Consider the following 57,671-nt stretch of genomic DNA (forward strand, 5'->3'; position numbering starts at 1 on the left):
GAAGGCATGAAGCACTACGTGAACATGGTGCAGGAGCAGGAGTTTGCTGCGCGCGATAAGGGCTACACCTTCGTGTCGCACCAGCAGGAAGTCGGCGCCGGCTACTTCGACGAAGTCACTACCGTGATCCAGGGCGGCACATCTTCCGTCAAGGCTCTGACCGGTTCGACCGAAGAAGAGCAGTTCCACTGATAAGCAGGGATATGCGCGTGTAATACGCTGCATAAAAAAGCCGCACCTTCGGGTGCGGCTTTTTATTTTGGAAGTACGGTCTTCATGAGAGTGGCCATGATGATGCATCGGTGTCCGGGCCACGGCCAGTTCTTCGCGAGCGTGGCGCGTCACTGAAACGCCTGCATTCAGTGCGAGCACACCCATCAAGCCCGCTACCAGCCAGTCCGGCCAGCCGCTATTGGTGCCGAACACACCTGCGGCTGCCAGCATGGCCGCCACATTGCCGAACGCATATATGACGGGATTCCTCCAAATAGGTTTGCCTATTAATGACCCTATAGCTACTATAGGGTCAAGATGTGATGTGGAGAAAATGATGAAGATTGGCGAACTGGCAAAACGCACCGACTGTGAGGTTGAAACTATCCGCTACTACGAGCGCGAAGGCCTATTGCCGACGCCTCCGCGCAGTGAAGGCAATTATCGTCAGTACGGCGAGCAGGACGCCGAGCGCTTGTTGTTTATCAGGCATTGCCGTTCGCTGGGCATGTCGCTCGACGATATTCGTACGCTGCAGCACTTTCAGGCCAAACCGGAACTGGCGTGTGATGACATCAATGCTATGCTGGATCGGCATTTGCAACAGACCGCGCTCCAGATTGCCTCATTGCAGCGTCTCCAGAAACAGTTGCAGACGCTGCGCAATGCATGCCATACCCACATGAGCGCGAAGCAATGCGGCATTCTGCAAAATCTGCAAAGCGCGGCGGCCAGCAGCGACTGTATCTGTCACCATGACGATTCCAAGGCTTTATAACGCGCTACTGTAAAATGTCGACCCTTTCCCATCCTCACCGCAGGAATCTCCCATGCTGAGTTATCGCCACGCCTTTCACGCGGGCAATCATGCGGACGTGCTGAAACACGTCGTGCTCATCCAGTTGCTGCGCTATCTCGGCCAGAAAGACACGCCTTACATGTATGTGGACACGCATGCCGGTGCAGGCGTCTATGCTCTTGATACCGGCTACGCCGCCAAGAATGTCGAATACGAAACCGGCATCAGCCGGCTCTGGGACCGCAAGGATTTGCCGGAACCGTTGGCCGATTACGTCGGCATCATCAAAGCCATGAATCCGAGCGGAAAAATGCGCTACTACCCCGGTTCGCCATATTGCGCCGACAAGGTCGCACGCGAACAGGACAGGCTGCGCTTGTTCGAATTGCATCCGAGCGACAGCAAGATCCTTGAAGAAAACTTCCGCAAGGTCGAATCCCATGCCGCCGCGCAGGGACAGCGCAGCACTGTGCGCGGCAAGCGCGTCATGATTCAGAAAAGTGACGGATTCGGCGGATTGAAGTCCATACTGCCGCCGCCGTCGCGCCGCGGGCTGGTGCTGATCGATCCGCCTTATGAAGTCAAGGAAGACTATCGTAAGGTGAAAGATACACTTGCCGACGCGCTAGTGCGGTTTGCGACAGGGACTTATGCGGTCTGGTACCCGGTCTTGCAGCGAATGGAAGCACGCCAAATGCCGGACAAACTCAAGCGCCTGCCCTGCAATAACTGGCTGAATGTAACCCTGTCGGTCAGCGCACCGACGCCGGATGGTTTCGGGCTGCATAGCAGCGGCATGTTTGTCCTGAATCCGCCGTGGACTCTTGAACCGATGTTGCGAGACCTGATGCCATTTCTGGTCAAGGTGCTGGGAAGCGACGAAGGCGCAACGTTCACACTTGAGACGGGTACGCCGGTCGCGGTACACACCGGTACACGCAAGGTATAAGTTTCAGGCCTGATGTTTGCGTGGTTTATCCAAACGGGGGCGGTCCTGGCGACTGCCCGCAGATCCAACGTCGGATAAATTTCCATGTCGAACCAAGCCCAACTTATTTCCAGCGATACCGCTTACCAATCCTTACCAATCCACGATTTTTTTCTTGGCCGACAGCCGATACTGAGCCGCGACAATCAATTGGTCGCCTACGAGCTATTGTTCCGCGATGCCGACACCGGGACTGCCAATGTCACCGATAATGTCGCCGCGACCGCGTCGGTGATAGCGCACACGGCGCAGCTTGGACTGAGTAATGTGATCGGAAGCCAGCTTGGTTTCATTAACGTCGATGCTGACCTGCTCAACAGTGATGTCATCCATTTTCTTCCTAAAAACAAAGTCGTTCTGGAAATCCTGGAAACGGTGCTAGCGACAAAATCGTTGTTAGCCCGTGTCGAAGAGCTGGCCGAGGCCGGCTACCGCTTCGCACTGGACGATGTCGTCGAATATTCGGATGCGGTGCAAAAACTGCTGCCGCTGATACCGGTCGTCAAGGTCGATATCAGCAACATGGAAGACGAGCACTTGTCACGATTGACTCGCCTGTTCAAAACAAGCGGCAAGACGCTGCTGGCGGAAAAAGTCGAGACGCTGGAGCAGTTCGAGCGGTGCATGCAGCTTGGTTTCGACTACTTTCAGGGATACTACTTTGCTCGACCCACTGTGCTGACCGGCAAAAAAGCTTGAACTGATCGCCGCCGATACTCGTCAGAGCGACCAGGCATTCGGCTGGAGTGAACAGGTTTCGACACGCGACGGTGTCGAAACATAGCCGCCGGGCGGCTACAATAAGCTGTATGAATAAAGCATTTGTCAAAGAAACCGACGACGAAGACGACCTCGACGTCGCGACGCCGGCAATACCCGCCGGTACCAAAAATTACATGACGCCCGAAGGACACCGGCGCATGAAGGAAGAGTTGTTGCGGCTGATCGATGTGGACCGCCCGGAGGTGGTGCGCATCGTTTCATGGGCCGCATCCAACGGCGACCGCTCCGAAAATGGCGATTACATCTACGGCAAGCGCCGTCTGAGGGAGATCGACCGCCGTATCCGCTTTCTTACCAAACGCCTCGATATTGCCGAAGTAGTGAATCCTGGCGTGCACCATGGCAGTGATCAGATTTTCTTCGGCGCGACGGTCACCTACGAAAATCACGCGGGCGAAGAACACACGGTCACCATTGTGGGAATCGACGAGCTCGACCCGCTTAACGGACGGATCAGCTGGATTTCGCCGGTTGCTCGTGCGCTCACCAAGGCGAGGGAAGGGGACAGCGTGACGTTAAGGACGCCCTCAGGCATCGATGAACTGACCATCCTGGCGGTCAGTTATCCTCTGCCCTGATCGTATCGTTCTGCCTGCAGGCGCGCGGCCTGCGACCGGTGCGCATGGCGCAAAGTGACGGGACATGGGATGATGTTTCGCTTCCGGTATAAAAATTGCTCCAAACAAACAATTATCTTCATTAAAAATCTTCCAACGATGACCATTTTGTTTTCCAGCCTGAACCATAGGTCAAGGGTGCCGCTGGCCGCTGAAATTCATTCGCGCCCGTTTCTTCGCCTGGAGGCCCCGGAGGTATTGACCCATCTTGCTGTTTATGACCGCAATCCGGCGGAGACTGCCGCATCCAATAGCGCCTTGCAGCATGCGACGCTGATCGCGCTGTGCGCGCACTTCGGCGTGACGGCACCCGGCGCGGAGGCGAAGTATTTCTTTCATGATTTCGGCCGCTTCCGGCTGAAATGGGAATGCCATACCGAATTTGCCACCTATACCTTCGCAGAGCGTCATCATCATCATGCGCCGTCTCTTTCCGAGGCGTTCGACTGCGCACCGCTGAAGCATATTCCCCAGCAATGGCTCGCCGGGCTGCAAGGCAAGGTCATGGTCGCCGCGCATGTGGTTCTGGACAAGACGCGCGGGCCGTCGGATACCTTCGCTGCCGGTTTGCGGCACGTGTTCGAAGGCAATATGCTGGTCGGCAGCCACGTACTGCAGGGCGGGGAAATCTGGACCGATTTCCTTATTCAGTCCGATGGCTTCAGCCGCTTTGTGGTGCGTGACGTCGGCTTGCATGAACAGCAGGCGGGACGACTGGTACAACGCCTGCTCGAAATTGAAACATACCGGATGATGGCGCTGCTGGGATTGCCCCACGCTCACCATGCGACGCCGGTCCTGAATGCGATCGAAGGCGAGCTTGCGAGCCTGACGGCCGCCATGGTGGACACCCACCGCATCAATGGCAATCAGTTGTCGGACACGGATCACGAACAGGCATTGTTAAGCAACATTACCGGTCTTGCCGCGCGTATCGAAAAGCTTTCTCTCGACAACAGCTATCGTTTTTCGGCATCGCAGGCTTACTTCAGCCTGGTGAATGCGCGTATCGACGAATTGCGCGAGATCCGGATTGAAGGGAGCCCGACCATCGGGGAATTCATGGACCGTCGCCTGATGCCGGCCATGAACACCTGCCAGGCCATTGCGCGCCGCCAGGAAGCGCTGGCCGAACGCATCGCTCATACCAACGATCTTTTGCGTACCCGCGTCGGCATCGTGCAAGAGCGCCAGAATCGACAGATCCTGCAGTCTATGAATACGCGGGCGGCACAGCAGCTGCGCCTGCAGCAAGCAGTGGAAGGACTGTCAGTGGTGGCGATTTCATACTACATGGTGGGCTTGCTAAGTTATGCCGGCAAGGCTGCGAAAGCCGCCGGCTTCCCGGTCAATCCCGAGGTCGCGACCGGATTGCTGGTGCCGCTGGTCGCGGCAGGTGTATGGCTGGGATTGCGGCGCATGCACAAGAGCATACATACCGCCTGATAACCGGGACCTGCAACTGTCCGAGCAAACTTGGACAGGTGCGCTGCGCGAAGGCGCGGTCAAGGGCGTATCAGGCGCCTTATGCGCGTTCGCGGACGATTCTTGCCACCCCGGGAATGCGTCGGACATTGCGTATCAGGCGTGCAAGGTGGATGCGGTCTTCGACCTGAATCGTGAAGCGCAGTTGCTTCATCAAATGGTCGCGGTCATCGTCCATGCCGACATAGGTAATGTTGGCATCCGACTCGCCGATTTCTGCGGCCACGCGGGCCAGCACGCCTTTTTCATTATCGACCAGAATCTTGATGCGGCAGTCGAAGCGGCGGCTCAGCTCGGCACCCCAATCCAGTTCGATCCAGCGGTCTGGTTCTTTGGTTTGCTGACGCTTCGCCGTATCGCAATCGGTGCTATGCACGGTGATGCCCTGATCGCGCTTGAGCTGACCGGCAATGCCGTCGCCAGGAATCGGCAAACAGCATTGAGCCAGATGCACTGCAGCACCTTCGTTGCCATAGATAACAACCGGATCGAGCTTACCGGAGCCGTTTTCCGTGGCGAGCGGCGGGAGCGGCGAAGTGGCATCGCTTTCCATCATCCCGCGTATATGGCGGGCAACCAGTGTCGCCATCCGCTTGCCTACACCGATGTCGGCATACAGCTCTTCAAGCGAGCGTGCGCTGGATTCATTGAGCAGCTTCTCGATCAGCCCATTGGGTAACAAGGGGTCGATATCGATTGCGCTCAGGGCCTGCGCCAGCAGGCGTCGCCCCAGTTCAGTGGATTCGGCCAGGTTGATTGTACGCAGATGGTGCCGGATCGCCGAGCGCGCCTTGCCGGTACGGACAAAGGTTAGCCAGTTCGGACTCGGTCGCGATGATGGCGCGGTGACGATCTCGACGATGTCGCCATTACGCAATTCGGCGCGCAAGGCAGCATGCTCATGGTTGACGCGGGCGGCAATCGCCTGGTCGCCAATAGCTGTATGAATGGTGTACGCGAAGTCGAGGACGGTGGCGCCGCGCGGCAGGGCGATGATCTTGGATTTCGGCGTGAATACATAGACTGAATCGGGAAACAGGTCGACCTTGACGTGTTCCAGAAATTCGGCGGAGTCGCCGGTCTGTTTCTGTATGTCGAGCAAGGACTGCAGCCAGGCATGCGTTCTCTGCTGCAGGTCGGTCAGACTGGCTTCGTCATCCTTGTACAGCCAATGTGCGGCAACGCCTGCTTCCGCGACGCGATGCATTTCTCCGGTGCGAATCTGGAATTCGACCGGGGTGCCGTAGGGGCCGATCAGCGTGGTATGCAGGGATTGATAGCCATTGAGCTTGGGAATGGCGATGTAGTCCTTGAACTTGCCCGGCATCGGCTTGTACAGCGCATGCAATGTTCCCAAGGCAACGTAACAATTGGCAAAGCTGTCAACAACGATACGGAAACCGTAGACATCGAGCACTTGGGAGAACGACAGATGCTTGTTGCGCATCTTGCGATAGATGCCGTAAAGCGTCTTTTCGCGGCCGTAGACTTGGGCATGAATGCCGGTGGCTGCCAGTGTATTCTTGACCGAATCCAGGATCTTGCTGACGACCTCACGGCGGTTGCCGCGTGCGGCCTTGACCGCCTTGGACAAGGTTTTGTAACGCACCGGGTACAGGTGCGAGAACGCCAGGTCCTGCAATTCGCGGTAAATATTGTTCAGGCCGAGACGATGGGCAATCGGCACGTAGACTTCCATCGTCTCGCGGGCAATCCGGCGCTTTTTTTCCGGCGCCATGAAGCCAAGCGTGCGCATGTTGTGCAGGCGGTCGGCCAGCTTGACCAGAATGACGCGCACGTCGCGGGCCATGGCCAGCAGCATCTTTCGGAAGTTTTCCGCCTGAGCTTCGATCTGGCTCTGGAATTCGATCTTGTCGAGTTTGGACAATCCGTCGACCAGCGTGGCGACGGGAGCGCCGAAACGCTCGATCAACTCCTCTTTCTTGACGTCCTGGTCTTCCATGACGTCGTGCAAGAGAGCCGCCATGATGGCCTGCGCGTCAAGCTTCCAGTCGGCACAGATTTCGGCTACCGCAATCGGATGAGAGATATAAGGTTCGCCGGATTTGCGGATCTGCCCGAGATGCATTTCGTCGGAGAAGCGGTAGGCTTCCTTCACCTTCTTCATTTCGGAAGGGGTGAGGTATTCGGTCAGCTTGTTATTGAGCAGGGTAACGGAAGCAACGCCCGCCGGGACGGCATTCGATGCGCCGGCCGCATGGGCGGCACCGGAATCGGATTTCGGGGTGGATTCGGAATTCTTTGCGGCCGGGCGCTCGGATGTCGCCCGGCTTGATGGAGCAATTGATAGTGTTGAATCTGCAGGTATCAGGTTCATACGTTAAGGATATCAGCCGCATCGCATTGCTGCATCCCCAAACGCCGTGAATCTGGCGAAAATCTTTCGCTTGGGGTGGCTCGCGACGCTATTCGTGGCTGCCGTATGCCTTAGCTCGGTACCTTCTTCAGCATTTCAATGCCGACCTTGCCGGCGGCGATTTCACGAAGTGCAACGACGGTCGGCTTATCCTTGGCATCGACCTTGGGGGTATGTCCCTGCAGGAGCTGACGGGCACGATAAGTGGCGGACAGCGTGAGCTGGAAACGGTTGGGGATCTGTTTGAGGCAATCTTCGATGGTAATACGGGCCATGCTTGCTCCTAAAAACGCGATATCAGGTGGGATTTGCGTGAATGCCCAGTTGGGCGAACAGGTCTGTGTAGCGTGCGGCTTGTTGTGCAAACCGGCAGCGGGTTGCTTTGACGATCGATGTCAATTCCGACAAAGCTGTTGCAAACTCTTGATTAATAATAACATATTCGAACTCCGGGGCGTGCGCGATTTCGCCGCCGGCGGCCAGAATGCGCCTCGTAATCACGTGCGAATCATCCTGTCCGCGCTTGGTAAGGCGTTCTTCCAGCGCTGCAATTGACGGCGGTAAAATGAAGATGCCTACCGCTTCGGGGAACTGCTTCTTGACCTGCTGCGCTCCCTGCCAGTCGATTTCAAGCAGCACGTCGGTTCCGGCCTTGATCTGGTCCTCGATCAGCAGCCGTGATGTTCCATAGTAATTACCGTGGACTTCGGCCGATTCCAAAAATTCCCCGCCTTCGCGCCTTTTCAGGAAATCCTCGACGGATGTGAAGTAATATTCGCGCCCGTGTTGCTCCGCCGGACGGGGCTGTCGCGTCGTGTACGATATCGACAGCTTGATGGCGGGTTCCTGGGCCAGCAAGGCATTGACCAGCGTGGATTTGCCGGCGCCGGACGGGGCGACCACCATGAACACGCTGCCGGAAGATGGTTTGGGTTCTATCATGGAATTCTCGATGTAGTAGAGCTTCGGAGTCTGGAAAAGCTTGCAATATTGCTGCTTACTCAAGATTCTGGACTTGTTCCCGCATCTGTTCAATCAGCAGCTTCATGCTCATCGACCCATCCGACAATTCTTTCAGTGCGGCTTTCGAGCCGACGGTGTTGGCTTCGCGGTTGAGTTCCTGCATCATGAAATCGAGCCGTTTGCCGACCTGGCCGCCTTTTTTGAGGATATGGCGGGTTTCCGACAGGTGAGTGGACAGGCGGGACAATTCTTCAGCTACGTCGATTCGGATACCGTACAGCGTGACTTCCTGCCGGATGCGCTCCAGCGCTTCCTCGCGCGACAATGTGGCCGGCATGGCCGCGCCGTTCTGGGTTGCCAGGCCGAGCGCTTCCATCATGCGGTCGATCGCTTTTTGCTGGAATTGTGCGATTGCCTGCGGAATCATCGGTGTGAGCCGCGCCACAATCGCTTCCAGGTCATTGATGCGTGATATCAGCATGGCTTGCAGCGCGGCGCCTTCGCGCGCACGGCTTTCGATAAATGCGTCGAGTGCCGCCGACACTACGGCCTGCACGTCGGCCTGCAAGGCGTCGTGGACGATTTCGCCATCCTCGATCACGCCTGGCCAGCGCAGGAGTTCATTGACGGTAAGCGCGGGTGCATCGGCGAACCGGTTTTTGATTTCCGATTGCATTTTTGCTAATGATTCGAGTACGCTTGCGTTCAGGTTCTGTGGCGTACCGGCCGCGGATTTGCGTCCGAAGCTCACACGGCATTCGACCTTGCCGCGGCTGATGCGGGCCATGATGGCCTCACGCAATGCAGGTTCGACTGCGCGCAGATCGTCGTTGATGCGAAATTGCAGATCAAGAAAACGCGAATTGACGCTCTTGAGTTCGACGGTCAGTGTTCCGGCGCTACTTTCGCGTGTGGCGACCGCGTATCCGGTCATGCTCGAAATAGTCAAGGTTCAGCCCTTATGCTTTACAAAACAGTGATTTATCAAGACAATCCCAAGTACATTCTGTAAGGACGACATGGCTTCGCAAAACAACGCTCCGCTGCCAGATGGGCTGGAAATTGCTGGATATCGCATTGTAAAGAAGATTGCGTCCGGCGGGTTCAGTATCGTTTACCTGGCATACGACGAAGACGGCAATGCCGTCGCCATCAAGGAGTACTTGCCTAGCTCTCTGGCGCTGCGTCAGCCGGGCGAACTGGTACCCGCCATCTCAGCCGACAACCTTCCTGTGTTTCGCATCGGCCTCAAGTGCTTTTTCGAAGAGGGGCGCGCGCTCGCGCGCATTTCGCATCCCAATGTCGTCAGCGTCGTCAATTTTTTCCGGGCCAACGATACAGTCTACATGGTGATGGCATATGAATCCGGGCGTTCGCTGCAGGATCACATCCTGCGCCGTCGCGAAAAAGGCGAGCGGCCGCTGGTATCGGAACGTTTCATCCGCAAGATGTTCAATCAGGTGATGAACGGTTTGCGCGAGGTACATGCGAACAAGCTGCTGCACCTCGATCTCAAGCCCGCCAATATTTATCTGCGCATGGACGGCACACCCATCCTGCTCGATTTCGGCGCGGCGCGGCAAACGCTCAAGACCGATCTTCCCAAGCTGTATCCGATGTACACGCCTGGCTTTGCGCCACCCGAGCTCTATGCCAAGAGCGCCAACCTCGGACCCTGGACCGACATCTATAGCATCGGTGCTTCCATCTTCGCATGCATGGTGGGAGCGCCGCCGCAGCCGGCTGACCAGCGCAAGGTCAACGACAAGATGGAAGACCATTTCCGCAAGCTGGAAAGCATTTATTCGCGCGAGCTGATACAGGTCATCCGCTGGAGTTTGCGCATCGATCCGCTGGAACGGCCGCAAAGCGTGTTCGCCCTGCAGAAGGCGCTGCGCGAACCGGTGCCCGAGCAGAAGGAAGCGGACTTCGTCGAAAAGGTCTCCGCCAGACTGCGCGGATTCTTCAGCGGCTTCGGCAAAACCACCCAGGTCGGCAACACCACGACCCAGAACACGCAATAGGCGGCCAGCATGCGATTCTCCGTATACCAGGAAAGCCATATCGGCGGCCGCCGCAACAACCAGGATCGGATGGGGTACAGCTTTACCCGCGACGCGCTGCTGCTGCTGCTCGCCGACGGCATGGGCGGTCATATACAGGGTGAGATGGCCGCAACGATTTCGCTGCAGACCATCGGCACCCTGTTTCAGCAAAATGCCAAGCCTTACGTCAAGAAGCCGGAGAAATTCCTCGAAGAGAGCTTCTTTGCCGCGCATCGCGAAATCCATCGCTATCGTGCGATCAACAATCTGCCTGAAACACCGCGCACCACGATCGTCGCTTGCCTGATCCAGCATAACAATGCCTACTGGGCGCACTGCGGTGATTCGCGACTCTACTGGATGCGCTCGGGCCAGATCCTGTCGCGTACCCGCGACCACTCGCGTATCGAAACCCTGATCGCTCAGGGAAAGGTCGATCCCTCCGAACGCGATACCCACCCCGAGCGCAACAAGCTGTTCAACTGTTTGGGTGCGCCGAACATGCCCATCGTGGAGATGTCGCGCCGGGCCAGCCTGCAGGCGGGTGATGTCATTCTTCTGTGTTCGGATGGTCTCTGGTCAGTTCTGCCCGATCATGTTCTGGCGCAGAGTCTGCATCAGAACACGGTCGTGCGTGCTGTGCCCGATCTGCTTGCGACAGCAGTCGGCATCGCCGGCAAGACAAGCGACAATGTCACGGCACTGGCGATGATGTGGGAGGGCGCGAGCGTGCTCCAGGATTCGCCGAACACTATTGCCACGCATACCCTGCCGATCGACAGTGTCACGACCACCATCCAGGCGCCGCGCCATGCCGACCTTGAGCAGGCCGATATCTTCAACGACTCGGAAATCGAAAAGGCAATTGAAGAAATTCGCGGGGCCATCGAAAAAACCTCCCGCATCACATCCAAAAATTAAGGTTGTCTTATGTCGTTTGAAAACCGCCCGAGCGGGCGTGCAAGCAATGACTTGCGCAGTATTCGCATCATCCGCCAATACACCAGGCATGCCGAAGGATCGGTCTTGATCGAGTTCGGCGACACCAAGGTGATCTGCACCGCCAGCATCGAAGAAAAGGTACCCGGCTTCCTGAAGGGTAAAGGGCAGGGCTGGATGACGGCCGAATACGGCATGCTGCCGCGATCGACCCACACGCGCATGGACCGTGAAGCCGCCAAGGGCAAACAATCGGGGCGCACCCAGGAAATCCAGCGCCTGATCGGACGCTCGCTGCGCGCGGCGTTCGACCTGCAAGCATTCGGCGAACGGACGCTCCATCTGGATTGCGATGTCATCCAGGCCGATGGCGGCACGCGCACCGCATCGATCACCGGCGCCATGGTGGCTGCTTATGATGCAGTCAGCAAGCTGGCGCAAGCCGGACTGATTCCCGCCATCCCGATCAAGCATTTTGTCGCTGCGGTATCGGTCGGCGTGTTCCGTGGCTTGCCGGTACTCGATCTCGATTACATCGAAGACGCCGACTGCGACACCGACATGAATGTTGTGATGACCGATGCCGGCCATTTCGTTGAAGTACAAGGGACTGCGGAAGGCGAAGCCTTCGATCGTGCAACGATGAACCGATTGCTCGATCTCGCCGAGCATGGCATTGCGGAACTCGTGCGCTTGCAAAAGGCTGCACTCGAACTTCCGCAGTAATCTTTACCGACTTTACACAGCATGGCGTGCCAGGCGGCGCGCCATGCTCATTTTTATTCATGACAAAAACATTAATTCTCGCTTCAAACAACGCGGGCAAGCTGAAAGAGTTTGGCCAGATGCTGGCGCCGCTTGGCTTCGATGTACGTCCGCAAGGCGAATTCAACGTGCCCGAAGCGGAAGAACCGCATCCTACCTTCATTGAGAATGCGCTTGCAAAAGCGCGGCATGCGGCTCGACTGACCGGGTTGCCGGCGCTTGCCGACGACTCCGGCATCTGCGCCAACGCGCTTGGCGGCGCTCCCGGCGTGTATTCCGCCCGGTACGCAGGCGAACCCAAGTCCGATGCACGCAACAACGAGAAACTGATCGCGGACCTCGCTGCACAGGGCGACAAATCGGCCTACTATTACTGTGTGCTGGTGCTGGTCCGTCATGCCGACGACCCGCAGCCCGTCATCGCCGAAGGCCGCTGGAACGGGGAAGTGATTGCCGATCCGCGCGGGCAGGGCGGCTTCGGCTACGATCCATACTTTCTGCTGCCCGAACTCGGCAAGACGGCCGCCGAGTTAAGTGCCGAAGAGAAAAACCGCTTGTCTCATCGAGGACAGGCGCTGCGTGTATTGGTAGAGAAATTACGATGATTCCCATCAAGCCTGTGGGCGCTGCCGTAGCGGCTGGAAGTACAGCATCGCCGGTCGATGTCGCCAACGCCTTCTTGCGGCCCGGTGCCTTGCAATTGAGCGCGCTGCCGCCCTTGTCGCTCTATGTGCATTTTCCGTGGTGTGTCAGGAAATGCCCATATTGCGATTTCAATTCGCATGAAGTGCGCGGGGGTTTTCCCGAGGAAGCCTATCTCGCCGCCGTGCGCAGCGATCTGGAAAGCGCCTTGCCGCTGATCTGGGGTCGCAAGATCTACACGATCTTCATCGGCGGCGGAACACCCAGCCTGATGTCGGCGGCAGGACTCGATCGCCTGATGTCGGACATCCGCACCTTGCTGCCACTGGACGGCGCGGCCGAAGTCACGATGGAAGCCAATCCCGGCACCTTTGAAGCGGACAAGTTCCGCTCATACCGGGCCAGCGGCATCAACCGCCTGTCGATCGGTATCCAGAGTTTCAATGCGCGGCATCTGCATGCACTGGGGCGCATCCACGATGCCGACGAGGCGCGCAAGGCGGTCGAAATTGCCCATGCCAATTTCGACAACTTCAATCTCGACCTGATGTTTGCATTGCCTTCGCAAACCCTGGAGGAAGCACAGACCGATGTTTCCACGGCCATTGCGTTCGCGCCGCCGCATTTGTCGCTGTATCACCTGACATTGGAGCCGAATACCTATTTCGCCAAGCATCCTCCGGTGGTGCCGGATGACGATAGCAGCGCCGAAATGCAGGACATGATCTTTGCGCAAACCAAGGCTGCCGGCTATGGACATTACGAAGTGTCAGCCTATGCGCAGGCAGGCAGGCAGGCGCGGCACAATCTGAACTACTGGCAATTCGGCGATTATCTGGGAATAGGGGCGGGCGCGCATTCCAAGATTTCGTTTCCGCACAGGATAGTGCGCCAGATGCGCTACAAGCAGCCCAAAGCCTATATGGAACAGGTGCAGGCGGGCAGGCCGATCCAGGAAGAATTCGAGCTGGAGCGCGAGGATCTCGGTTTCGAGTTCATGCTCAATGCCTTGCGCCTGACCGAGGGCTTCGACGTCAATCTGTTTGCAGAACGCACGGGACTGAGCATTAATGCAATCGAGAAATCCTTGAACCTTGCCGAAACCAAGGGCTTGCTGTATCGCGATCACCGGATAATCCGGCCGACCGAACTCGGCGGACGTTTCTTGAATGATTTGCAGCAGATCTTTCTGAACTAAATCACTTTCGGGGTTCGGCAAGCGGCGTCGACTTAGGTATAATTCGCATTCCGGAAACGTTGACCTGCCGTTGCTCTGATTATTTTGTGACAAGGAGCCAGCCGCAGTCGGCAGCGTCGAGGACCAAGGAGGTTTGGGTGAGTGGTTTAAACCAGCAGTCTTGAAAACTGCCGACGGGGTGACCCGTCCGTGAGTTCGAATCTCACAGCCTCCGCCAGAACATGAAGCAAAACGGCCCCATTCGGGGCCGTTTTGCTTTCCGGACGCGACATGGCCGATAACGCGTTTCTGCAAAATCACGTATCCTTCACGCCAATTCATCCGCCGCCCAGCGTCTTCTGGAACACGGCTTCCCTTGCTTTCAGGTCTTCCATGAATCGTCAACTGACGCTGCCCACCGCGTTGATGCTTGTTGTGCCCCCATTACTTTGGGCCGGCAATGCGATTGTCGGCCGCCTGTTCCATGAAGTGGTCCCGCCGCTCATGCTGAATTTTCTCCGCTGGGCTATCGCGTTTGTCATCTTGCTGCCGCTTGCCATATCGATTTTCCGGCCGGGAAGCGGGTTGTGGCAGCATCGGGCCCGTCTTTCCATTCTGGGGCTATTAGGTATCGGCCTGTACAACGCGCTGCAATATCTCGCACTGCAGACCTCGACGCCGATCAATGTCACCCTGGTCGCGGCCAGCATGCCGGTCTGGATGCTGCTGATAGGATCCCTGTTCTTTCAATCCAAGGTCACGCGCAAGCAGGTGATCGGCGCCGCATTTTCAATTGCTGGCGTGCTGCTGGTGCTGAGCCGGGGCGAACTCGCCCAATTGCTGGCGTTGCGCCTGGTGGCTGGCGATGTGTTCATGATCCTGGCGACGATCGCGTGGTCGCTGTACAGCTGGCTGCTGACACGTTCGGAAATGCCGGATAGCTTGCGCGGACACTGGGCTGCATTTCTGCTGGCACAGGTCAGTTTTGGCGTCGTATGGTCGGGGGCTTTTGCGGCCGGAGAATGGGCGGTGACGGGCCGTGAAATCACCTGGAGCTGGCAATTGGCAGCGGCATTGCTGTACGTTGCGATTGGTCCGGCGGTGTTGGCGTTCCGTTGCTGGGGTGTCGGTGTGCAACGCGTCGGACCCAATGTTGCGGGATTTTTCAGTAATCTGACGCCACTATTCGCCGCGCTGATGTCTTCCGCTTTTCTTGGGGAAATGCCTCACCTTTATCATGTGATTGCATTTGCCTTGATCGTCTCGGGGATCGTGCTGTCCGCGCGTTGAAAGCGCCGGCTTATGTTCTCCTGAAATCGGGGAAATGAACTTGACGCTGCAGGCCAAGGAAGCGCGAGCGCGACGCCTTGCCCCGCCCGGCATGAATGGTGCGTTCAGGCCTTGTCTTTCGAAGGGCGATTTTTCAGATAGGAGTAACGCGGTTGCTGCTCCTCGCGTGTGGGAGGCAAGTCAGCGTATTCCTGTTCCTCGATCACATCCACGTACTGGCTGCCATCAAGCGGGCGACCTGCATAGGGGCTAGCCGGAGTCTTGGCGGCTTCCGTGACATTGACTTCTTTAGGCGGCACGTTCTTGTCCTGCGATGGCGGAGTCTCTTTTTGCATGGCATCTTCCTTTCGTGACAAGTATTAGATGTCATTGCACTCGCAGGGTTCGCAGGTAGCCGCATGAAAATTTCTGAACCGCAGCTTAGGACTTGAGGAATCGCATGACCCCGTCTTTCTGCAGTACATCTCCCCAAGACTCGATGTGGTAGATCTCTCCTACTTTGTGCAGGACCACACCGAACTGTTCCCGCAGGCGCAGAATGTCGGTATCGATCGTCTCCCGGTTCTGGCTGGTAAGATCTGCTATTGCCGAGACAGTTGGGCGTTCAAGCAAGTCTATCGCGGATAGCAAGACGAATAGCTTGCGTGCGTCATGATCCGGATATTGCGGTACGCCAAACTGGTTCTTGGGGTAGCTCATCGGACACCTCGCATTAGTATTGGGTTACGACCTGGCGAAGACAGATTGCGGATTACCGGCATTTCATTTCAACGGATGCTAGTGTAGTGTTTCACTCTTCTTGAGACATAAAAGTGCGTCTTTCACACCGACTCTTCGTTGCACATCCTCGCAATAGCTCGCTATTGCTGCGGTGTGCGCCTCGATTCGCCGCGAAATCCATCACTTTTATAAGTCTCAATCTACGTGAAACACTACACTAGGTCAGGCTGTCGTCCTGCGCCCTGAACGCTTCGGATTTGGCGCGTGCGGCTTCACGTGTCATGACATTGAGACTGACAAGGATTGCGCCTGCTCCTTCGATGCGGCCGACGGCCTTGTCGTCACCCAGATGCCGGCGCGCCTTTTCCGTACGGGCGACCAATTCACGAAAAGCTTCATGCAAGGCTCCGTAAGTGCGCTTGGTGACTACCACATGCCCCGCATCGGCAATTTCCTTGGGATCTTTGGCATAGTGAATCAGCAATTCTTCGATCCGCCGTGCCCGCGCGCGCGACAGTCCAAGCTCTATGGATAATCGCTGCGCGACTTCTTCTGCGGAATCCGATGCATCGACGCCAGTCTTGCCAAAATGTACGAGTTCGAACCCATGCGGACGCAGCCCGGTCATCAGTTTTTCCAGTGCATCGATAGTGCGGATTTCCTTGACGTCATGTTCATTCACGACGGTTTCGCGTACGCTGCTCACCATGCGATCGCCAAGCCACTGTTCGAATGCAGGAGGCAAGGTGCCAGGACGGCAACGCAACCAGTCAATGGACATTTTCTTGTGCTCCTCAACGAGAAGAGCATGCTCCTGATCGTTGAGCGTAAGTGTGACGGAACGCATTTATCTATACACCTGATTAAAAATACTGGACGGCCGCAGTATATCGGCATCTGCTTGCGTTATCAGTTCCCTGACTGTCGAATGTCGCGGCGCGCAAGAGCGCTGCCGGGTATTTGCCGATTGTACTTTTCACAGATGCACGCGAGTGAAAAAACGCGCATGCATCTGGTAAAAATTGCCGTTCGCATTATTTCTAATTACTTCTATTATGTCCTTGCAGGTTTGGCAACCGCTTTTGATGCGGGCATGGATTTCGCTGATAGCGAAAGCGGAAAGGAGTGTCCTGATGAAATTCCGCCTGAAAAAACTATCCGAACAAGTCGTCGTCATTACCGGCGCGACCAGCGGCATCGGTTTGACCACCGCACGTCGTGCCGCTCAGCGTGGCGCAAAGCTGGTTCTGGTTGCGCGCAACGAAGATGCGCTGAAACAGCTTAATTTCGAGTTATCGAAGAAAGGTAACGAGGTCATCCATGTCGTCGCGGATGTCGGCATCGACGAAGATGTGCGGCGCGCGGCGCAGGCGGCCATCGAGCGTTTTGGCGGATTCGACACCTGGATCAACAACGCCGGAGTATCGATCTTCGGCCGGACGGAAGATGTATCTCTGCAAGACCAGCGGCGACTGTTCCAGACCAATTTCTGGGGAGTGGTTCATGGTTCACTGGTTGCCGTGGAGCACCTCAAGAAAAACGGTGGAGCCATCATCAATCTTGGCAGCGAAGTGTCGGACCGCGCGGTGCCGCTGCAAGGCATGTATTCGGCCTCCAAACATGCGGTCAAGGGTTTCACCGATTCACTCCGGCTGGAACTGGAAGAGGAAGGTGCGCCGGTCGCGGTGACTCTGATCAAGCCTGCAGCGATCGACACCATGTTCGTCGAACATGCAAAAAACTATATGGATGTGGAACCGCGGCTATCGCCGCCTATCTATGCACCCGAGGTCGCCGCCGATGCCATCCTGTATGCCGCGGAAAACTTCAAGCGCGATATCTTCGTCGGCGGCGCAGCCCGGCTGGTTGCTTCCACCGCCCATCACGCGCCCCGCGTGATGGACAGCCTGATGAAGCGTTTCATGTTCTCGCAGCAGCGTACCCGCCGCCCGGCGCGTGACAGGAGTCAGAATAGTCTGCATAGCCCGAGTGCCGACCTGCAGGAAAGGCAGGGTTACGACGGTCATGTGTTTGAGTCCAGCCTGTATACCCAGGCGGCAATTCATCCCAAGACCGTCATGACGCTGCTGTTGACAGGTCTTGCCTTTGCAGTCTGGTGGAATCTGCGCGAACGGCAGGAGGCTGTGAGTCTCAATAACGACCCTGTTCCGCGCCCCGCGCTTGACATCACTTTCTGAGGAATTCCAATGGCACATCTGAACGAACAGCAAATAGGGCAGCTGCGGCAAATGCTGGACAAGCGATACGATGAATTGCGCGAGGAGTTGCATCAGGAAGTGAATGATCGCGACGGCTATCTTGATGTGGCAACCGAGGCACCCGATCCCGGCGATGCTTCCTTTGCCAACCTGACGCTCGACCTCGACAATGCGGCGACAACGCGCGATGTCACCGAATTGCATGCAATCGAAGCAACGCGCGTGCGGATAGAGGATAAGACCTATGGCACCTGCGTCGATTGCGAGACCGCCATTCCATTCGAACGCCTGAAGGCGCAACTTACGGCGGAGCGTTGCACGCCTTGCCAGGAAGCCTATGAAAAGAAGCATCTCGACGCAGGGCGGGGCGCCACTATTTGATGAAGAATGGAGGCTCTTTTGCCGGTTCCATGGTGCAACAATTTAATGCGCGCAGATAAACCTTGTTGGCCGTAAAATTATTACCGGTTGAAATAAAACAGGGAAATTGAATGGACGCCGAACTGAGCAATATCCTGCGGCAAATGCCGAAGGCAGAGTTGCATATGCATATCGAGGGATCGCTGGAGCCGGAATTGATTTTTGCGCTGGCCGAGCGTAACGGAGTCAGCCTGAAGTATGCATCGGTCGACGAATTGCGCCGCGCATATGCGTTCAAGGATTTGCAATCCTTTCTCGATATTTACTACGCGGGAGCGAGCGTCCTGCTGACAGAACAGGATTTCTACGACATGACGTGGGCCTACCTGCAACGGGCTCATGCCGACAATGTGCGCCATTCGGAACTGTTCTTCGACCCGCAAACCCATACGGAGCGTGGTGTCGATTTCGGCACGGTGGTCAACGGCATTTATCGCGCGACACAAGATGCGCAAGAAAAATGGGGACTCAGCGCAAGTCTGATCATGTGCTTCCTGCGGCATCTGAGTGAGGAAGAAGCCTTTGCGACCCTGGAGCTGGCACTGCCCTATCGAGACAAGATCATCGGCATCGGGCTTGATTCTTCCGAGCTTGGTCATCCCCCGGAAAAATTCGCCCGTGTGTTTGCGCGCTGCAAGGACCTCGGTCTGCATCTGGTTGCCCATGCCGGCGAGGAAGGGCCGCCGGAATATATCCGCACCGCGCTGGACCTGTTGCAAGTGGAACGCATCGATCACGGCGTGCGTTGCCTGGAAGATGCGGAGCTGACGCAACGGCTCGCGCGCGACAGGATACCGCTGACCGTGTGTCCCTTGTCGAATATCAAGTTAAGGGTATTCGACCAGGCCAAAGATCATAATATGGTCCAGTTGCTGGATGCCGGTTTGGTGGTCACGGTGAATTCGGATGACCCCGCCTACTTTGGCGGCTATGTGAATGAAAATTTCCTGCAAATGTTCGCGGCACTGCCGCTTGGAAAGGATCATGCTTACCGGCTTGCCCGCAACAGCTTTGAAGCATCTTTCATCGATCAGCCGACCCGGCAGAAATACCTTGCCGAGCTCGATGCCTTTTTCGGGCGTTGAGCGAAGATTTTAAAAAACCATCGTTGCCCGACAAAAGGAGTAGCCAGGTTAGGGACATCATGAAGACCGACGCTGCAATGCTGGCTGACCATCCATCCGCACTTGGCGGTGCGCCCTGTGCATGCCTGTCCTTGCTAGACGGGCGGGGAGGGCCGCATGCCTGATGTACTTTCGGCAGCCGCGCTGGCCGGGGGGCTTTCCTGGGCCAGCGGCATTCGCCTTTACATGACCCTGTTCATCGCCGGCCTGTTCGGACGCTCAGGATGGATAGACCTGCCGCCGGCGCTTGAAGTGTTGCAGTCGCCTTGGGTGATCGGCATTACAGGCATATTGCTGATCGTTGAGTTTCTTGCGGACAAGGTGCCCGGCATCGATTCCGCCTGGGATGCGATCCAGACCTTCATTCGCGTACCGGCCGGCGCGGTGCTGGGCGCTGCGGCGCTGGGCGAGATAGGTCCGGAGTGGTCTGCCATCGCCGCTCTTCTTGGCGGCACCTTCGCGGCTGGCGCGCACATGACCAAGGCCGGCAGCCGCGCCCTCATCAATACCTCGCCGGAACCATTCAGCAACTGGGCGGCTTCGTTTTCCGAAGATGTCGCCGTCATGGGCGGTCTGTGGGCCGCTTTTTTCTATCCCTGGGTCCTGTTCGGATTCCTGATCGTTTTCTTCCTTGCCGCCTTGTGGCTGATGCCAAAGTTATGGCGCGGCCTGCGCTGGCTTTTCAGAAAGTTGAGTACCTGATGTTTTTACAGGCAATACAAATGACCCGCCGCGACTGGCGGGCGGGGGAGTTGCGTTTTCTCCTGATCGCCCTGATCGTGGCGGTCGCTTCCCTTTCTTCGGTCGGCTTTTTCATCGATCGCATGCGCGCTGGCCTCAGCCGCGACGCCCACCAGTTGTTGGGTGGCGATCTTGTCGTGAATGCGGACCAGCCGCTCAATGCCGAATGGCGCGCGGAAGCAAAGCGGCGCGGACTCGGCCTTGCTGAAACCGTGACCTTCCCCAGCATGGCATTGGCCGGGGAAGGCGACAATACCCGTTCGCAGCTTGCGTCGATCAAGGCGGTATCCGATGGTTATCCTTTACGCGGTACGCTCAAGCTGGCCAACGGCGGCGAAGGCGCCGACATCGAGACGCGCGAGATTCCTGCCACAGGATCGGTATGGGTGGATAAGTCCATCCTGCCCACGCTGGATATCAAGGTTGGCGACAAGCTGCGCCTTGGCGATCTTTCATTCGTGGTGGCGCGCATCATTTCCATCGAGCCGGACCGGGGTGCGGGCTTCATCAACTTCGCGCCGCGGGTCATGTTGTCCATGCCTGATCTTGCCGGCACCAACCTGATCCAGAATGGGTCCCGCGTGACTTATCGCATGTTGCTGGCGGGGCCGGCACGCGACATCGCCGCCTATCAGAAATGGTTGCAACATGTCATCGAGCGCGAGAATGCAAAAGGTGTCCGCATCGAATCGCTGGAATCCGGACGTCCGGAAATGCGTGCCACGCTGGACCGGGCCGAACAGTTTCTCTCACTGGTCGGGCTATTGTCCGCGATGCTGGCTGCAGTCGCCGTCGCGATGGCCGCACGTCGTTTCATGCTGCGCCATCTTGATGCCTGCGCCATGCTCAGGTTTCTCGGCCTGACACAGAATCAGGTCACGACGATGTACCTGGTCGAGTTCGCGCTGGTCGGTCTGGCTGGCAGCGTGCTCGGCGCCGTCGCAGGGTATGCCGCCCATTTCGTCCTGCTCGAATGGCTGGGCAAGCTGGTTGCGAGCGACTTGCCGGCCGCCAGCTGGATACCCGCCGTGCAAGGCGTGGCCACGGGCTTGCTGTTGCTGATCGGGTTTGCCATACCCCCCATACTGCAGTTGCGCAACGTGCCGCACAACCGCGTGATACGGCGCGAACAGGATCCGCCGCAAGCGGCAACCATGGCTACCTATGCACTTGGCCTGCTTACATTTATCGCATTGCTGTTGTGGCAGTCGGGCAATCCCAAGCTGGGCTTGCTGACCGCCGCAGGCTTTCTTGGCGGCTTTGCGGTATTCGCTCTTGCAGGTTGGGGGGCGGTGCGCTCGCTGCGCCATGTTCGAAGCGTCATCAATCATCCTTCATGGCGATTCGCGATCACGGCATTGCAGCGCCGCACCGGTGCGACCGTCGTGCAGGTCGTGGCGCTGTCGCTGGGGTTGATGGCATTGCTGCTGCTGACAGTGATTCGCGGCGACCTGGTCGATGCCTGGCGCAACTCCACGCCACCCGATGCACCCAACCGTTTCATACTCAATATCCAGCCGGAACAAAAGTCGGATATCGAACAGCGTCTGGCTGCGGCCGGCAACGGCAACGGTGCATCGGCGCTCTATCCGATGATTCGCGGCCGCCTCATCAAGATCAATGAAACCGTCATCACTGGTGATACCTACGTCGATGACCGCGCACGGCGTCTGGTCGATCGGGAATTCAATCTCTCCACCATGCGCAGCATGCCTGCACAGAATCAGATCATTGCCGGCCGCTGGTATGACGACAGCAAACCGGAAGCTTCGGTCGAGGAAGGGCTTGCCAAAACACTCAATCTGAAGCTGGGCGACCGTCTGCGCTTCGACATTGGTGGTCAGCAAGTCGAGGCTACCGTCACCAGCCTTCGCAAGCTGGAGTGGGGTTCGATGCGCGTGAATTTCTTCGTGATCCTGAACCCGGCATTGATGAAAGAAATGCCTCAGACCTGGATCACTGCCTTTCATCTACCGGAAGACAAATCGCCGCTAGCCAATGAACTGACACGCGATTACCCCAACCTGACGATCGTCGATATCGGCAGCCTCGTCAGGCAGGTACAAAGCGTGGTCGACCAAGTGGTCACCGCAGTCGAATTCCTGTTCCTGTTCACGCTCGCATCAGGGGTGCTGGTGCTGTATGCCGCTTTGGTCGCTTCGCAGGACGAGCGGATTCGGGAATCCGGACTGCTGCGTGCACTGGGCGCAACCCGTTCGCAATTGTCGCAGGCACAGTGGATAGAATTTGCCCTGGTCGGCGGACTTGCCGGAATGCTCGCGGCGAGCGGCGCCGCCGCGATCGGGTGGACGCTGGCGCGCTACGTATTCAATTTTGAATGGTCCTTCAGTCCGGTGGTATGGCTTGCGGGTCTGATCACAGGTTCCGTCTGCGCATTCGTCGGCGGCTGGGCGGGCTTGCGCAATGTATTGAACCAGCCTCCACTACAGACTTTGCGCGGCGGCTGAGTTTTACGGAGCCATCAATCGATGCACGGATGCAAGCCGTGTGTCGATTGATGGCTCCGCAGCCTGTTCAGGCTTCGGATATTTCTTCTTGTCATCTTCAATACGCGGCGATATTTTGCGTTGCCGATCTTCTTCCGCAGTCTCGTTCTCTTTTTCGATCCGCTTGACTTCAAGCCCGTTTTCACGTCCGCAAAGCAAGAACTTTTAATCCACGTTAAAGGTTGGCCTGCGTAGGTGTGCTTTTCCGCAAGGTTTCCGGGCTGACTCTCTCCTATCGTGACATCAGCACATTTACGTATGCGTAAAACAGCTTTTCAGACGCCTAATAAAGGTGTTTGCGACGCACGCAACGCTTTGAGATAGCACGGTTTCATATCTTATTTTGCGTTGATGCTTGTCAAAACAGCGAGTAGGAGGAAACGTAGAGTTGTATATCAGTTAAGCCGCCGATGGTCTGAGGCAACGAAAATGATGGGAGTGCGGCAAGCTTTCGCTTCATCGCCGCGCACGAAATCCCGGTTAGTTCGAGCGCGCATCTCCTTAGTTGCCAAGCCTGCTTCAGCCAGGCGACAGACAGGTCGACACAAGGCTTCCCTCAACATTGCAAATGCCATCCATCGCCATGGCAGTTTTGTATTAATACTGGAGTAATCATATGCAGTCCTATTCCAAGGCATCCCTCAAGAGATGGAGTGTCATGTTGTTAATGCCATGGTTTGCGGCAGGTTGCGCTTCCGTCGCACCTGGCCTGCACTTCAACACAAAAGACCGTGCATCGGGATATAGCGCTTCCAATTCTGCTGGCGCTGCCGGCGAAGACACGACAGACGCAGTGCTCAAGCCGATTACTCCTCAACTGGTAAGGACGGAACGCGAACTCCGCGAAAAGCAGGTAACTCAGGATATCAGCAAGCTGCTCGGCAAATCCGCGCCTTATACCATCGATAGTGGCGACGTATTGTCGATCGTCGTGTGGGATCACCCGGAATTGTCCAACGCCGCGACGGTCGCGACCGGTGGTCCGGTCGGTGTCGGCGCCGATGCGTCGACATCGGCGACAACCGCACCCCCAGCCGGCTTTATCGTCGACCATGAAGGCATGATCCAGTTCCCCTATGCCGGGCCGCTGAAGGTGGCAGGACTGACGCAGGATCAGGCGCGCAACATGCTCGCGTCCAAGCTTTCCAAGTATCTCAAGCAGCCCAAGGTCACGTTGCGCGTGCAGTCCTACCGCAGCAAGCGTGTCTATGTCGACGGTGAAGTCAAGAACCCGGGCCTGCAGGCGATGAACGACATCCCGATGACATTGGTCGAGGCATTGAACCGTGCGGGCGGCGTGCTGCCGACCGGCGATCAGAGCCAGGTCGTGGTCAATCGCAGTGGCGTGAACTATCAGATCAATCTACCGCAGCTGGTACAGCGCGGCATCAACCCGGGCAGCATCATGCTGACGAACGGCGACGTGGTACGTGTGCGGTCGCGCGACGAAAGCAAGGTATTCGTGTCCGGCGAAGTGGTCAGCCCGCGCGCGCTGCCGATGTACAACGGGCGGCTCACATTGAACGAAGCATTGGGTGAATCAGGCGGTATCAACCCGCTCAGCGGAGACGGCAGCCAGATCTATGTCGTGCGCAAGAGCGGCACCGATCAGGTTGTATACCAGCTCGATGGACGATCGCCCGGCGCGCTGGCAATGGCCGAAGGCTTTGAGCTTGCGCCGAAGGATGTGGTCTACGTGGCCGCGACGCCCCTCGCCAATTGGCACCGCGCGATCAGCCTCATCCTTCCCGGCGCGTTGTCGTCGGCAGTCGGCGCAGCGCAGCCGGCACGTTGATCGAGCCACGGTGACCGCTACCTCGCACCGCGATGCCCGGCGATGGATGCCCTCATCACAGAACGTTCATCGGCAGGGGTAGATGCATTACCGACGGCGGCGGTCCTGTGCGGCCAAACATCCTGACACCGTTCACGAACGCACTTAAAAAAAGCAGATAACCTTATGATGACTCATACCATACCTCCGCAGCTGACCGGACCCGTCCGGATCGAAGAACCGCCAGCAGAGCTGGCTAGCTATCTGGATGTCCTGTGGGAAAGCCGGTGGCTGATCGTAACGATCGCCCTCATGGCAACACTGCTGGCGGGGGCATATGCTTTCATGACCACACCGGTGTATCGGTCCAATATGCTGATCCACGTTGAAGAAGAAGGGCAGCGCAACGCCAACAATATTGTCGGCGACTTGTCTTCGATGTTCGACGTCAAGACGTCGGCGCTGGCTGAAATGGAGCTCGTGCAGTCGCGCCTCGTCGTGTCCCGCGCAACCGACAACCTGCGTCTTTATATCAATGCCTCGCCGAAGTATTTTCCCGGCGTAGGTTTCTGGCTTGCCAGCAAGAACAAACAACTGTCCGAGCCGGGCGTGTTGGGGTACGGTGGTTATGTCTGGGGCGCCGAAAAAATCGATGTCGCGGTATTCAACGTGCCGGAAGCGCTCCTCAACCGTCCGTTCGTCGTCACCGCCGAAGGCGGCGGCAGCTTTCGTCTGACACAGAAGGAGCAGGGCATCGACCTGAAGGCCAAGGTGGGTGAAACCTCCATCTTCGAGCTGCCGAACGGTACCATCGAAATCCGTGTGGACAGACTTGATGGCAAACCGGGCGCAGAGTTCGGACTTTCCCGCGCTTCGCGTCTTGCAACCATTGAAGGCATCCAGCGATCGATGAAGGTCGAAGAGCTTGGCGGCAAGCAATCCGGTGTGATCGGCGTTAGCCTGCAAGGCTCGGATCCGCGCCTGATCAACGGCGTATTGTCTGAAGTCGGTAAGGAATACGTAAAACAGAACGCTGCGCGTAAAACGGAAGATGCGGAAAAATCCCTGGCTTACCTGAACAAGCAGCTTCCCGAAATCAAGTCGCAGCTGGAGCAGGCTGAAGCCAAGTACAACGCGTTCCGTAATGCGAACGGCACAATCGATCTGGGTGAAGAGTCCAAGCTCAGTCTGCAGCAGTCGTCCGCAGCCAAACTGAAGAAGATGGAACTGCAGCAAAAGAAAATTGAACTGCTGGCGCGTTATACCGAAGACCATCCGGCCGTGCAGGGGATCGATAGCCAGCTGAAGGAAATCAATGGCCAGATCAGTGCGATGAATGATCACATCAAGCAGTTGCCGCAGATCGAGCAGAACCTTCTGCGCCTGTCGCGTGAAGTCAAGGTCAATACGGATCTCTATACCCAGCTCTTGAACACCGCACAGCAGCTGCGCCTGGTCACTGTAGGCAAGGTAAGCAACGTGCGTCTCGTCGACAGCCCGATGATGGCCGAAAAGCCGATCAAGCCAAATCGTCCGGTACTGCTGGCGCTGGGTCTGATGGCGGGCCTCTTCCTCGGTGTGGTTGCTGCGTTCCTGCGCAAATCCCTGGCTGGCGGCATCGATTCGCCGGAAAAGCTGGAAGCGATCGCCGGCGTGCCGGTATTCGCCACCATCCCGCACAGCAAGAAGCAGAAAGAACTGTATCAGCAGGTCAGCGCCAAGCATCAGAAGGTGCCTCTGCTGGCCAACGTATCGTCGACCGACGTCGCGGTGGAAAGCCTGCGCAATTTCCGTACGGCGCTGCAGTTCTCGCTGCCTAAGTTCAAGAACAATATCGTGTTGATCACCGGTGCGACACCTGGCATGGGCAAGTCCTTCGTGTCGGCCAATCTTGCAGCGATTATGGCTGCGACCGGCAAGAAAGTATTGCTGATCGACGCCGACCTGCGCAATGGCCTGCTGCATCTCTACTTCGGCTTCGGTCGCCATGACGGCCTGTCGGATGCGATTGCCGGTGCACGTCGTCTCGACCAGGTGATTCATCACAGCGTGATCGACAACATGGACTTCATTACGACGGGCACCTTGCCGCAACATCCGTCGGAACTGCTGCTGCGTCCTAACTTTGGCGCCTTCCTGCAGGAACTGTCCTCACGTTACGACCTGGTGCTGATCGATGCGCCGCCCATCCTGGCGGTCGCAGACACCATGATCATCGGCGCACAGGCAGGCGCGATCTACATCATGACCCGCGCCGGCGTCACCACACCTGGCGAAATCAACGAGTCGATGAAGCGCCTGGCGCAAGCCGGACTGGAAGCGAAAGGCGTGCTGTTCAACGACCTGAAGGTGCGGCCGGGCCGCTACGGCTATGGCTACACCTATGGACGTTCCGGCTACAGTCAGCGGCCTGCTGGCAACACCCCGTTGATCGAAGCGTCGTAATCCTTTCGTTTCGTCACTGGTCGGAGAACGCACGGCATGGCTGCGTTCTCCGACAGCCCACCTCATGGGCATTCTCCTCCCTCAACGTTTTCCTCTTCTGGCTAAGCGAAAAGTGGTTAATCTCTCTCCCAGCATTTTCAAGGCCTATGACATTCGTGGGATCGTAGGCAAGACACTCGACATCGGGGTTGCGCGCAAGATCGGTGAAGCTTTTGGTACTGCGGCACGCGTCAAGGGTGAACAAGCCGTCGTCATCGGTCGCGACGGCCGCCTGTCGGGTCCCGAACTGTCTGCGGCGCTGGCCTCGGGCCTGCAGCGCGCCGGCGTCGATGTGATCGACCTCGGCGTGGTCGCCACCCCGATGCTGTACTTCGCCACCCATGTGCTCGACGCGCAGTCCGGCATCATGGTCACCGGCAGCCATAATCCGCCCGACTACAACGGTTTCAAGATGGTGCTCGGCGGCGAAGCCATCTATGGCGAGGCGATCCAGGGCTTGTACCAGGCCATCGTCAAGAAAGATTTTGCGCAAGGCAATGGCAACTACCGCACCCACGACATCAAGCAAGCCTATCTCGAGCGCATCACCAGCGATGTCAAAACCAGCCGGCCAATGAAGATCGCGGTCGATTGCGGCAATGGGGTGGCCGGCGCCTTCGCGCCCGAACTGTACCGCGCGATGGGATGCGAGGTGATCGAACTGTTTTGCGAAGTCGACGGCACCTTCCCCAACCACCATCCCGATCCGGCCCATCCGGAAAACCTGCAAGACCTAATCCGCTGCCTGCAGACGACCGATGCCGAAATCGGTCTGGCCTTCGATGGCGACGGCGATCGCCTGGGCGTGGTGACCAAGGATGGCCAGATCATTTATCCGGACCGGCAACTGATGCTGTTTGCGCAGGATGTGCTGACCCGCCATCCGGGCAAGGAAATCCTGTACGACGTCAAATGCACGCGCCATATCGGGCCGTGGGTCAAGCAGCATGGCGGGGTGCCGCTGATGTGGAAGACCGGGCATTCGCTGGTCAAGGCCAAGCTGCGCGAGACCGGTGCGCCCTTGGGCGGCGAGATGAGCGGACATGTGTTCTTCAAGGACCGCTGGTACGGCTTTGACGATGGCTTGTATGCGGGTGCGCGGCTGCTGGAACTGCTGACGCGCATGAGCGATCCGTCGGCGGCGCTCAATGCCTTGCCGCAGGCCAGCAGCACGCCGGAGTTGCATCTGCATCTGGAAGAGGGCGAGAACGTGGCCTTGATTGCAAAGCTGCAGCAGGATGCGCGTTTTCCCGATGCCGAGCAGATCGTCACGATCGACGGCTTGCGGGTCGAGTATGCGGATGGCTTCGGGCTGGCACGCTCGTCGAACACCACACCGGTGGTCGTGATGCGCTTCGAAGGCGAGTCGATGCAGGCATTGCAGCGCATACAGGGCGATTTCAGAAAAGCGATCCTTGCCAGCAAACCGGATGCAGTGTTGCCCTTTTGACGCAGCATGGGGATGAATCAACTGACGATGAAGACTTTCTAATTTACGTCAAGGTGTAATAACGAATTGCAATCTATCGTGAATACAGCCCACTGCATAGGGACAGCATAAGTAAAGTCATCGTCGACCAGGTTGCTGGCCCAATCAGCGCAGTCGGAACAATCGATGGAAATTCAAGGATGGCGCGGCGGCTACGGCGGAACGAAAGCATGATGGTTCTGCCTGAAGTCACCGATAGCTGCTCAGGGAACTTTTTACTAGGTAGAAAATAAGAACAATGTTTATCGATACGCGACAAGTTGAACAAGGCACTGTAGCCGAAAGCACAGTTTGCATCATTGGTGGCGGTGTCGCCGGTATCACGCTCGCCATGGAGCTCGACAAGCAGGGGATCGATGTCGTACTCCTTGAGAGCGGCGGTTTCAAGCCGGATGACGGAACGCGAGACCTGTATCGCGGCGAAGACGTGGGCGAATGGCGCTACAACTTCGCGGACGGCAGCCGCAGCCGCTTCCTGGGAGGCAGTAGCAATTGCTGGGGTGGCTGGTGTCGCCCGCTCGACGCCTGGGACTTCGAAAAGCGCGACTGGATTGCGCATAGCGGCTGGCCATTCGGATTGAATGAACTGATGCCGTATTACGACAGGACCCACGCCTTGCTTAAACTTGGCCCGAACAATTTCGACCCCGATTTTTGGGAACGTTCGATAGGCAGGCCTGATGTGCGGCGCATGCCGCTGGTATCCGGCAAGGTGCGCGATACGATTTCGCAATTCAGCCCGCCGGCACGCTTCGGCAAGATGTACCGCGAGGCGCTCGAGAAATCCAAGCGGATTCGCGTGTACCTGTATGCGAATGCGACCAATATCGATACCGATCATTCGGCGCAGACGGTATCGCGTATCCAGATCGCAACGCTGACCGGAAAATATATGGAAGTAAAGGCCAGCCACTATGTGCTGGCGACCGGCGGCATCGAAAATGCCCGCCTGTTGCTGGCATCGAACAAGGTGCAGGCTTCGGGTCTGGGCAATGGGAACGATCTGGTCGGCCGCTTCTTCATGGACCATCCGCGCCTGTTGACCGGCAACATCCGCTTCACCAAGGAATGGTCGCGTAACAAGCTCTCCGATGTGAAGTATCACTATATGAATGCGGCGGTCGCCGCGCATGGCACCCACGTTGCGCATCAGTTTGCGCTGACGCCCGAAGTGCTGCAGCAGGAAGAAATTCTCAATGCGCGCGTGTGGTTCAACTCGGTATTTCCCGGTGAGGGCAGCGAGGGAGCACAGGCACTGTTCCGCATCAAGCAAGCCTTGCTGCAAAAAGATCAGCAGGACTGGAGCCTCACCAGAGATATTCTGACCATGGCGACCCATCCGATGGATACGATCGGCTACGGCTATACGCGACTTTTCCAGCCGCGCTGGATGATCCAGGGCGTGAAGTTCCAGTTGATCGTGGAACCGGAACCGGATCCTAACAGCCGCGTCATGCTGTCTCCTTCACAAAAGGACCAGCTTGGGATGAACAGGGTGCGCGTCGACTGGCGACTGACAACGAAAGTGCAGCGTACCTTCGATCGCACGCTGCAGATTCTTGCCGATGACATGCGGCGCAGCGGCGTGGCCGAGGTGGATCTGGACCCGGCAGTCGAAGGACGGAAGTGGCCAAGCGACCTTGAAGGCACATGGCATCACATGGGTACCACCCGCATGCATGACTCGCCCAGGCAAGGCGTGGTCGACCGCAACTGCAAGGTACATGGCATGAGCAATCTGTTCGTCGCGGGCAGTTCGGTGTTTCCGACCTGTGGTGCCAACTTCCCCACCATCACACTGGCAGCGTTGGCCTTCCGCCTGTCCGAGCATCTGGTTCAGCAAGTGCGTCGGCCAGCAGCAAATCTAACGATGGAGGCGGCCTGACCTCGATTAGCAACATCACTTCAGGCGATATGGAAGAGGCATAACGGTCCCGTGGCGGATCGTTATGCGCGGCACTTTCCGCCCGCGGTTGCCCGTCGCCTCGGGCGGACCGCAATCACGGTCCGCGTCATCACGCCTCCGTTATCCCTCCGCCACTATTTTGCAATAGCTGCCATTCGGACTATCTGAGCACATCATGACGACACATAAAACCATCCTCGTCACCGGCGCCGCCGGTTATATCGGCTCTCATACCTGTGTTGAGCTTCTGACTGCCGGGTATTCGGTTGTCGCGCTCGATAACCTGTGCAACAGCTCGCAGGAGTCGCTCAAGCGGGTGGAAAAGATCACTGGACATCTGATTCCATTTTACGAAGCGGATATCCGCGACCGTCTCGCGCTCAATGCCTTGCTCAAGACGCATCGTATCGACGCAGCCATCCACTTTGCCGGCCTCAAGGCAGTGGGCGAATCGGTGAGCGAGCCGCTGTCGTATTTTGAAAACAATGTGGGCGGCACCGTGACATTGTTGGAAGCTCTTGGCGATGCGGGGGTAAGAAACTTTCTCTTCAGTTCCTCGGCGACGGTGTACGGTGATCCGGAATCGGTACCGATTACTGAAGAGGCAAGGCTGTCAACTACCAATCCCTATGGACGCTCCAAGCTGATGGTCGAACAGATGCTGCAAGACCTTGGAAAGTCGGATCCATCCTGGGCAATCGGTGTTCTGCGCTATTTCAATCCTGCCGGTGCGCATCCCAGCGGACTGATCGGCGAAGACCCGCGCGGCATTCCCAACAACCTGATGCCATTCATAGCGCAGGTTGCTGTGGGACGCCGCGAAAAACTGGCGGTGTTCGGCAACGACTATCCGACGCTGGACGGTACTGGAGTGCGGGACTATATTCATGTCGTGGATCTGGCGCTCGGTCATCTGGCGGCACTAAGGGAAATGTTCAGGTCTGGAAAAAGCTTCACTCTCAATCTTGGAACAGGCCGTGGCTATAGCGTGCTGGAAATGGTGCGCGCATTCGAGAAAGCCAGCGGACGACGCGTGCCATATGAGATCGTCGAGCGCCGTCCCGGCGACATCGCAAGCTGTTATGCCGATCCGGCCGGGGCATGGAATGTGTTGGACTGGCGCGCCAAAAAAGGCTTGGCTGAAATGTGTGCCGATCACTGGCGCTGGCAAAGTACGAATCCCGATGGTTTTCATACCCAAAGCAAGGCAGCCTGAGCATAGGAAAAATGATGATGCTTAAGACGAGTCTGCTGCGTGGCCTGATGTTGATGACCTTCACAATGTTTGCATGTTCTGCATGCAGCGAAGAGCCGGCATTCAGCGAACAGACGCTTGCGGCGGCAAGCAAACTCGCCAAGAATAAACAACCGTCCGCAAGAACGCCATTCGGTCAAAACCCGGATGAGTTCGTGCTGACGTTTGCGGAGGAGTTCAATCGCTTTGATTCGACCCTGTGGAATGATCATATCTGGTACGAGAAGCCGAATCCGACGAAGAACTATACGGCCGAAAATGGCATGCTCAAGATCTGGCCGCAACGCGATGCGAGCGGAAAGTTCTTCAACCGCACCATCGATACCGACGGCAGGTTCGAACAACGTTACGGATATTTCGAGATGGAGGCAAAACTCCCGCGCGGCAAGGGAACATGGCCGGCATTCTGGCTCTTTGCGCATCCGGACAAACGCAGGCCGGAGATCGACGTGATGGAGGCTTATGCGGGCGGTGAAGATCCATGGGGATATACCGATGCCGATGGCGTATCCCGGCCTACTTCCTATGGCGCAACGGTGTGGCTCGATGAAGACGTCGAAGCAGGCAAGTATCAACATCAAGCCAAGAAAGACCTGTCCGCCGCGTTTCATAAGTATGCGGTCCGATGGGAACCCGACCGCCAGACTTTCTATTTCGACGGCAAAAAAATCCATACGGTCGAAGCCCGCATGACCGACAAGATGTACATCATGCTTGATCTTTGGTTCGGCAGTTCCAGCGGCGAGCCGGATGCCAGCACACCGCAAGGTAAAGGCAACTCGTTCGAAATCAACTATGTACGCGCCTGGCAACTGAAGCGCTTCATGAACGAGTAGTGCCGGATACGGCGTCTGTACAAAATCCATGTCGAAGTTGGCAGCCAGAACGCACTTTTTTCTTTACTTGGTTTTCATCTGCGGCCCCGACTTAGTCGCCTGTGCCATTCGCTTTAGTCGTCGACTGCTGCACATCAAAAGCCTGGCTAACTCTTTGCCCATTCCTCTGTTTGGTCTGCAGTATGAGTTTGCTTTAATGGCAATGCCTCCTGGCGGCTTAGTTAGCTCAATGTAGGAATTACCTCCTGCATTTTTACATCCTGATACAGCTCTAAAAATTTCAAAGTTTCCTGGAACCATTTCCGAAGGGAAATGCTCTGAAGAAAGCCTTGTTGCCTGCAAGCACGAGCTTAGCCTACTTCAGAAGGAAACCATCTTGTCTAATCTGCCAATTCAACGTTATTCCGTATCAGCGCTCTCGTGCGCAGCTGCTGCCGTTCTTCTCGCCGCCTGTGGCGGGTCCGGCGATTCCCCAATCGATGCAAGCACCAGTTCAAGCGGTACGAGCATCATGCTCCCCGAAACCACGGTCAGCGCAACTACCTGGACAAAATGCGCGGAAGAGTGGGGCACTTGTTCCTTCTCGGGTACGCGCCAGGTTCGTTATGGCTTGTCCGGCAAGTACGCGACACGCAGTGCAACCGGTTCCATCGCATGTAACAACAATGTTTTCGGCGATCCTTATCCAGGCGCCGACAAGATCTGTGAATACGCGACGACGACACCGGCACCGGCACCGGCTCCAGCACCTGCGCCTGCGCCGGCTCCAACCCCAGCCCCTGCACCCGCACCCGCGCCGGCTCCGACCACTACAACGTGGACACGTTGTGCGGCTGAGTACGGTACCTGTAACTTCAGCGGTACCAAGCAGGTTCGCTATGGATTGAATGGCAAGTGGGCGACACGTACCGCCACTGGCTCGATCGGCTGCAACAATAATGTGTTCGGTGATCCTAATCCGGGCGCAAACAAGGTATGCGACGTGGCAACGACGGTTACCACGCCAGCGCCGGCACCTGCACCAGCACCAGCACCTGCACCAGCACCGGCTCCAGCACCGGCTCCAACACCAGCCCCTGCGCCCGCGCCGGCTCCTGCACCTGCCACGACCTGGACGCGTTGCGCTTCCGAGTATGGTACTTGCACCTTCACCGGCACCAAGCAGGTTCGCTATGGCTTGAATGACAAGTGGGCCACACGCACGGCGACCGGTTCGATCGGCTGCAACAATAATGTGTTCGGCGACCCGAATCCCGGCGCCAACAAGGTATGCGATGTGGCTTCCACCACGACGACCACGCCTTCGCCAGCACCGGCACCGGCACCGGCACCGTCGCCTACTCCCGCGCCTGCACCAGCTCCAGCGCCTGCACCTGCACCGACTACCATGTCGCCTTATGGTCAGGATGCAAACGCCTACACGCTGACATTCAGCGAGGAATTCAACAGCTTCAACACCAATCTGTGGAACGACTACATCTGGTATGAGACTTCCAATCCGACCAAGAACTACACGGTCGAAGACGGCAAGCTGAAGATCTGGCCGCAGCGTGATGCATCCGGCAATTTCTTCAACCGCACCATCGACACCGACGGCAAGTATTACCAGACCTACGGCTACTTCGAGATCGAAGCCAAGCTGCCGGTTGGTAAAGGTACATGGCCTGCGTTCTGGTTGTTCAACCATATCGGTTCGCGTCGCCCGGAGATGGACGTGATGGAAGCGTATGCAGGCGGTGCAGCACCCTGGGGTTTCAACGTCAACGGCGTTGCGCACCCGCAGGCATATGCGCCTACCGTATGGAAGGGTGACTACGACGGTCAGTTGGTCGGTTCGCGTCAGTACGATACCGGCATGGATCTGTCGGCAGGCTTCCACAAATATGCTGTACGTTGGGAACCGAACAAGCAAGTCTATTACTTCGATGGCAAGGAAGTACTGACGCTGAACGTATCCATGGGCGACCCGATGTATCTGATGCTGGATCTGTGGTTCGGCAGTGCATCCGGCACACCTGACAATTCGACACCGCAGGGCAAGTCGAACTCGTATGAAGTGAATTATGTCCGCGCATGGAAATTCAAGTAATGCGGAGTTGATACTGCCGCGTCATCGACAGCGTTCTTCTTGCATACACAAGAAACAATAAGCGATGCAGTTGATGCGGCAGTAGCAAAACATGCTGTTCATGCATGACAGCGAGCGGTAAAAAAAAGAAAGGCCGGCAAAACATGCCGGCCTTTTTGTTGGAACGACAAACATATAGCGCCTTAGATGACATCTCGTCTGCCAAAAGCGACGGTTTCCGCAGTTCCCCGCCAACTCGTCACCGGACATAAGAACTTGCAAAGACAATTTGGCACGTCTTTCCCGAAAGTTTCCACAAGGACCACTGGTTTGTGGGCTGTCTGCCAACAAATGCATTAATAAAACATTCATTCTCGCAAAAAAATTCGAGTTTTTTGATGAACGCCGGAACCATTTTCTGAACAGCAAGCTCTGAACATGCACTTGCTGATGCGAATTATTGGCTACCATCAACCAGACGAAAAAGGAATCTGAATGTTTAAATCCTCCCTACATCGACTCACAATTTCCACGCTGTGTTGCGCCTGCGCAACTGTTCTCCTGGCCGCATGCGGTGGCGGCGGTGGCGGCGAAGCAACTTCTGCCGATTCCTCATTGCTTGCATCCGGTGGCCAAGTTCAAACCAATGTCCCGCCGGTTGAAACAACTGCAACCCCTGTTACGCCTACCCCTCCAGCGACAACTGACACATCAAGCCCTCCTGCTTCCATTCCTGAGCCTACTCAACCAGCTGCCGCCGAGTCCAAGACTCCATTCGGCCAGCCTGCCAGCGCCTATAGCTTGACGTTCTCGGAAGAGTTCGACACCTATAACAGCAGCCTTTGGAATGACCGTATGTGGTATGAGACTTCCAATCCGACCAAGAACTACACGGTCGAAGATGGCAAGCTGAAGATTTGGCCGCAGCGTGATGCATCGGGCAAGTTCTTCAACCGCACCATCGACACTGACGGCAACTACTACCAGACTTATGGCTACTTCGAGATCGAAGCCAAGCTGCCGGTCGGTAAAGGTACATGGCCTGCGTTTTGGTTGTTCAACCACATCAACGAACGCCGTCCGGAGATGGACGTGATGGAAGCGTATGCAGGCGGTGCAGCGCCCTGGGGCGTCAATATCGATGGCGTCGCGCATCCGACTGCGTATGCGCCGACCGTCTGGAAGGGCGACAAGGAAGGGCAATTGGTCGGCTCGCGCCAGTACGACACCGGTACAGACCTGTCTGCCGGCTACCACAAGTATGCAGTGAAGTGGGAACCGAACAAGCAGACGTACTACTTCGACGGCAAGGAAGTGCTGACGCTGAACGTGTCCATGGGCGACCCGATGTATCTGATGCTGGACCTGTGGTACGGCAGCGCCTCCGGCACACCGGACGATTCGACACCGCAAGGCAAGTCGAACTCGTTTGAAGTGAATTACGTGCGTGCATGGAAGTTCAAATAATCGTGATTGATAAGAGCATGTGACGCAAAGGAAGGACCTTGCGTTTTGTGGGGCCGGCTTGATAGCCGGCCCTTTTTTTCATGCGCTCCAAAAAACGCTCGTACTAAGGCGCCGCGCAGGAATAACTTGCACAATTTTGCTGGCCATAGCGGGCGCGCTGCGGCGTTGCTCGTCGTCGCCATAGCCCGCTATGACTCCTCCTCCCGCCTTGCAGCGCATCCCACCACGTCCGCCAAATTGCACAAGTTATTCCTGCGCGGCGCCTAAGGCGAACTTGCTCATCGACTAAGTCGCTACGCATGTGCTGTTGTTTATATGCAGCCAATAGACGTTTCCGACACGAAAAATAAATGCTGATTCTTGACAATTTCCTGGAACCAATCCAGAAGACGCGTGCTCTGATGAAACGTTGCCGCTGAGAATTCACAGTGCGCCATTCACCTGATTGGAGACCCAATATGCAAAATTCCGCTTTTTATCGTAATTCTATTTCTGCTCTATCATGCGCTTGCGCTGCTGTTCTTCTCACCGCATGCGGCGGTGGCGGTTCGGGCGAAACCATCTCTGGTCAAACTTCGGTAGCTGCCGAATCCGTCCAAGGCACCAACACGACGCCAGCATCCGTTGAACAAACAGCGACCGTCGATTCAGAGTCCACTACCAGCATGAGCGCGACAACGACAGTCAGCGCTGGCACGGAAGCAAACGACGCCGCCGACACGACGGTGGCATCTGCAGACACTACTGCGTCGACTGCGACGCCGACGCCGACACAACCCACCGTGTCGACGCCGACGCCGACGCCGACCACGGCAACTACGAACACAGCTTCAACAGGCACTGCGGGAAGCACCACAACGCCTGCAAACAGCAATACAAGCACGGCGACCACCGCCGCGGTGTCGGGACCTTATGGTCAGCCGACAGCCAACTATACGCTGACCTTCTCCGAAGAGTTCAACAGCCTCAACACCAACCTGTGGACCGATCACATGTGGTATGAGACTTCCAATCCGACCAAGAACTACACGGTCGAAGATGGCAAGCTGAAGATCTGGCCGCAGCGTGATGCATCGGGCAATTTCTTCAACCGTACTCTGGATACCGACGGCAACTATTACCAGACCTATGGTTACTTCGAAATCGAAGCCAAGCTGCCGGTCGGTAAAGGTACATGGCCTGCGTTCTGGCTGTTCAACCACATCAACGAACGCCGTCCGGAGATGGACGTGATGGAAGCGTATGCAGGCGGTGCAGCGCCCTGGGGCGTCAATATCGATGGCGTCGCGCATCCGACTGCGTATGCGCCGACCGTCTGGAAGGGCGACAAGGAAGGGCAATTGGTCGGCTCGCGCCAGTACGACACCGGTACAGACCTGTCTGCCGGCTACCACAAGTATGCAGTGAAGTGGGAACCGAACAAGCAGACGTACTACTTCGACGGCAAGGAAGTGCTGACGCTGAACGTGTCCATGGGCGACCCGATGTATCTGATGCTGGACCTGTGGTACGGCAGCGCCTCCGGCACACCGGACGATTCGACACCGCAAGGCAAGTCGAACTCGTTTGAAGTGAATTACGTGCGTGCCTGGCAGTTCAAGTAAGCAAGGGCAGCAAACACACTATAAATCGCAGGCGAGTCCTGCATAATGATCGAACGCTTCCGGGCTCCATCCGGAAACAGTTAGGGCCGGCTGAATAGCTGGCCCTTTTTTTATATGCAATTTTGTTTGCAAGAATGCGTCGTGTCGCGGTCTCGACGATTCTGATGCAGAACCATCGCTGTGCTTTATCGATTTGTGCTGCGGATGCAGAATCGATAAATAAGATTGGGTTTACTCAAACAGACCGTCTACTCTTTGGGAATACATGCGTCGCATGTAGTGTCGAAAAGCGGAACGGTGTGCTTGCCATAAGGGCTTTGTCCGGTCGATCGCTTTGTGGTCTGCCTCTTGCTAGATGAGTACATGCAAGCGGCATGATGCCAAGACAAAGAACGATCGCATCGCGCACATTCGACCAGGCAAGAAAGAAAACCAGCCAGCGAAGGAGGAGAACTCATGAACGATCTTTCAAAAGGACCCACCTGTGCGGTAAATATTTCATAGACAAGTCATACACGCGATAGAAGACCCTGCGTACAGTTCATCTCATTAATAATGGTGCAAGGTAAATTATGACGGTCATGACCGGTAAAAACATCAGCATCGCATGCTATGACAATGAGGTGCCGCCGTTTGTTGAGGCGGAGATGGATAGCCTCTATGGGAACATTTTTTCTTCTCTTGTCGAATTCCGTGTGTATGGCTGGGTAATGGGTACGACCAGTACTTATGTCGTACATGCGGATGGACAGATCATCACGCTGCTGCTGTTCAAGCGCGAGCAAGGCATGGTACGGGTACTCAACGAGACCATATGCGTCGGCTCAGCCGACATGCAGCGCTTCGCTGATTTCATCTTCAAGCGTTACCGCGACGTGCAGGCGATCTCGTTCAAGGCAATCGAGACGGATATCGGAAACGTCGACTTCCCTTATCAACGCTTCAATCATCTTGAAGATATCACCCTGAGTCTGCCGTCTTCGGCCGAAGCATATCTAGCTGGCCTTGGCAAGAACACGCGGCGCAACATCAAACGCTACACCGATCGTCTTATACGCACATTTCCGTCGTGCCGGTTTGAAGTGTTTGAAGGCGCGGGCATCCGCGAAGAGCATGTTCGCACGCTGATCGAGTTCAATCGCGAGCGCATGGCGGACAAGAACATTGTGTCCGTCATCGATGAAGAAGAAACCCGACGCATCATCTGTCTGGTGCGTTCCTGCGGACTGGTAGGCATTGTCACAATCGACGGACGCATTGCCGCTGGTGCATTGAGTTATCGTGCAGGATCGAATTATTTCCTCAATGTGCTGGCGCATGCACCATGCTATGACGAATACTGGCTTGGCTTCTTGTGCTGCTATCGGACCATTTGCGAATGCATCGCACGGAGAGGACGCGAGTTCCATTTCCTGTGGGGCCGGTATGAATACAAGTTCGCATTGGGGGCGGTTCAGCGCGACCTGGACAATGTCACGGTATACCGCTCCTGGGTGCAGGTCGTACGTCACGTCAACCTGGCATGGCATGAAGCAAGGCAAGGCTATGCGCGACAGGCGAAAGTCTGGCTCAAGTACAGCAATACCGGCACGTCACGTCGCATGCTCAGACTGGTAGGACACATACGCGACGCCAAGAGGGCGATGCAGCACGTAACCCGTGGAAGGAAGTCGGCGATGCTGCAATCGACATCCGATCATTGACGGTTTTCATCAGTTCACGAAGGAAACATTTGCATACGGTCCCGCGGTTGGGCGAGTGACCGTTACTCCCGCTTTGGGCACGACGATATTTGCTTCGTTTCATGATTTAGCTCAGTGGCTGTATCCGTGCAAACACTAAGATTAGCCCATGATAAAACTTGCCGTCATTACGAACGAGCCGCCGCCATATCGGATTCCGGTATTCAACCGCATTGCGCGTATGCCTGGCATTACACTGCAGGTGATTTTTTGCGCACGACGAGAACCGAATCGCCATTGGGATCTGCCGGCCTTCGAGTTCGATCATTGCTTCCTGCGTGAACGGATTACGACCGTTAACGGCAGATATATTCATAACAATCCGGATGTGATCCCGGCATTGCGGCGCTTTGCGCCCAATGTGATCGTGTCGGATGGATTGAACCCGACGCAGTTGTATGCATTCGGCTATGCATTGTTCAAAGGCATCCCGCATGTGCCGCTAACCGATGGCACTTATGAATCGGAAAGCGGCCTCAGCAAGGTACACAAACTGATTCGCAGCGTGGTGTATGGCCGTTCCAAGGCTTACCTCTCCGCCAGCATGGGCGGGCAGCGCCTGTTCGAGAGCTACGGCGTCACGGCCGAGCAATGCTTCAAGTCTTATCTGTGCATCGATAACGATGTGTATCAACGGAGCCCCGAGCATGAAGGCGATAAGTTCGATCTGATCTTTTGCGGCCGCATGGTGTCTGAAAAAGGACCTATGTTTGCATTGGACGTGGCCGAGGAACTCTCCCGAAAGCTGGGCCGTAAGGCGAGCATCCTGTTCGTCGGTTCCGGCAGCGAAGAAGAGCGCGTCAAATCGGCGGCACAGGGTAAGCAGAGCCGCGTGGCCGCCTATTTCCACGGCTTTGCCAAGCAGGGGGAATTGCCTGCGCTATATCGTTCGGCCCGCGTCTTCCTGTTTCCGACCCATGCCGATGTGTGGGGTGTTGTTGCCAACGAAGCCTGTGCCGCCGGGCTGCCTGTCATCGTTACGCCTTACGCGGGAGCTGCCGGAGAACTGGTTGTCAACGGCGAAAACGGCTTTGTCGCCGAGCTTGATGTGGGCACATGGGCACAGCATGCGACTACGTTGCTGTCGGATCAACGGAGGTGGGAAAACTTTTCGCGACGCAGCCTTACCCTGGTAAGGGAATATAGCTTCGATAATGCTGCGATCGGCGTCGTCGACGCATGTCGCTATGCGCTGTCGTCCGGCGAATCGCGCAAGGAAAACCGTGCGATCAGTTCCTGATCAAAACCAATAATCGGATGAGGCAGCTTGCCGTTGCCTTGAGGATCCGAAATGGAGTTGCCTATGGCCGCAGTGCTTTCTTCAAGTCGTCTGTACCGGTCGAACGAGGTGTCGACTGGCGAATGGAACAACGAGCATGACAAGCAGCCAAAGGCAAAGGATGAAATTCGATTGGAGTCTATGATGGACCCTTTGTTTACGTGCTCTATCGACGACGGTCATCCGTCGGATATGAAAACGGCCGAACTGCTGCAGAAACATGACCTGAGTGGGACCTTCTTTGTCCCTATCCGCAATTGCGAAGGCGATGAAGTTCTGTCGGATGAAAAAATCCGCGAGCTGGGCCGCAGGTTTGAGATCGGATCGCATACTTACGATCATCGTTACCTAAAGAAGGTCGACATTTGGCAGGCCTACCATCAGATCAATGACGGGAAAAAATATCTCGAGGATGTACTTGGAAAGCAGGTTAACGGCTTCTGCTATCCCGGTGGGCGATATCGCAAGCGCGATGTGGAACTGGTACACGCATGCGGATTTACCTACGCGCGCACGACCATGAATCTATGCTTCGATGCTGGCAATCGTCCTTACGAAATGCCTACCACCGTGCAATTCTATCCGCATGACCGCGCTGTCTATCTGCGCAACTTTGCCGGATCGGGCAATTGGCTCAGGCGTGCGAACGGCCTTCAGTTAGCCATTCAAAACGGTGACTGGATGCGCCGGATGTATGCGATGTTCGATCATGCCGCGCGTACCGGAGGCACTTTCCACCTGTGGGGACATTCCAAGCAGTTCGACGAACTCGATGCCTGGAAGCAGCTCGACGCATTCTTTGCACATGTCGCATGTCAGATCGCAACGCAGAATCGCCTGACCAATGAAGAGCTTGCGGCCCGCTCCTTATGGACGCCTGAATCGGCTCGTGTGGCGAAACCTGCTTGATTCATTGCCTGCGTTGCACTCGTCGTCAATAGCTCGCTATTGGCTCCTCCTGCGCCTTGCCAGTCGAAAAAATCCATTGATTTCATTTGTTACGTTATGGATTAGGATTGGTATAAGGCAATCCTCTTGTCAGTCCCTGTGCCAGATTGGCATGCTCTTCATTTGCTGGCAACAGAGCCCCGGACCGGCAAGCGGATTTCCGACACGTATCAGATACTGATCGCCCAGTAGCTTGGACGCCTTGGCATTGATGTGATTGGCGTCCTTGTAGAGCGCGACTTTGCCCAGGTAGGTTATGCATTCGGTGCTCGTGCACAGAATCTTCTTGGGATCGATCACGACGGTTTTCGGATATTTTTCCTGTACCCGATCGATGATGCCGTCGATCGATTCCTGGCTTTGCCTGACGAAGGAAAACGGGATATTGCAGTTGCGGTCAGCCGGTATCCAGCCGCGGGTCCGGTGGAGAATGCATTGCGACAGGTCCGGTTCAAAGTAAGGGTTGTCCTTGAAGATGACTGGGATCGCGCCAGCCTCCGCAACCTTGCCGGTGACGAACATCATTTCCTTTTCAAGATCGCGCCACGGCTCAGATGCCCAGAACCCGGCCATGACGACATACTGGACTTTGCCCGCCAGTTCCAGCAAGTCGGCATTGCGTTGCTGGCAAGTGGAAGGCCCCTGTTCCGGATGCTTGTCCGTTGCCTGCAGCGCAGTGGGAAAGCAGGCGCCCTGCACGTGATATACCGCCTTGAGACCGGCGGCCTTCGACAACTGATCCACGAAGGGTTTGAAGTGATGGGCATGCGAGTCGCCCATCAGCAATACTTCCGCCTTTGCCTGCGAGGTATCGCCCAAGGCGCAATTTGTCAGCAGATAATCCATCGTGATCTTGCGGTAGTCCTCGGCGCGAACCGAGCAGGACCGGGTGAGGTCGCGTTCAAAGGAGTAGCTCGAAATCAGCTCGCGCATCGCTTGCGAAAAGCGTAGCGGCGCACCTTCGGTGACGTAGGAGTACAGCCCGACTGCCATGAACGCAGCGGCCGGCAGCAAATACATCCGGACGAATGCACGCTTGAACTGGATCCTTTTGTTGCGCCGAATCGGGCTTTCGACGAATTTCCATGTCAGCCATGACAACAGGAAGGACAGCGCAATTGCGGCAACGCCGACCGCCGGGGTGATCTCGATACGGCGATAACGTAAAAAGGAAAAAATCGGCCAATGCCACAGATAAAGTGAATAGGAAATTAGGCCGATCGCAACGAATGGTCTGCTGCTCAACGCAGGTTTGAGCGCATTGTCTCCGGTGCAGGCATAGATGATCAGTGCCGTGCCAATGCAGGGATACAGCGAATTGATGCCGGGGAAGGAGGAGCCCTTTCCTAGCACGAAGAGCGACCCAAGTATCAGCGTCGTCCCCGCGACTGCGAATACATTGGCTAAGGCTGGCGAACGCGTAGGATATTTTTGCGCGACGAAATACGCAAGCGCGCCGATGATCAGTTCATGCGCACGTGAAGTCAGAAGGAAATACGATTTGATTTGATCCGTCTTCAGTTCGGAAAAGAGCGCGAAGACACTTCCGAGCACCAGCAGGACAGCAATAATGTACTGGCGCGCGTAGCGGTAAAGCACAATGAGCAGAACCGGAAAAAAAAAGTAGAACTGTTCTTCCACCGATAGCGACCAGGTATGCAGCAAGGGGAATTCTTCGGTTCGTTGTCCGAAGTAACCCCAGCTCAGCATCGAAAAAAAAACATTCGATACAAAGACCCAGGAAGCCGCCAGCGACGTGGTATAAAAAATATAGTCGTTCGGGATCAGCAGGTAGCTTGACACGACGAGTGTTGTCGCGGCCACCAGGATAAAGGAGGGAAAAATGCGCTTGATCCTGCGTGTGTAAAACTCGGTGAAACTGAAGCTTCCGGTATCGAGGCCTTTTGCAATCAGGCCGGTAATAAGAAAGCCCGAAATCACGAAAAATATGTCGACCCCGACAAAGCCGCCGGGCAGTAGCGCAGAGCTTGCATGAAACGTAATGACGGCGAGCACCGCGACCGCGCGCAAGCCATCGATGTCGGGGCGATATGCTGGATGAAGGGCAGGGTTCATCGTGGTATCGATAGCCTAAGGTGGATGGCACCAGGGTTGCCGGCCTAGAGCAGAGCATACGAACATTGGCTGGATCCGGGATTAAATTTCTTATAATGATTGCATCGCGTCATGTTGACGATTTGATATGAAATAAGAGAGTGGCTGGACCTGGCCTAAAGCGTGGTCTTAATGCAAGCGTGGGAGGCTATAAAATTGGCGCGGGGAATGACAACTCAGTATCATTCCCCGCGGCATGAGCTACCTGGATTCAGGCGTCGCGCAGAGGAAGTTTCGTCATGACGAATTGGCGCAGGAAACCCACAACGAACAGTGTGTTGGTCACCATATAGCGCTTGAATAGCCGGCGCGGTTCCGAGCCGAGGCGGTATAGCCATTCCAGGCCATTACGCTGCCACCAGATCGGAGCACGCTTGATCACGCCGGCATGGTAATCGAATGCAGCACCGACACCAATCATCACTGCGTTGATGCGTCCGCGATGGTCGGCCATCCACTTTTCCTGCTTGGGGCAACCCAGACCGACGAACACGACATTGGCGCCGGAGTTGTTGATCATGTCGATAATTTTTTCATCTTCCTCAAGTGACAGGGGGCGAAACGGTGGCGAATAGGCGCCGCCTATACGCAGGCCGGGGAACTGTTTTGCCAGAGCGAGGCGCAGTTTGGTCAGGGTCCCGTCAGTGCTGCCATAGAAGAACACGGTCTGACCCAGCGGTTCGGCTTGCGCGAGATATCGCATCATAAGGTCTGGGCCGTTGATGCGTTCCTGAGCAGGATGGCCGAGTTTGCGCAGCGCCCACGCGATCGGTGCGCCGTCCGGGGTCGCCATATCTGCATTGTTCACTGCGATCTTGAATTCGACATCACTCGTTGTGGTGACCACGGAATGAACATTGCAAATACATACGTAACGCGACTCGTGCGCCGCTCCCCAGCGGGTTATCCGGCCTACGGCTTCCTCCCATGATACGGCGTCAATGAAGGCTTCCAGGACGGCTTGGCCCTTACGCGGCATCGCGTTCTCTTCGAAGTGTGGAAATTGCATCTTCATATATATCCATCAGCATTTCATAATTGCGTTCAGGCGTGTACAGCGCCTCATATTCCGCACGGGCAGCCTGACCCATGCGCTTCATTTGCTCAGGATGCGCAGCCGCCCATGCCATCTTTTCGGCAAGGTCGGCGGCATCACCCGGATTGAACAAAAGTCCTGTCTCGCCATCGCGCACGATGTCGATCAATGCGCCCAGACGGCTTGCGATCACAGGCAATCCGCAGGAGAAGGCTTCGACGATCGTGCGCGGCGAGTTCTCATAGCAGATGCTTGGCAGCACCAGATACTGGGCGCTGCCCATGCGATTCATGATGTCTTCCAGCGGACGGAAGCCGAGGCAGCGCTCGCCGAAGGCTGCACGCGCCAGCGGTTCGAGTGGTCCGCTGCCGATAACCTCGACTGCAATCCCCGGCATGCGGCGTACGGCATCCGCGAGAACGTCGAGTCCTTTTTCGGATGACAATCTGCCTACGTACATGCCGCCGTTGCGTGCGCGCCAGCCCGGGACAGCCGCGGAAGCGACGAAATTTGGCTTGATGCGGAAACGACTGGCCGGAAGACCGCCTTCCACATACTTGGAACGTGCAAATTCATTGAGGGCGATGTAACGGGTGACCCGGTCGCGGTAAGTGCCGATGACACGATGAGTGGTCAGCATGCCGGTGACCACGGCCGATTGCACGGCGGATTCACGGTAGCATTTTCGGGTTACCGATCGCCATGGCACTTTGCCGATGCAGTCTTCGCACACCTTTCCTTCGCGCAGAAAGATCGCCTGCGGACAAAGCAGACGGAAGTTGTGCAGCGTCTGTACGACTGGCACGCGTCGTTTTGCGGCGGCCCAGTACAGTGAAGGCGAAATCAGCGGGAAGGTATTGTGCACATGGATCACGTCAGGCTGGAAGCGTTCGCATAAGGCATCGATGTCGCCAGTGGATCGGTGCGACCAGATCGTCGTCGCCGCTGCCAATGCACGCGGCATGGAATTGAGTGCATCGTTATGCTGCTGGTAGATCTCCACCTGGTGGCCATAGCCGCGCAGCAGCGCGACTTCCGCATCGACGACAGCGTCTTCTCCGCCGCGATGCTGATAGGCATTGTGCGCAACCAGGATCTTCATTGTCTTCCTCCATCGGCCAAACGCGAATTCAGTTTCCTGAATGCTGCTGCGTCGATCCGGTTATTCTTTAGTTCATTCATGTGTGCTTGTTTTTGTCTTTGTCTACTTAAGCTTAGTCGCATTAGTTTGTGCAAGACTTTCACAATGCCGACAGCTGCTGATAAACCTCATACTTGTCGACAGTGCGTATTTTCGAGATCGTCAAGCTCTCCTAAGCCTCGTCAAAGATTTCCCTGATGCAGTTATTTTGAATCGGACATCGAACGCTGCTCCGCGAAAAATCAAACGAACGCTTATTTCCGCCCGACTCATTTGTAACTTTCTTTAATCTGTAACTAATACGTCACACCCTTTATCGCGGATTCAACCGGTATCGTCGATACGACAGACAGCAGTAACCGTGCCCATCATGGGCAGCGGATACTGCTGTGAAGGTCAAGAGAGGGGTCAGGAGTGCCGACGGCGCCAGCCAAGCATGCCGTCGATGCGGCCCATCATGGTGTCATAGCCGAGCGCCAGTTCGGCGCCGAACGAGCCTTTGAGCAGCGGACGAAGGAGCGGGGCCACGAGTCCGCGCAGGATTACCCAGGCAGGCAGATGATGTTTGGCATAGAGTGCGCCGGTGCCGCGTGCACGATGACGGACTGCGGTGCGGGTCTGGCGATTGGCTTGCGGCTTGTGCGGGTTGACAGCATGGTGGACTTCACCCAACGGTTCGTAGGTGAAGTGTGCGCCGCCGCGCAACGCCCGCATGGCGAAGTCGGTTTCTTCCCCGGCGCCGAACCATTGGCCGACGCCCAGCCGGCTATCGAATCCGCCGATTTCTTTGAACAGGGCGCGATTGCAAAAAAGAGTGATCGAACTGACAGGAATATCGCGAAATGCCCGTGACCGTTCCCAGGACAGGTCGGCCGCCGACAGCGGCTGCTCATCCTGCTCGACCCAGCGCACGATAATGCCGTCCGGCTCATCCACTGCGGCAAAGCGTGTGGCGAGACGATCCAGAAGACGCGGCGAATACCAGCAGTCATCATCCGGAAAGCCTATCCATTTGCCGGTGGCGGCTTCAATGCCGACATTGCGGGCAGCCGCCAGATTGGCCGGATGATGCCGCAGGTGGCGCACCGAGATGCCGAGGTAACGGGCACGGTCCAGGTGCGGCAGCAGGCGGTCATCATCGTTCTGGTCGACGACGATGACTTCAAAATTGCTGTAGGTTTGCGCGGCCAGCGATTCGAACAGACGGGCCAGTTCGTCGGTGCGGCCGACGGTAGCAAGGATCAAGGATATTTCCGGTGTTCTCATGCATTCCCCTTGGCATGGATGACGCGCTGGCGACGTACGAAGTAACGGGCGTAATGAGCAAGACGTTCGACCGGATTCTTACTGGCATAGGCGAGCCTTACCCGAAAGTCTTCCGTCATTGCGGCAAGACGGGTGCGCGACGAACTTGACAGGCTGCCTTCATGTTCGCGAAAAGCCGCCAGAGGCTCGTCCAGTTGCACCGGGTCGGCAAGCTTTGCGAGCTTCAGCCACAGGTCGTAATCCATTGCATATTTCAGGTCGGTCGAGAATCCGCCGGCGCGCAGCATGAGTTCGCGTCTGACAAAGGTCGCCGGATGGGGAATAAAGTTGCCGCGCAAGAGCTGGTGATAGCTGAAACGTGGCGCGATATAGCCATCCGGGTAGAGTTTTCCGTCAAGCAAGGTCATGGTGCGGCCGAACAGCCATTGGCGGCCGGTCTCTTCCAGATGACGTGCAACGCGCGACAATACATCCGGTCGCAGGTAATAATCGTCGGAATGGATATAGGCGATCACATCGCCGGTGGCTACGCGCAGACCTTCGTTCATTGCGCGACTGACGCCGCCACGCACGTTTTCGAGCAGCTGATAAGGGCGGTCAAGCGCGCGGATCTGCTCCAGAGTGCCATCGGTGGAGCCGCCATCGACGAAAATGTATTCGATATCGGGATGGTCCTGGGCGAGTAACGAGGCGATCGACTCTTGCAGGTAAGTTGCGCTATTCCAGGTACAGGTAATGACAGAAAAAGTAAGCGCCATGGGGGCAGGGCCTTTCAACTGGTGGAGCTGATGGGATGACGGGATGGCTGCTGGTAAATTTCCAGCAATTGCTGCGCTGCGCTGTCGGCACATCCCAGGCCTTCCAGCGCATATCCGTATCGCGTTGACGGGTCGAAGCCGATCAGGTCGGCGACCAGGGATTCCATGTCTTCATGCAGCCGCAGCTGACCCGGTTCGGCGACATAGCGAGCCAGTTCTGGTGTACCGCCGCGCCGCAGGGCAAACGTCGGCTTGCCAAGGAATAAGCCTTCCAGCACCGTTGTCGCGCAGGGTTCTTCCCAGACCGAAGGGACCACAACCGCGTTCGCGGACGCCGCCAGTTTCAGCGTCTGCTCCGGTGAGCACCAACCCAGGAAGCGAATCTGGCTGCTCTCGAACTCCGCACGCAGACGGGGCTCGTCCGGACCATCGCCGGCGATGGTGACTTGCATATGGGCCGGTAGTCTCGGTGCAAGGGCCTTCAGGAACGGCTCAACGCCCTTGGCCGGATACACCTTCGCCGCAAGAAACACCTGGAACGTTCCTGTCGCAGGGGACGGTTCAGATGCCTGACGGATGGTTTCGAGCTTGGCGCGATCGACGAAATTGTGGACCGTGACACCCCATTCGCCGGGTCCGAGCGTACGCGTCAGATTGTGGCGCAACATCTCGGACACGAATACGGTCTTGTGCGCATGGAAGCTTTCCGCAACCTCCTTGCGATAACGTATGACGGCAGCGGTCGACACCGCGCGCTGAATCATGTTCGGATGATCGGCAATGCATTGTGCGCAAACGGACGGATCCTGCGTGCTGCAGGCTTCGCCGTTGCGAAAGCGCGTGTGCTTGAAACAGTCGCTGCCCTGGTCATGCCGCGTTTGCACGAAATTGAGGTCGGCTGGCAGGAATTTCGCAAGATTCGGAATATGCCCGTGGTAATGGATCACGTCATATTGCCGGGCACGGCGCATGATGAGGCGGGCAAAGTTCTTTGCGATCGCGGTGCGCTTGAGCGGCATGAACACGCCGAAACTGATTTCTTTCCAGCCGGCGTGCTGGCCGCTCAGCTCGCCGAAGAAGTTGCCGCCGAATTCGCCTTCCTCGCCGCATACGTCGATAGGATGATCGGTATTGCCCATCAGATCGACCTGATGGCCGGCGCGAACCAATGCTCGCGCAAGATTGAGCACATGCTTGGCAAGGCCGCCCATGTTCGGGTAGGGAATGTCTTCACTGACAAGAAGGATGCGCATGATGCAGGTCTCGAAATCTCAGAATCGGAAGCGCCGCGCCATCGACAACATGGCGGCACGCTCGTCGACGCTGACGATGAAAAACAGGCCGGCCACGCCAAGCGTCACCAGAGCGGCCGAAACGATCGCGATGGTGCTGACCAGGCCGCCGGGAACCAGCCACTTCAATGGCACCAGTACGCAAATGATTGCCGCGCCGATGCCAAGGCTGCGGCCAAACCCGCTGCGCAGGCTATCCAGGAAGGTGATCGGCACTGTGCGGCCATGGACAAACAGCAAGAAGCCAAGGCCCAGCAACAGAGAGGACAGCAGGTGACCCGTTGCCGCGCCGATGATGCCGCCTGTCATCGTGCCGATATACACCATGGCGACGCCGGAGACGCCATTGGCCAGCGCAAAGCGTCCGGTGATGCGCGGATGTCCGAGCGCATCGTTGACCATCGACGGCACATTGGTCAATGAGTCGACCAGCAGCGCCAGTGTCATCAGCACCAGTACCGGATAGCCCAGGGACACGAATTCTTCTCCCACCCAGCGTCGCAGGAATTCGTCTCCGGCCAGCACGATCACGCCGAGCGCCGCCAGATTGATGTAGGTGACGTAGCGCGTCACGCCTAGATAAACCGGACGCAACTCATTGATGCGGCCGGCGCCGGCCAGTGCCGAGGCGCGGGGGTAAATAACGCTGGACAGCCGGTAGGTCAGGCCGAGTATGCGGCCGGCCAGCGTCACCGGAACGGTATAAAAAGTCAGCGCCACCGGACCGGCAAGGGCGCCGACGATCAGCTTGTCGGCATGCTGGTGCAGAGTCGATGCAATCTTGCTCAGGTAGGCGTAAGCGCTGAACGAGGTGAGGGCGGAGCGTACATCCTGGCGCGGCCAGCGCGGCGACAGCATGAGATCGAAGCTGCGTATCAGCCAGATCAGATAAAGCACGTTGAGTGCGGACACACAGACCCGCGCGACAATCACGCCGACCACGCCCGTGCCGGCGAGCGCAGCGGCCACCGATGCCAGATTGACCAGGATGCCGAAAAATGCTTCGCTCTGGGCGGAACGGTCATAGCGCTGCAAGGCCTGAGGGACGACCATCAGATAGTTCTGGGCTTGCGTCAATGCAAAGCCAAGCCCGGCCAGCTGGAACGCCATGATGGTCTGCTCGCGCATCTCCGGCGATACTTCAAAGAAGCGCGCCACCAGCATATCTGCGACAAAAAAGATGCCGAAAGCGCCCAAAAGGCCAAGGCAGCCATAGAACAGAATACCGAACCAGAAAGTTTCCGCGAAGCGTTCGCGGTCATCGGCCGCATGATGCTCCGCCAGGTACTTGATCGACCCGGCGCTCAGATTGATATCGAGCACTCCGAAGTAACCGATGATCGAGCCGACCAGGGTGACGATGCCGAAGCCTTCCACGCCCAGCGCACCGATCAGCAGCGGCACGGTGGCCAGTGCTACCACCATCGGAATGGCGGAGCCGCTGAGATTCCAGAGGGAGTTACGCAACAGCATAATGGGCCTGTACTTGATAGCTGGGAGCCTGATAGCGCTGCAGGCCTACGGCGATGAAGGGCATTGCCAGGCTCAGTCCCATCAGCAGCATGGTGCGGAATTCAATAATCGGAGTACCGATCAGGAGCGTGGGAATCCAGAATAGGAACCCGGCAAAACCCGCATCGGCGACGAGTCGCGCGTTGCCGGCCAAAGAATGTCTGTGTCGGAGGTAAAACATGACATAGGTGACCAGCATGCCTAGGAACAACGCAAGCCCGACAAACCCGGTCTTCAGGATCATATGTCCGAAACCGCTGTGGACGAAGCCGAAGTCGTCGCCGTGGTAAGAAAGCAGTTCCCGGTCGCCGCTGAAGGTGCCCCAGGTGCCGCGGCCAAACAACCAGTGTCCTTCCATGCTCTGCGCAGCTGCATACAGTTCGTAGAAGCGATTGTCCTTGATGCCCCCGCGCGACGGCGCAATGTCATAGAACAGGGACTGCAGGATGCCGCCGTCATTGACGGTACTGAACTGCAGGCGATGCTGGAAGAAAACCGAAGCGACGGCGGCCAGCAAGGCCGCTGCAATCAACGCGAAGAAAAACTTGCGCTGGCCTGGCAGGCGCAGGAACAGGAATACGAACATCAATCCCAGGCCGATCAGGGAAGAACGGCGGAACGAGAGCGCCACGGCTGCGACTTCGAGACATAGCACGCCGAGCAGAAAAACCTTCGTGAAGATATTGAGCTTCACCTTCGGTGAAGCCAGCAGCCATGCAGCACAGAACGCTGCCAATGCCGCAACAAAGTTATCGCTGATATCAAAGAAGAAAATCTTGATGTTGAGGCCTTCGAAGTTGCGGTAGGGATTCGCGGTATCGCCATCGAACAAGAAATAACGGACGCCGCCAAAGGCTCCGCGTACGACAGCGATGGCGAGAATCATGAACAGCAGCCTGGTCATGTCGCGGTCGCTCTCGAATGCGCTGATGATCAGGAACATAAACATCAGCATGTTTAGCACATTGATGAATCCGCTCTGGCCGAGAATGACGTCGAGATCGATTCCGAGGAGGAGCCCGGCGACGACGTGGCCTGCCAGCAAAAAGGCAAAGGCACCGAAGTACTTCGCCATGGGCGGAGCCATGCGCGGGCCATAGGGATTGGCAAGCCGCTTGATCAGCAAGGCAGCGCCCGCGGTGAACAGAATCAGATTCAACAGCGAGAAGTAGAAGAGACCGACGCCGCGCGAATAAATGTTGCCGCCTTGGGAACGCAGCTCGCCCCATGTCGAATCCGAAAAGCTGAACAGAATACCGATGAATCCGAGCACGACCCATTTGGGCGCCTTGATGACGAAGCCGACGATGATCGGGATCACGAACAAGGCGGCGATCAGGTTCGTCAGCACTTCGGAAGGTGTAAGCAGGTCAGGTGTAATCATTGCTATGCTCGATGATAGGAAGCCTTGCGACCCTCGGGAAGGACCGACGCGAATTAAACCGGCAGGGGCCGGCGACATGGCTAAAGGCTTGTGTCGGCTGGTCGGAAGACCGTGTGCGCCGTTCCGGATGTTCCGCGACTTCGCTGCTGCTGTTTTTCCGTTGTCGCGCTGCGGATGCAGTCGTCCGCAGCGCTTGCGTTGTGTCCATCAGTGTGGCCGCTCTTCGCTATTGCGATCGGTAGCAGCCGTTGGATGAGCATGATATCTATCGTTTGTACTCTGCCTGAAAGTGTTCATATGTTTCCTTGATGCCTTCTCCGAGCCGCATGCCGGGGCGCCATCCCAATGCGGTCAGCTTTGCCGTATTCATCAACTTGCGCGGCGTGCCGTCCGGCTTGCTGGTGTCGAACTCGATATCGCCTTTAAAGCCGATAGCCTTTCTTATGACTTCGGCAACTTCACGTATTGTGACGTCTTCGCCCGTACCTACATTGATGTGCGACAACATCGGTGTGGTGTGTTTTTCATAGGTGGCACGGTCGAGTTCCATTATGTGCACGCAGGCCTCGGCCATGTCGTCTACATACAGAAATTCGCGGCGCGGCGTGCCGGTGCCCCAGATCACGACCTTGTCCGCGCCACTAAGTTTTGCTTCATGGAAGCGACGGATCAATGCAGGGATGACGTGGCTGTTTTCGGGGTGATAGTTATCGCCGGGACCGTAGAGGTTGGTCGGCATGACACTGCGGTAATCCGTGCCGTACTGGCGGTTATAGCTTTCGCACATCTTGATGCCGGCAATCTTGGCTATCGCATAAGGTTCGTTGGTGGGCTCAAGCGTGCCGTTCATCAGGTATTCTTCGCGAATCGGCTGTTCGGCCAGGCGCGGGTAGATGCATGATGAACCGAGGAACAGCAGGCGCTTCACGCCAGCGCGATAGGCTTCGTGGATTACATTCGCCTGTACCATCATGTTGTCGTAAATAAATTCTGCAGGATAGGTATTGTTGGCATGGATGCCGCCGACGCGCGCAGCCGCCAGATACACTTCGTCGATCTGGTTTTCCGCGAAGAAAGCGCGCACCTGGGCCTGGTCGGTCAGCTCAAGTTCAGAATGTGTACGGGTGAGGATGTCGGTGTAATCGCTTTTGCGCAATGTGCGCACGATGGCGGAACCGACGAGTCCGCGATGGCCGGCGACATAAATACGTTTTTGTAGATTGGTTGTCATGTGCTTCCTTTTGAGGGCTAATCCCGATCGCCATTCCGGTTGCGAGCCAGTGCAGCGGTCAGTCAAACGTTGTACGCATGCGATGCATGGTCGTGCTGCTGGAAGAAATGGTCTTTCCCCGCCGATTCGAGATCGGCCCTGACCATTTCCCTTACCAGTTCTTCGAAGGAAACCTTGGGTTTCCATCCCAATTTCTCTCTTGCCTTGCTGGCGTCGCCGAGCATGCAATCAACTTCCAGCGGGCGGAAATAGCGCGGGTCGATACGCACAATCACCTGGCCGACTGCCACGCCCGCATGACCGCCGGTCTCCACTATCGTCGCGGTTTCTCCCACGCCTTCGCCATCCCACTGCAGGCGCATGCCGAGCTCTGCGGCGACCGCATTGACGAAGTCGCGCACACTGTGGTCGACGCCGGTGGCGATCACAAAGTCTTCCGGTTTTTCCTGCTGCAGCATGCACCACTGCATTTCGACATAGTCGCGTGCATGGCCCCAGTCACGGCGCGCATTCAGGTTGCCCAGGTAAATACAGTCCTGATGTCCAAGCACGATGCGTGCAAGGCCGCGTGTAATCTTGCGGGTGACAAAGGTTTCGCCGCGCAGCGGTGATTCGTGATTGAACAAAATCCCGTTGCAGGCATACATGCCATAGGCTTCACGATAGTTGACGGTGATCCAGTGCGCGTACAGCTTGGCTATCGCATAGGGGCTGCGGGGCAGGAAAGGCGTGCTTTCCGATGCTGGAATCTGTTGGACTTCACCGTACATCTCGGACGTCGAGGCCTGATAAAAGCGGGTTTTCTTTTCGAGACCAAGCCGGCGCAGCGTTTCGAGGATACGCAAGGGACCGAGCGCATCGGAATTGGCGGTGTACTCCGGTTCTTCAAACGACACGGCGACATGGCTTTGCGCCGCAAGGTTGTAGATTTCATCCGGTTGCGTCTCCTGGATAATGCGCAGCAGCGAAGTCGAATCCGTCATATCGCCGTGATACAGGATGAAACGGCGCTCTTCTTCCTGCGGCCCCTGATACAGGTGGTCGATACGTTCGGTATTGAATTTGGAGGTGCGGCGCTTGATGCCGTGCACGATATAGCCCTTGCCGAGCAGGAACTCGGCAAGATAGGCGCCGTCCTGACCGCTGACACCTGTGATCAGCGCCACCTTGCGCACGGGCTCGGACCGCGCGGGCACCAGATGGTCCGGTACTTGGGGACTGGTGGTCATTGTTATTTCCTTTTTCTTCATGATCTAACCTGCTAAGGCTGCTGCTCCTGCGGACGGGGCCTGCGTTGCGGCGAACCGTCGCGCAAGTACAGGGTGGTGGAGAGCGGATGAATCGTTACGATCGGAGCGCGTGGTGTTCGGCATGTATGATTTTTTGCTTACGGTTAATGTGTGATGCGCTGCTGAAGTCGACGCCGTTTGCTTCTGCCTTCATCGAGATGGCCCGGTTGGGACGCCGTGGTGTCAATACGCGTTCTTTCCCGTCCATCCCTTGAATGCGGTCCAGATGATGATGCGCACGTCCATCCACAGCGACCAGTGCTGGATGTAATGCAGATCGAACTCCACCCGGCGCGCCATCTTGTCGACCGTATCGGTTTCACCGCGGTGGCCGTGGATTTGCGCCCATCCTGTGATGCCCGGCTTGACGCGATGGCGCAGCATGTAGGTCTCGAGCAGATCCTTGTACATTTCGTTGTGCTGCAGTGCGTGCGGCCGAGGCCCGACCACCGACATATCTCCCAGCACCACGTTGATGAACTGCGGCAGTTCGTCGAGGCTGGTGCGACGCAGGAAGGCGCCGATCGGCGTAATCCGCGGATCGTGCTTGGTGGCTTGCGTCACGACGTTCTGCTCCTGATGTATCTTCATCGAGCGGAACTTGTACACATTGAATTCCCGTCCGTTCAGTCCCAGCCGGGGCTGGCGGAACAGCACGGGACCGGGCGAGCTCCGCTTGATCAGGATGGCGATGACGATGAACAGCGGCATCAGCAGGAATAGCGCGACGATGGCGAAGGTACGATCGAACAGATCCTTCACGATGCCGTTGACACCGCTCGAGATCGGCTGGTTGAGATCGACGACCGGAAGGCCGAGGAAGTTGCCCATCTTGTTACCCAGCATTTGCAGCCCAAGAATGTCGGGTACCCAGCGAATATCGACCAGTGTATTGCGCAATTGGTACTGCAATTCCTGCAGGCGCGGCGAAGCCATCAGCGGCAGCGTGATCCAGATTTCATGGATGTGATTCGCCACGACGAACTGATGAATTTGCTCGGTGCTGTTGATACGCGCAATTGATGAATCGAGAATCTTGTCGGCATCTTCGGGATCGGCGCATACGGCTTTGACGTCATAACCGGTCCAGTCCTGCTGCAAGGCGCGACGATGCATCTCGCGGCCGGTACTGCCGTAGCCGACGATCACCACCCGCTTGTTGTTCAAGCCCTTGGTACGCAGATAACGCAGTACGTAGTAGACGGCGAACCTGAACGCGATCAGCGACGTCATCCCGCATGCATACCAGTAGAACATCCAGAGCCGCGAGACGTTGCCCACATGGTGTACAAGGAAGCTGAAGAACAGGCCGATCAACAGCACCACACCCCATGCTGCGCCCATTCGCATGAACATGTCGGGCAGCGAGCGTCCGCGCCATGAGGTATACAGTTCAAACTTAGGAAACAACAGAAATGCGAGCGCACTGCAGAAATGCAGCAGCACCGTATGGATAGGAGGCGTGTCTGCAAGTGGAATATGGAAATGAATCAGGCCCGCAATGCCGCCTGCAAGTTCGAGAACGAGTACGTCCATCAGTCGCATGGACAATTCCAACCGGGAAGAATTGGTGATGATTAAATCTCGCATGGTGTTTCTACCAGGTTAGTCAATGACACCAATCTCAGCGGTCGATGAACCATTGCGGTATGCTTTGCTTTTGCCGCAGGACATCGCACCGAGATGCTTTTCGTTCGGAAAAACCTTGTGCAAAATGTTTCTTGAAAGATGCGTTTTCACGTCACTTTCCACGTCACTTTCGTATTACCTTTCAGGCAATAGTAGTCATTAAACTAGAGGGGAATTTGCTAAGTAGGCTTTGCTTGCGAAGCCTCAAAGGGCCGGTTGCCGCGCGTCAAACTTGCTGTTGCGAAGTATCAAAAACGCACAACAACTGCTTAAAAAATAAGCAAAATTTCCGTGGGGAAGCGTCTGTTTTTCGACATAAAAACCGTCGTCGAGACGGCCCGGGCAATGCGATTTCAATTCCTGACAGACATCCTGATGCGCTATCATTTGCTCCATGACTACTGAAGAAAAGCAACAGCCATCCGCATTCGAGTTGATCGGCGGAGCCGAAAAAATCCGTGAACTGGTGGATCGTTTTTACGACTTGATGGAGTTGGAACCGGAATTCGCGCTGATCCGCGGATTGCATCCGACCCCGCTGGACGGATCGCGCGACAAGCTGTACTGGTTTCTGTGCGGATGGACCGGCGGACCAGATATGTACATCGAGCGTTTCGGCCATCCGCGTCTGCGCGCCCGTCATCTTCCGTATGCGATTGCTTCATCCGAGCGCGACCAATGGCTGCGTTGCATGGCCTGGGCGATGCAGGATGTTGGTATGGAAGCGACGATGCAGGAGAGGTTGATGCATTCCTTCTATCAAACCGCCGACTGGATGCGCAACAAGGCGGGCTGACCTGTTTTCATTTGCCTGTTTGTTGATTCCCTTTGCTACTGTTGGGCCGCGCCGCGGCCCGTATGATTGTCCGCAGGCTCCATTGCCCCTTAATTGCCGGGGAATATATCCATGACCTTGACCGAATTGATCCTGCTCGTCGCCATGTCAGCCATCCTGGTGCTGCAACTGGCAATCCTGTTTCGCGCACGAGGCAACAATGGGGCTTTGCAACTGGAGAAGATGCAGTCCGAATTGCAGCGCCACCAGCAGCAGACGGCGGAGCGCATCGAGCGCGAACTGCGCAACGAGGTGCAGGGCAGTGCGCAGGCTGCACGTCAGGAATTGAGCGGCAATTTCACCCAGTTCCAGCAGGGCTTGCTGGCGCATTTGACAAATGTCGCACGCTTGCAGAACAACCAGATCGACAGTTTTGCGCAGCAGTTGGCCAAACTCAACGAAGCCAATGCACAACAGCTGGAAGCCATGCGTCATGCAATCACGGTGCAGGCACATGCCGCGCGTGAAGAACAAGCCCTGTCGCTCAAGCGCTTTGGCGATACGTTCAATCAAGGCC

The 57,671-nt window shown here is 56.7% G+C and carries 50 protein-coding genes and 1 tRNA gene (2 of these 51 only partly in view); 32 read left to right on the forward strand and 19 right to left on the reverse strand.

Going from position 1 to position 57,671, the window contains the following annotated elements; all coding sequences use genetic code 11:
• From aceA to D3871_RS07290, 6 genes are all read left to right on the forward strand, one after another.
• A protein-coding gene (aceA, locus tag D3871_RS07260) for an isocitrate lyase (RefSeq protein ID WP_119768290.1) crosses the window boundary here: on the forward strand, nucleotides 1–192 show its end. Its footprint begins 1,125 nt before the window's first position; the window shows 192 of its 1,317 coding nt (coding positions 1,126–1,317); its start codon lies beyond the left edge, outside the window; its stop codon occupies nucleotides 190–192.
• Between the two features lie 358 nt (nucleotides 193–550).
• On the forward strand, nucleotides 551–991 hold the full coding sequence (gene cadR, locus D3871_RS07270) for a Cd(II)/Pb(II)-responsive transcriptional regulator (RefSeq protein ID WP_119768291.1): 441 nt from the start codon (nucleotides 551–553) through the stop codon (nucleotides 989–991).
• A gap of 52 nt (nucleotides 992–1,043) precedes the next feature.
• Entirely contained in the window at nucleotides 1,044–1,961 is a 918-nt protein-coding gene (locus D3871_RS07275; RefSeq protein WP_119768292.1) for a 23S rRNA (adenine(2030)-N(6))-methyltransferase RlmJ, read from the forward strand.
• A gap of 84 nt (nucleotides 1,962–2,045) precedes the next feature.
• A complete protein-coding gene (locus tag D3871_RS07280; RefSeq protein WP_119768293.1) occupies nucleotides 2,046–2,699 on the forward strand; it encodes an EAL and HDOD domain-containing protein in 654 nt (217 codons plus the stop codon).
• A 110-nt stretch (nucleotides 2,700–2,809) separates the two neighbouring features.
• Entirely contained in the window at nucleotides 2,810–3,361 is a 552-nt protein-coding gene (gene greB, locus D3871_RS07285; protein WP_119768294.1) for a transcription elongation factor GreB, read from the forward strand.
• Nucleotides 3,362–3,499: 138 nt separating this feature from the next.
• On the forward strand, nucleotides 3,500–4,846 hold the full coding sequence (locus D3871_RS07290) for a DUF3422 family protein (RefSeq protein ID WP_119768295.1): 1,347 nt from the start codon (nucleotides 3,500–3,502) through the stop codon (nucleotides 4,844–4,846).
• 79 nt (nucleotides 4,847–4,925) lie between these two features.
• Here the strand turns inward: D3871_RS07290 and D3871_RS07295 are convergent, their stop codons facing one another.
• The 4 genes from D3871_RS07295 to D3871_RS07310 form a co-directional block, all read right to left on the reverse strand.
• Nucleotides 4,926–7,223 carry a RelA/SpoT family protein gene (locus D3871_RS07295; protein ID WP_119768296.1) on the reverse strand — a complete coding sequence of 766 codons (2,298 nt, stop codon included), beginning with the start codon at nucleotides 7,221–7,223 and terminating at the stop codon, nucleotides 4,926–4,928.
• A gap of 110 nt (nucleotides 7,224–7,333) precedes the next feature.
• Entirely contained in the window at nucleotides 7,334–7,537 is a 204-nt protein-coding gene (gene rpoZ, locus D3871_RS07300; protein ID WP_057290930.1) for a DNA-directed RNA polymerase subunit omega, read from the reverse strand.
• Nucleotides 7,538–7,559: 22 nt separating this feature from the next.
• Nucleotides 7,560–8,204: a guanylate kinase gene (gene gmk / locus D3871_RS07305; protein WP_119769950.1), complete on the reverse strand. Its 645-nt coding sequence runs from the start codon at nucleotides 8,202–8,204 to the stop codon at nucleotides 7,560–7,562.
• A gap of 55 nt (nucleotides 8,205–8,259) precedes the next feature.
• Nucleotides 8,260–9,159, reverse strand: coding sequence for a YicC/YloC family endoribonuclease (locus tag D3871_RS07310; protein WP_119768297.1), 900 nt, complete (start codon nucleotides 9,157–9,159; stop codon nucleotides 8,260–8,262).
• Between the two features lie 85 nt (nucleotides 9,160–9,244).
• On the opposite strand from D3871_RS07310, the gene D3871_RS07315 reads away from it, so the two are divergent.
• From D3871_RS07315 to D3871_RS07345, 7 genes are all read left to right on the forward strand, one after another.
• Nucleotides 9,245–10,249 (forward strand): serine/threonine protein kinase, encoded by a 1,005-nt coding sequence (locus tag D3871_RS07315; RefSeq protein WP_119768298.1) that lies wholly within the window; start codon nucleotides 9,245–9,247, stop codon nucleotides 10,247–10,249.
• A 9-nt stretch (nucleotides 10,250–10,258) separates the two neighbouring features.
• Nucleotides 10,259–11,191, forward strand: coding sequence for a PP2C family protein-serine/threonine phosphatase (locus D3871_RS07320; protein ID WP_119768299.1), 933 nt, complete (start codon nucleotides 10,259–10,261; stop codon nucleotides 11,189–11,191).
• A 9-nt stretch (nucleotides 11,192–11,200) separates the two neighbouring features.
• Complete coding sequence (gene rph / locus D3871_RS07325) at nucleotides 11,201–11,935, forward strand: ribonuclease PH (protein ID WP_119768300.1); 735 nt, start codon at nucleotides 11,201–11,203, stop codon at nucleotides 11,933–11,935.
• A gap of 59 nt (nucleotides 11,936–11,994) precedes the next feature.
• Entirely contained in the window at nucleotides 11,995–12,579 is a 585-nt protein-coding gene (gene rdgB / locus D3871_RS07330; RefSeq protein WP_119768301.1) for an RdgB/HAM1 family non-canonical purine NTP pyrophosphatase, read from the forward strand.
• A complete protein-coding gene (gene hemW / locus D3871_RS07335) occupies nucleotides 12,576–13,814 on the forward strand; it encodes a radical SAM family heme chaperone HemW (RefSeq protein WP_119768302.1) in 1,239 nt (412 codons plus the stop codon). Before rdgB ends, hemW begins: the two co-directional genes overlap by 4 nt.
• Nucleotides 13,815–13,941: 127 nt before the next feature.
• Nucleotides 13,942–14,031: transfer RNA gene (locus D3871_RS07340), tRNA-Ser, on the forward strand.
• Nucleotides 14,032–14,186: 155 nt separating this feature from the next.
• Entirely contained in the window at nucleotides 14,187–15,083 is an 897-nt protein-coding gene (locus tag D3871_RS07345; RefSeq protein WP_119769951.1) for a DMT family transporter, read from the forward strand.
• 104 nt (nucleotides 15,084–15,187) lie between these two features.
• On the opposite strand, the gene D3871_RS07350 is transcribed toward D3871_RS07345, so the two are convergent.
• From D3871_RS07350 to D3871_RS07360, 3 genes are all read right to left on the reverse strand, one after another.
• Entirely contained in the window at nucleotides 15,188–15,418 is a 231-nt protein-coding gene (locus D3871_RS07350; protein WP_119768303.1) for a hypothetical protein, read from the reverse strand.
• 85 nt (nucleotides 15,419–15,503) lie between these two features.
• Nucleotides 15,504–15,782, reverse strand: a complete 279-nt coding sequence (locus tag D3871_RS07355; protein ID WP_119768304.1) for a hypothetical protein — start codon at nucleotides 15,780–15,782, stop codon at nucleotides 15,504–15,506.
• Nucleotides 15,783–16,020: 238 nt separating this feature from the next.
• Nucleotides 16,021–16,584, reverse strand: coding sequence for a hypothetical protein (locus D3871_RS07360; protein ID WP_119768305.1), 564 nt, complete (start codon nucleotides 16,582–16,584; stop codon nucleotides 16,021–16,023).
• 352 nt (nucleotides 16,585–16,936) lie between these two features.
• Here D3871_RS07360 and D3871_RS07365 point away from each other — a divergent pair, with 352 nt between their 5' ends.
• The 17 genes from D3871_RS07365 (at nucleotide 16,937) to D3871_RS07465 (ending at nucleotide 41,627) form a co-directional block, all read left to right on the forward strand.
• Nucleotides 16,937–18,001, forward strand: a complete 1,065-nt coding sequence (locus D3871_RS07365; protein ID WP_119769952.1) for an SDR family oxidoreductase — start codon at nucleotides 16,937–16,939, stop codon at nucleotides 17,999–18,001.
• Between the two features lie 9 nt (nucleotides 18,002–18,010).
• Nucleotides 18,011–18,403 (forward strand): TraR/DksA family transcriptional regulator, encoded by a 393-nt coding sequence (locus D3871_RS07370; RefSeq protein WP_119768306.1) that lies wholly within the window; start codon nucleotides 18,011–18,013, stop codon nucleotides 18,401–18,403.
• Between the two features lie 110 nt (nucleotides 18,404–18,513).
• Complete coding sequence (locus D3871_RS07375) at nucleotides 18,514–19,527, forward strand: adenosine deaminase (protein ID WP_119768307.1); 1,014 nt, start codon at nucleotides 18,514–18,516, stop codon at nucleotides 19,525–19,527.
• A gap of 156 nt (nucleotides 19,528–19,683) precedes the next feature.
• Entirely contained in the window at nucleotides 19,684–20,268 is a 585-nt protein-coding gene (locus D3871_RS07380; protein WP_119768308.1) for a DUF4126 domain-containing protein, read from the forward strand.
• Entirely contained in the window at nucleotides 20,268–22,775 is a 2,508-nt protein-coding gene (locus D3871_RS07385) for an ABC transporter permease (RefSeq protein ID WP_119768309.1), read from the forward strand. Before D3871_RS07380 ends, D3871_RS07385 begins: the two co-directional genes overlap by 1 nt.
• 697 nt (nucleotides 22,776–23,472) lie before the next feature.
• Complete coding sequence (locus tag D3871_RS07395; RefSeq protein ID WP_233575541.1) at nucleotides 23,473–24,609, forward strand: polysaccharide biosynthesis/export family protein; 1,137 nt, start codon at nucleotides 23,473–23,475, stop codon at nucleotides 24,607–24,609.
• A 165-nt stretch (nucleotides 24,610–24,774) separates the two neighbouring features.
• Nucleotides 24,775–27,033 (forward strand): polysaccharide biosynthesis tyrosine autokinase, encoded by a 2,259-nt coding sequence (locus tag D3871_RS07400; RefSeq protein WP_233575542.1) that lies wholly within the window; start codon nucleotides 24,775–24,777, stop codon nucleotides 27,031–27,033.
• 112 nt (nucleotides 27,034–27,145) lie between these two features.
• Complete coding sequence (locus tag D3871_RS07405) at nucleotides 27,146–28,522, forward strand: phosphomannomutase/phosphoglucomutase (RefSeq protein WP_233575543.1); 1,377 nt, start codon at nucleotides 27,146–27,148, stop codon at nucleotides 28,520–28,522.
• Nucleotides 28,523–28,799: 277 nt separating this feature from the next.
• Nucleotides 28,800–30,446: an FAD-dependent oxidoreductase gene (locus tag D3871_RS07410; protein ID WP_119768312.1), complete on the forward strand. Its 1,647-nt coding sequence runs from the start codon at nucleotides 28,800–28,802 to the stop codon at nucleotides 30,444–30,446.
• A 196-nt stretch (nucleotides 30,447–30,642) separates the two neighbouring features.
• A complete protein-coding gene (gene galE / locus D3871_RS07415; RefSeq protein ID WP_119768313.1) occupies nucleotides 30,643–31,683 on the forward strand; it encodes a UDP-glucose 4-epimerase GalE in 1,041 nt (346 codons plus the stop codon).
• An 11-nt stretch (nucleotides 31,684–31,694) separates the two neighbouring features.
• Complete coding sequence (locus D3871_RS07420; protein WP_233575544.1) at nucleotides 31,695–32,558, forward strand: glycoside hydrolase family 16 protein; 864 nt, start codon at nucleotides 31,695–31,697, stop codon at nucleotides 32,556–32,558.
• Between the two features lie 376 nt (nucleotides 32,559–32,934).
• Nucleotides 32,935–34,647, forward strand: coding sequence for a glycoside hydrolase family 16 protein (locus D3871_RS30740; RefSeq protein WP_233575545.1), 1,713 nt, complete (start codon nucleotides 32,935–32,937; stop codon nucleotides 34,645–34,647).
• A gap of 834 nt (nucleotides 34,648–35,481) precedes the next feature.
• On the forward strand, nucleotides 35,482–36,093 hold the full coding sequence (locus D3871_RS30745) for a glycoside hydrolase family 16 protein (RefSeq protein WP_233575546.1): 612 nt from the start codon (nucleotides 35,482–35,484) through the stop codon (nucleotides 36,091–36,093).
• A gap of 665 nt (nucleotides 36,094–36,758) precedes the next feature.
• A complete protein-coding gene (locus D3871_RS07450; RefSeq protein WP_119769957.1) occupies nucleotides 36,759–37,697 on the forward strand; it encodes a glycoside hydrolase family 16 protein in 939 nt (312 codons plus the stop codon).
• 572 nt (nucleotides 37,698–38,269) lie between these two features.
• Nucleotides 38,270–39,400 (forward strand): GNAT family N-acetyltransferase, encoded by a 1,131-nt coding sequence (locus D3871_RS07455; protein WP_233575547.1) that lies wholly within the window; start codon nucleotides 38,270–38,272, stop codon nucleotides 39,398–39,400.
• A 148-nt stretch (nucleotides 39,401–39,548) separates the two neighbouring features.
• On the forward strand, nucleotides 39,549–40,679 hold the full coding sequence (locus D3871_RS07460) for a glycosyltransferase family 4 protein (RefSeq protein WP_119768317.1): 1,131 nt from the start codon (nucleotides 39,549–39,551) through the stop codon (nucleotides 40,677–40,679).
• A 51-nt stretch (nucleotides 40,680–40,730) separates the two neighbouring features.
• Complete coding sequence (locus tag D3871_RS07465; protein ID WP_233575548.1) at nucleotides 40,731–41,627, forward strand: polysaccharide deacetylase family protein; 897 nt, start codon at nucleotides 40,731–40,733, stop codon at nucleotides 41,625–41,627.
• Between the two features lie 129 nt (nucleotides 41,628–41,756).
• On the opposite strand, the gene D3871_RS07470 is transcribed toward D3871_RS07465, so the two are convergent.
• The 12 genes from D3871_RS07470 to D3871_RS31290 form a co-directional block, all read right to left on the reverse strand.
• A complete protein-coding gene (locus tag D3871_RS07470) occupies nucleotides 41,757–43,742 on the reverse strand; it encodes an acyltransferase family protein (protein WP_119768318.1) in 1,986 nt (661 codons plus the stop codon).
• Between the two features lie 250 nt (nucleotides 43,743–43,992).
• On the reverse strand, nucleotides 43,993–44,760 hold the full coding sequence (locus D3871_RS07475; protein WP_233575549.1) for a WecB/TagA/CpsF family glycosyltransferase: 768 nt from the start codon (nucleotides 44,758–44,760) through the stop codon (nucleotides 43,993–43,995).
• On the reverse strand, nucleotides 44,750–45,919 hold the full coding sequence (locus tag D3871_RS07480; protein ID WP_119768319.1) for a glycosyltransferase: 1,170 nt from the start codon (nucleotides 45,917–45,919) through the stop codon (nucleotides 44,750–44,752). Before D3871_RS07480 ends, D3871_RS07475 begins: the two co-directional genes overlap by 11 nt.
• Before the next feature lie 447 nt (nucleotides 45,920–46,366).
• Nucleotides 46,367–47,203 carry a glycosyltransferase family 2 protein gene (locus D3871_RS07485; protein WP_158597881.1) on the reverse strand — a complete coding sequence of 279 codons (837 nt, stop codon included), beginning with the start codon at nucleotides 47,201–47,203 and terminating at the stop codon, nucleotides 46,367–46,369.
• 17 nt (nucleotides 47,204–47,220) lie between these two features.
• Nucleotides 47,221–47,982, reverse strand: coding sequence for a glycosyltransferase family 2 protein (locus D3871_RS07490; RefSeq protein ID WP_158597882.1), 762 nt, complete (start codon nucleotides 47,980–47,982; stop codon nucleotides 47,221–47,223).
• A 14-nt stretch (nucleotides 47,983–47,996) separates the two neighbouring features.
• Nucleotides 47,997–49,235, reverse strand: a complete 1,239-nt coding sequence (locus tag D3871_RS07495; protein ID WP_119768322.1) for a glycosyltransferase family 4 protein — start codon at nucleotides 49,233–49,235, stop codon at nucleotides 47,997–47,999.
• Between the two features lie 18 nt (nucleotides 49,236–49,253).
• Nucleotides 49,254–50,747: an oligosaccharide flippase family protein gene (locus D3871_RS07500; protein ID WP_119768323.1), complete on the reverse strand. Its 1,494-nt coding sequence runs from the start codon at nucleotides 50,745–50,747 to the stop codon at nucleotides 49,254–49,256.
• Nucleotides 50,734–52,170, reverse strand: a complete 1,437-nt coding sequence (locus D3871_RS07505) for an O-antigen ligase family protein (RefSeq protein WP_158597883.1) — start codon at nucleotides 52,168–52,170, stop codon at nucleotides 50,734–50,736. Before D3871_RS07505 ends, D3871_RS07500 begins: the two co-directional genes overlap by 14 nt.
• 265 nt (nucleotides 52,171–52,435) lie before the next feature.
• The gene (fcl, locus tag D3871_RS07510; RefSeq protein WP_119768325.1) at nucleotides 52,436–53,401 is read right to left on the reverse strand and encodes a GDP-L-fucose synthase; all 966 of its coding nucleotides are present in this window, start codon (nucleotides 53,399–53,401) and stop codon (nucleotides 52,436–52,438) included.
• A 62-nt stretch (nucleotides 53,402–53,463) separates the two neighbouring features.
• Nucleotides 53,464–54,576, reverse strand: a complete 1,113-nt coding sequence (gene gmd, locus D3871_RS07515; protein WP_119769961.1) for a GDP-mannose 4,6-dehydratase — start codon at nucleotides 54,574–54,576, stop codon at nucleotides 53,464–53,466.
• Between the two features lie 297 nt (nucleotides 54,577–54,873).
• On the reverse strand, nucleotides 54,874–56,280 hold the full coding sequence (locus D3871_RS07520; RefSeq protein WP_119768326.1) for an undecaprenyl-phosphate glucose phosphotransferase: 1,407 nt from the start codon (nucleotides 56,278–56,280) through the stop codon (nucleotides 54,874–54,876).
• 15 nt (nucleotides 56,281–56,295) lie between these two features.
• Entirely contained in the window at nucleotides 56,296–56,430 is a 135-nt protein-coding gene (locus D3871_RS31290) for a hypothetical protein (RefSeq protein WP_274381714.1), read from the reverse strand.
• Between the two features lie 283 nt (nucleotides 56,431–56,713).
• Here D3871_RS31290 and D3871_RS07525 point away from each other — a divergent pair, with 283 nt between their 5' ends.
• Both D3871_RS07525 and D3871_RS07530 read left to right on the forward strand, forming a co-directional pair.
• Nucleotides 56,714–57,115, forward strand: coding sequence for a group II truncated hemoglobin (locus D3871_RS07525; RefSeq protein ID WP_119768327.1), 402 nt, complete (start codon nucleotides 56,714–56,716; stop codon nucleotides 57,113–57,115).
• Nucleotides 57,116–57,226: 111 nt separating this feature from the next.
• Nucleotides 57,227–57,671, forward strand: partial view of a DNA recombination protein RmuC gene (locus D3871_RS07530; RefSeq protein WP_119768328.1) — the 5' end (the start) only. It continues 1,010 nt past the right edge of the window; 445 of the gene's 1,455 nt are visible here — the first part of the coding sequence; it begins with the start codon at nucleotides 57,227–57,229; its stop codon lies off the right edge, out of view.

The sequence above is a fragment of the Noviherbaspirillum saxi genome (assembly GCF_003591035.1).
GTDB lineage: Bacteria > Pseudomonadota > Gammaproteobacteria > Burkholderiales > Burkholderiaceae_D > Noviherbaspirillum > Noviherbaspirillum saxi.

Bases quoted from the DNA above. Each gene is read 5' to 3' on its own strand.
- cadR (WP_119768291.1), top strand. From the start codon at position 551: ATGAAGATTGGCGAACTGGCAAAACGCACCGACTGTGAGGTTGAAACT.
- D3871_RS07275 (WP_119768292.1), top strand. From the start codon at position 1,044: ATGCTGAGTTATCGCCACGCCTTTCACGCGGGCAATCATGCGGACGTG.
- D3871_RS07280 (WP_119768293.1), top strand. From the start codon at position 2,046: ATGTCGAACCAAGCCCAACTTATTTCCAGCGATACCGCTTACCAATCC.
- greB (WP_119768294.1), top strand. From the start codon at position 2,810: ATGAATAAAGCATTTGTCAAAGAAACCGACGACGAAGACGACCTCGAC.
- D3871_RS07290 (WP_119768295.1), top strand. From the start codon at position 3,500: ATGACCATTTTGTTTTCCAGCCTGAACCATAGGTCAAGGGTGCCGCTG.
- D3871_RS07295 (WP_119768296.1), bottom strand. From the start codon at position 7,223: ATGAACCTGATACCTGCAGATTCAACACTATCAATTGCTCCATCAAGC.
- rpoZ (WP_057290930.1), bottom strand. From the start codon at position 7,537: ATGGCCCGTATTACCATCGAAGATTGCCTCAAACAGATCCCCAACCGT.
- gmk (WP_119769950.1), bottom strand. From the start codon at position 8,204: ATGATAGAACCCAAACCATCTTCCGGCAGCGTGTTCATGGTGGTCGCC.
- D3871_RS07310 (WP_119768297.1), bottom strand. From the start codon at position 9,159: ATGACCGGATACGCGGTCGCCACACGCGAAAGTAGCGCCGGAACACTG.
- D3871_RS07315 (WP_119768298.1), top strand. From the start codon at position 9,245: ATGGCTTCGCAAAACAACGCTCCGCTGCCAGATGGGCTGGAAATTGCT.
- D3871_RS07320 (WP_119768299.1), top strand. From the start codon at position 10,259: ATGCGATTCTCCGTATACCAGGAAAGCCATATCGGCGGCCGCCGCAAC.
- rph (WP_119768300.1), top strand. From the start codon at position 11,201: ATGTCGTTTGAAAACCGCCCGAGCGGGCGTGCAAGCAATGACTTGCGC.
- rdgB (WP_119768301.1), top strand. From the start codon at position 11,995: ATGACAAAAACATTAATTCTCGCTTCAAACAACGCGGGCAAGCTGAAA.
- hemW (WP_119768302.1), top strand. From the start codon at position 12,576: ATGATTCCCATCAAGCCTGTGGGCGCTGCCGTAGCGGCTGGAAGTACA.
- D3871_RS07345 (WP_119769951.1), top strand. From the start codon at position 14,187: ATGAATCGTCAACTGACGCTGCCCACCGCGTTGATGCTTGTTGTGCCC.
- D3871_RS07350 (WP_119768303.1), bottom strand. From the start codon at position 15,418: ATGCAAAAAGAGACTCCGCCATCGCAGGACAAGAACGTGCCGCCTAAA.
- D3871_RS07355 (WP_119768304.1), bottom strand. From the start codon at position 15,782: ATGAGCTACCCCAAGAACCAGTTTGGCGTACCGCAATATCCGGATCAT.
- D3871_RS07360 (WP_119768305.1), bottom strand. From the start codon at position 16,584: ATGTCCATTGACTGGTTGCGTTGCCGTCCTGGCACCTTGCCTCCTGCA.
- D3871_RS07365 (WP_119769952.1), top strand. From the start codon at position 16,937: ATGAAATTCCGCCTGAAAAAACTATCCGAACAAGTCGTCGTCATTACC.
- D3871_RS07370 (WP_119768306.1), top strand. From the start codon at position 18,011: ATGGCACATCTGAACGAACAGCAAATAGGGCAGCTGCGGCAAATGCTG.
- D3871_RS07375 (WP_119768307.1), top strand. From the start codon at position 18,514: ATGGACGCCGAACTGAGCAATATCCTGCGGCAAATGCCGAAGGCAGAG.
- D3871_RS07380 (WP_119768308.1), top strand. From the start codon at position 19,684: ATGCCTGATGTACTTTCGGCAGCCGCGCTGGCCGGGGGGCTTTCCTGG.
- D3871_RS07385 (WP_119768309.1), top strand. From the start codon at position 20,268: ATGTTTTTACAGGCAATACAAATGACCCGCCGCGACTGGCGGGCGGGG.
- D3871_RS07395 (WP_233575541.1), top strand. From the start codon at position 23,473: ATGTTGTTAATGCCATGGTTTGCGGCAGGTTGCGCTTCCGTCGCACCT.
- D3871_RS07400 (WP_233575542.1), top strand. From the start codon at position 24,775: ATGATGACTCATACCATACCTCCGCAGCTGACCGGACCCGTCCGGATC.
- D3871_RS07410 (WP_119768312.1), top strand. From the start codon at position 28,800: ATGTTTATCGATACGCGACAAGTTGAACAAGGCACTGTAGCCGAAAGC.
- galE (WP_119768313.1), top strand. From the start codon at position 30,643: ATGACGACACATAAAACCATCCTCGTCACCGGCGCCGCCGGTTATATC.
- D3871_RS07420 (WP_233575544.1), top strand. From the start codon at position 31,695: ATGATGATGCTTAAGACGAGTCTGCTGCGTGGCCTGATGTTGATGACC.
- D3871_RS30745 (WP_233575546.1), top strand. From the start codon at position 35,482: ATGTGGTATGAGACTTCCAATCCGACCAAGAACTACACGGTCGAAGAT.
- D3871_RS07450 (WP_119769957.1), top strand. From the start codon at position 36,759: ATGAGCGCGACAACGACAGTCAGCGCTGGCACGGAAGCAAACGACGCC.
- D3871_RS07455 (WP_233575547.1), top strand. From the start codon at position 38,270: ATGACGGTCATGACCGGTAAAAACATCAGCATCGCATGCTATGACAAT.
- D3871_RS07460 (WP_119768317.1), top strand. From the start codon at position 39,549: ATGATAAAACTTGCCGTCATTACGAACGAGCCGCCGCCATATCGGATT.
- D3871_RS07465 (WP_233575548.1), top strand. From the start codon at position 40,731: ATGGAGTTGCCTATGGCCGCAGTGCTTTCTTCAAGTCGTCTGTACCGG.
- D3871_RS07470 (WP_119768318.1), bottom strand. From the start codon at position 43,742: ATGAACCCTGCCCTTCATCCAGCATATCGCCCCGACATCGATGGCTTG.
- D3871_RS07475 (WP_233575549.1), bottom strand. From the start codon at position 44,760: ATGCCGCGTAAGGGCCAAGCCGTCCTGGAAGCCTTCATTGACGCCGTA.
- D3871_RS07480 (WP_119768319.1), bottom strand. From the start codon at position 45,919: ATGAAGATCCTGGTTGCGCACAATGCCTATCAGCATCGCGGCGGAGAA.
- D3871_RS07490 (WP_158597882.1), bottom strand. From the start codon at position 47,982: ATGGCGCTTACTTTTTCTGTCATTACCTGTACCTGGAATAGCGCAACT.
- D3871_RS07495 (WP_119768322.1), bottom strand. From the start codon at position 49,235: ATGCGCATCCTTCTTGTCAGTGAAGACATTCCCTACCCGAACATGGGC.
- D3871_RS07500 (WP_119768323.1), bottom strand. From the start codon at position 50,747: ATGCTGTTGCGTAACTCCCTCTGGAATCTCAGCGGCTCCGCCATTCCG.
- D3871_RS07505 (WP_158597883.1), bottom strand. From the start codon at position 52,170: ATGATTACACCTGACCTGCTTACACCTTCCGAAGTGCTGACGAACCTG.
- fcl (WP_119768325.1), bottom strand. From the start codon at position 53,401: ATGACAACCAATCTACAAAAACGTATTTATGTCGCCGGCCATCGCGGA.
- D3871_RS07520 (WP_119768326.1), bottom strand. From the start codon at position 56,280: ATGCGAGATTTAATCATCACCAATTCTTCCCGGTTGGAATTGTCCATG.
- D3871_RS07525 (WP_119768327.1), top strand. From the start codon at position 56,714: ATGACTACTGAAGAAAAGCAACAGCCATCCGCATTCGAGTTGATCGGC.